We start from the raw sequence: 57,671 nt of genomic DNA, 5'->3' as shown, positions 1-57,671 counted from the left end.
TTGGAGTCGCTCCCAAGCTGTTATCGGTCTGAGTATTCTCAACTCTGGATTCAGCCTTCTTTATATTATTTTGAATCTTAGATGCCAAGCCAGATGACGAAGTTTTAAACGGTCCTGAACGTCCCGGCATACTCCCACGAACCATCTGAATCGCCATGAAAATCTGACTAAACTTCAGAGAGGTCACCATCATCTGAGCATACTTATCTGATACAGGCTCTCCCGTCGTAGGATGAATGCCCATTTCAAATGCCTTGATCTGTAACGCAAAAATATCTTCCCCAGGCGGTTCAACGTTCACAGCTTGCATGCGATTAAAGTCCAGATTTCCCTGATCCCTCTGATACGCCTGAAGAGCAGCCTGATCCGCAACACCATTCTCGTTGACAGGCATCCATACCAATTTACCGAACATATTGATTTGCGCCATCCGATAGCCCTTATCACCCGAACCTGAATCACCTGTTGATTTGGTCATCATAGCTGCGGCACCGACAGCTCCAATTGCACCACCCAGACTTCCCTTCTGAGCATCAGCATCTTGGAAACGCGTGGCGATATCCTTCAATTCCTTGGATGTATTCACCATACTCTCCAGCGCTTTATCCAGTATAGGTCGTGACTGCTCGAACTCATAGTAAAATCGCTCCTGCGTCGCGCCCATCCACATCATCTGAACGAACATGATCTGTCTCGTCAGATCACTTCGTATACTCTCCAACTGTTGTCTGGCTTGATCCACCTGATTTGATACGTGATGTAGTTGTTCAGGGGTAACTTTGATTGTACTCATACGTTTCTCCGCTCATTTGAAATAGGATTATCCTATGTTAGCAGAAGTGTAATATGTAAACTATCCGGCTAACATCCTGATTTCACCATGATAAAAACACAAGCTGTGCTTCTCATCGGTGCTATGGTCCTATATGCATATACCCACTTCAAGGCATATCCTACCAGTTTCAGTAAATACCTTTCCTACTTCATTTCCTCCAGCATCACCCGATACCGTCCAATCTGCTCCTCTGTCGCCTCTTCCCGCAATGATTCCAACAATGCCGTGCATCTTATAAAATACCGATCCATCCCAAGCTTATTCGCTAACCTGATCGCCTGCAAAATAAACTCCACGGCCTCCTGTGGTCTTCCCATCCACTGTTCATACAAAGCCCGCTGATAACAGCAATGGTACATATGATCGTTGTTTGAAGAATCTGTTTCTTTGCCATCACCCTGTATCTGATCCTCGAACACATCTAAAACTCGATCAATCTGCCACCTATGCCGCACTGCTGCTTCCGTAATCACTTTCAGACCTGCCAACCATTCCTCCGGATGCTCCAGCAAAAAGTTCACAAACTCCTCCAGCAGTTGCACCTGCCCGGCTTCAATCTCAAGAGCATACCGGTTTAACTGTGCCTTATGCTTGAATTCCTGCACCACCTGCACACTTACCTCATCCAGATCCTCCATCCATCCCAGATCTGCATATTGATCGATACAAGCCCTCGCCTGATCAACCTGTCCCATCTTCTGGTGAGCCATACCCCGCATTAGGTGACTGAACCCGTAATAGTAAACCAAGGGCCGCTCGATGTGTATATGTGGTGCAGGCACTCCCTTTGACTTATACTCCTGCCGCTCTTCATGAATCGACTGAACACATTGATATAACATGTCCGCCCTCTCCATTACCTTGTTCCAATTTTCAAAAGCCACAGCCATGTCCAACATTTCAACAATGATCTCCGGTTTGAGTGATTTTAGGATAGAAGCTCGCAAAAGTAGATCCTCCTTAATTATCCATTTTCTTATAATTGTATAGATACACCAAAAGAAGATCAATATAAATTGTACTTATAAGTACTTTTATTCAACAAAACAGTTTGCACATATTAGTCTGTAAGGATTCTATAACCTCTTCTAACCTTAAGTGGAGGTGATCAAATGAGTTTACCAGAGGACGTAGGGAATCGAATACGTGAGTTAAGGAAGGCCAAAGGCTGGACTCAGGAACAACTGGCGGAAGCAGCAGGTCTTCATTACAGCTATATTGGTGGAGTTGAACGGGGAGATCGTAACATTTCTTTGGAGACTCTTGAGAAAATAATGAATGGATTGCAGGTCACTGCTGAAGAAATCTTTAAATTCAAAGAAGACTCTGAGTACAAAAGAGCCTTGGATGAACATATAACTTTAATAAGCGGCAGAAGTACAGATACAATCGTATCATTGACCAAAATTAGCAAAGAAGTTTTAAATGCTATCGAAAAATCACATAAAAATTCCGAATAAATATATCTTTATCAACATCATTCTTTAATACCAAAAAAGAGTGGAGCACGTCTCCACTCTTCTCTTATTTCTCTTTTCAAACAACTCCCCGCTCAAACTCCGCAAACTCCACTCTGTTCCGCCCATTCTGCTTCGCCTGATACAACGCCTTATCCACCGCAGCGAATAGCTGAGTCAAATACCCCTCCGGATTGTCCGGTACATGCACAACTTCAAAGTCCTCAAAGGAAAGAATCCCAATACTAATCGTAATCGACACCTGCGTAATCTCGTGATCCACCATAATGTGGTTGGACTCCACGGCTGTTCTCACGCGCTCCGCGATCTGGTTCGCCAGATCATGCTCCGTATGCGGAAGGTAGATCATGAACTCTTCCCCGCCATAGCGCGTCAGAATATCGGTACTGCGAATGGATTGTTTAACCGCCTCCGCCGTGCGAACGAGCACTTCATCCCCGATGACATGTCCGTAGCGATCATTGATCGCTTTGAAGTAGTCGATATCGAGCAGCAAGAGTGAGAATGGTGTTTTGTATTGAATATTGGTAATGACCTCGTGATTCAGATGTTGGGTCAGATATCGACGGTTGTAACAGTTGGTTAAACTGTCCGTCAGCGCGAGTTCCTCCAGTTTGCGATTGGCCTCGGATAACTCCTGACGTATCAAGTCTAGCGCCTGATTTCGCTCCTGAAGCGTCTCGTTCTGGCGATTCATCTCTTTCACATAGAAGCGCTCTTGCGAGACATCCTGGAACGTAAGAATATGACCAATCGGCACAAGAGCCGAATCCACAATCGGAGACGATTGCAGGATAAAGTGCCGGATGTTGTTGTCCCGCTCCACGATCACTTCAATCTGAGAGAGGGTATTTTCTTTTTTCTTATAGTGATTCACGAACTCCCGACAGCTGCCCACAACTTGAACAGACTCCAGAAAGGCTTCCATATCAAAAGAATCCCCCACATGCAGATCCATAAAGGATCGAGAGGCTTTGTTCGCTTCAACAATGACTTCATTCTCATCCAGTACCAGGATGCCATATGGAATGGTATTGATCACATCCTCATGCGCGATGGAGACCAGATCGAACACATTGTATCTTTTGATCACATAGACAAAGAACAGGTCCGACAGAAAGATCCCCAGCGAAGTCATGCCAGGAATGATCGGCAACCAGCGGGCTAGAACGACATTTAAGATCGCATCGATCGTTGCAAAAACAGCCAAGACAAAGATGCCCCACAGGGTGATCCTCACCTGTCTTTTGATCATGGCAGACGTCTGCGATGAATACACCGCCCGGAACAGAACGACGAGGGACGCCAAGAAATAGCTCACCAGAATAACCATCACAACCCAGAACCAAGGGCCGTAAGCCCGCTCGATATACCCGCCCTCCAGCGGGATGACGAACTCATTCCATGGATTTGCGACTACACCTATAGCCCCGATCACCGCAGGGACAAATAGCAAGAAGGTTCCTTTTGCACTCAGACGCTCTGAATAGCCGGTAATAAAGATCGTCAGTAGAAGCCATCCGCTCCCAAGCAGGGAGACCGCGACGAATGATAACGTAACGTAGAACAACTGCAGACCGGAATCATCCGTGAGCGTACTCGCAAATTGGCAGAAAGGCCAGAGCATCATCAACCCGTGGAATAAAAAGTACACCTTATGTAAGTTCGTAATTCTAACCGTAGCAAACACATATACACCTACACCGAACAATAGGACAAATAAAAAGAGATCATACCATACTAATGGATTCACGAATCTTCTCCTTCTTAGATGCTACAATGACAACGTGGTTGTTCATGATTCTAAGTGATACGTATATAAAACTTCAATAAACACCTATACAATACTGCTACGCCAAACTTATTGGTTAATTTAACCATATCTTATCACACCACCATAAGGGTGAGTAGCCCATACACTGGAAGTCCGACCAACCTCTGATCGAAATGCTGATCTATTTCTGATTATTTGTGAATGCTTTTGAAGGTTTAGAGTACAAATAGGAGAGGAAGATCAGCTGCTCGGGAGTTATTCGGATTTCATCAAATGGTCGATATTGAGCCATCCAGCTACCGGACGGCCCTTGTATCATTCGGTTACTGCATTTAGAGGGAGATTGTCCGTGAATAGGTCGGGGTTATCCTTCAGCATTTCCGTAATTACCTCTGCTGTCTTAGCCGCATCACACACTCTAACAACCGCATCCCCGAGTTGTCCTTTACGCATCGCACCTTCGCGAACCAGTACCTCGTCTACTTTCCAGAAATGCTCCGACCATGGCAACCCACAATGTCTGCGGGATGGTACTGAAATCTGGCTTCCATCTGGTAAAACCGTATACAGCATCTCATGCTCGTCCGTCATTCTGCCAGGGATGTCCACCCACTCTTCGACCCCGTGGATAAATGTATTCCGCTTCAAGTCAACGCCTACTAACAAGATCGACGCTTTCCGATCAAGCAGTTTCCCCCATGCTGAACCTCTCGCACACGGTGTATCGAAGAGATGATCGTCCTTCGTAAATGCCTCTGCGTCCCTTCCCAGTGCCGCTACCGAATGCGTAGGGTGCCACGAACGAACTACGCCCGCACGTTTACGAAAAAGTTCAGGCAGAATGCCCACGCAACAGGTAGAATTTTCCACGTGGAACACTGGGTTATCTGCATTAATAGTAGACCACGTATGCGTGGGAAGTACCAACAATCCCTCTTTCATATACTCGCTAAAGGCATCCAACACCGTGTCTGCTCCACCTTCAACCTCGCCTATACTTTTCATTGAAGAGTGAATGAGCACTGTCCCTTGCCTATCCACACCAAGCTGTTCTAGTTGCTGTATCAAGCTTTCTTTTGTGTACATGTCCTTCCTCCTTCATTTCTTATCCTTTCGATGAAAAAGCAAATCCTTGCTCAGCTTCACATCATGCTTCTCAGCATAACAAACAAATGGCCGAGGGTTAACCCCCGGCCACAGAGAAAGAATTTGTATGAGTTCAGGCAGTAGCTGCCAATCCACTTTTACTTAATAATAACGTACTCCAGATTCACCAGCTTAGCATACGTTACGATCTGGTCTGTTGTCAGGTTTAAAGATACAACTGTATGGTGACCACCACCATTTTCGATCCACGCTTTCACTCCATCTTGGAAGTTCGGCTTCACGCTCCACAGAACACGTGCTACCGGCAGGTTAGGTGCTGGAACGGTTGGTTCAAATGCGGATACTTCATTGATCAACAGTTTGTAATGTGTACCGAAGTCTGCCATGGATACCACGACACCTTCGCCTGCTTTGCCATCGAATACAAGACGCGCCGGATCTTCACGATCGCCAATACCCAGTGGGGACACGATGATTCTTGGTTTCGTGCTAGCCAGTGTAGGATCTACTTCAAGCATGTGGGATTGCAGGATTGCTTCCTGTCCAGCAGCCATCTCGTAGGTGTAATCTTCCATGAATCCTGTGTTCTCGTTATGGGCCATGATTTTCAGCAAGCGATCCAGCGCAGCTGTTTTCCAGTCACCCTCACCGGCAAATCCGTACCCTTGAGCCATCAGGCGTTGTACAGCCAGACCCGGAAGTTGTTTCATGCCATGCAGATCTTCGAAGTTTGTAGTGAAGGCACTGTAACCACCTTCGTCCAGGAAACGTTTGATCGCAATTTCATAACTCGCTTGCACACGTACACTGGCTTCCCAAGATTCCTTGCTGTTCGTGCCGTAATCGAACTCGTAGAGGTCTCCATACTGAGCAATCAAATCATCAATTTCCTGCTCTGTTACAGCGTTCACGTATTGCACGAGGTCGCCAATGCCGAAGTAATCAACGGTCCATCCGAATTGGATCTGTGCCTCTACTTTATCACCTTCGGTTACGCCCACGTTACGCATGTTATCACCGAAGCGAGCTACTTTGATGTTAAAGCTTTCATTATAAGCTACCGCTACGTCCATCCAGTCAGCAACCTGTTGTTGCACTTCTGGGCGCTCCCAGTAGCCAACAACGATTTTATTTTGTTTTCTCAGACGGGCATTAATGAAGCCATATTCGCGGTCACCGTGTGCCGCTTGGTTCAAGTTCATGAAGTCCATATCGATGGTTGCCCAAGGAATGCTTTCGTTGAATTGGGTTGCCAAGTGCAGCAAAGGTTTTTGCAGCAATTTTGTACCACGAATCCACATTTTCGCCGGGGAGAACGTATGCATCCATGTGATCACACCTGCTACTTCGTCACGATAGTTGACTTCCTTCATCGTGCTCGTGATTTTATCTGCGCTTACCGCCAGATCCTGCAATACGAGCGGGTACGGCAGTACGCCACTTGCATTAAGGGCATCCGTGATTTTCTGTGCGTTGGCTTTTACTTCGCCCAGTGCTTCTTCTCCGTACAAGTGCTGTGAACCGACGACAAACCAGAATTCTTTTGCTGCTGACATATAATCATCCTCATTTCATTATTTTATAGTTGAACATTTGGATTTACACTAGAACACTGCGATTGCAGTACCATCTTCCGATCGCTGGTTATCCCCGGATTTTTTGATTCCCTTTTTGCAAAGGGAAAATCCTGTGATAAACGCGAGCGCTTCGCTTCTTCAGATTGGTTCTGCACTCTCCGTTATCGTGTAAAAAGTATAGTTCAACAAGTCATTCCCGCACTAAACCACTTGGAAGACAGAACATGCTTCCAGTCACTGTTATAACCTAATTACTTCTGTCCGTAATACGCGTCTTTTCCGTGTTTTCGCAGATAGTGTTTATCCAAAATACCTTGTGGAAGTTCCTTCGCGAAGTTATTTAACTGCCGTGCGTACAGGTTCATTTTGCACACTTCCTCCAGTACAACGCTGTTCACCACCGCAGACTTGGCATCTTTCCCCCACGTAAACGGCGCGTGACCATGGAGCAACACTGCCGGAACCGCCATAACATCAATCCCACGCTGTTCAAACGTTTCAATAATGACGCGACCCGTCTCCGCTTCGTATCCACGATCAACCTCATCCTGATTCAGGTAACGTGCACAAGGCACTGCTCCATAGAACGTGTCCGCATGTGTCGTTCCCATTACAGGTACGTCCAATCCGGCTTGCGCCCAGATGGTCGCCCATGTTGAGTGTGTGTGCACAATACCGCCAATCTCCGAGTAATGCTTATATAGTACGGCATGTGTTGCGGTGTCCGAGGAAGGTCTCATTTCTCCCTCCACGACGTTACCGTCCAGATCAACCACAACCATGTCGCTTGCTTTCATCACATCGTAGCTGACGCCACTTGGTTTGATGACGAACAGACCGCTTTCCCGATCGATTGCACTGACGTTACCCCATGTGAATTTTACAAGTCCATGCTTTGGCAGTTCCAGATTCGCTTGGAATACCTCTTCTTTCAGTTGCTCTAACATGTTATTCCCTCCCGTTCTCTACCAGATGATCTACGGCTGATTGCTCAATCGCAAGTCCATTCCGGTAGCGTTCGATAAATGCTTCAAACCCTTTCACATCCGATGCATCCGGTGCCACTTCAACTCCCTCAACATCGTTAAAGACCTTCTGCTCCAGGAACACATCCAGACTCTCCTCTTGATCCTTGTTGATCATGTACGAAGCCAGAAGTGCCATGCCCCATGCGCCGCCTTCACCAGCGGTAGACATCACCGACACCGGTACGTTCATCGCAGCAGCTACAATCCGTTGTCCAACGACAGGGGTCTTGAACAGGCCACCATGAGCCAAAATGCTATCAATAGCTACATTCTCTTCCTCCGTCAAAATGTCCATGCCCAGCTTGAGTGCACCGAAAGCACTGAACAGATGTGTCCGCATGAAGTTTGCCAGATTGAAGTTGCTTTCCGGGGAACGGACGAACAATGGACGACCTTTCTCAAGTCCCGTAATGTTCTCACCTGAGTAATAACCATAGCTGAGCAAGCCACCACCATCAGGGTCTGCCTCCAAAGCTTTGTTAAACAACACGCTGAACAACTTGCCGTTATCCACTTCATATCCCATCGCTTGAGAGAATTCACGGAACAGTCCAACCCATGCGTTGATATCACTGGAACAGTTGTTGGCATGCACCATCCCTACTGGGCTACCATCCGGCGTGGTAACCATATCGATCTCGGGATACACTTTGGATAATTCCTTCTCCAATACAATCATCGCAAATACAGATGTGCCCACGGAGATGTTCCCCGTACGTTTTCGCACGCTATTCGTTGCCACCATACCTGTTCCGGCATCGCCTTCTGGCGGACAGAGCGGAATGCCTGCTTGCAGATCTTGCGAAGGGTCGAGCAACTTGGCTCCCGCTTCCGTCAATACACCTGCATTCTCACCAGCGAGATATACCTTGGGCAGAAGGTCCTCAACTTTCCACGGATAACCTTTGCCTGCGATCTGTTCGTCGAACTGTTGGATCATGGATGGGTGATAGTTATGTGTAGACTCGTCAATTGGGAAAATGCCTGATGCATCGCCGATCCCAATCGCCTTATTGCCCGTCAGCAACCAGTGGATGTATCCAGCCAAAGTTGTCAGGTGATCGATCTGTGGCACATGTGCCTCTTCGTTCAAAATGGCTTGGTACAAGTGGGCGATGCTCCAGCGTTCCGGAATATTGAATTGCAGAAGTTCCGTTAGCTCTCTTGCGGCTGCTCCCGTCGTAGCGTTACGCCACGTGCGGAAAGGTACCAACAGTTCACCCGCGCTATCCAATGCGATATATCCGTGCATCATGGCCGAGAATCCGATGGAACCGACCGTTCGTAGCGTAATTCCGTATTTCTGTTCCACATCTTGCTTCATCTCACGATAAGCCGTTTGCAGACCTGTGATGATATCCTCCTGGTTGTACGTCCAATATCCATCTTTCAGGAGGTTCTCCCATTCATAACTGCCTGATGCGATGGTCTGAAAACGTTCGTCAATCAACACCGCCTTAATCCGCGTTGATCCAAATTCAATACCGAGCGAAGTAGCGCCCTTGGTAATGGCTTCTTTCAAGTCCAGTTGACTCATAATCACGTGTATCCCCTCTCCGGTCGCGATTTCACATCCCAAAGGATGCATATATAAGGTGAAGCTCTTACTTATGACAGTAGCTAATAATGAATTTTGTATAGATGCGTTCCGTTGTGTTTTCAAAGAATGCGCTTTCCTTTTCTGACAGCCTTAGTATATTTTTTGTACGTACATTTGTCAATAATATATAATAGTTATACTTACAAAGGGCACATAATGTACTCTATTTGACCATTAAAAGGTCTTATATAGCTATAAAATGGCTATGCTGTAAGGTACACCTCCATGTGAAAAGGCTGAATATGTACGGTTTATTTTGAAAAATGTTCGGTTTTATTTTCATCCCATCTGAATCATGCTAGAATATGTACGTACAACTATTTGAACAACAACATTGATATAGATGAGTAACGATGAAAGAAGTGGACTACGTGAAGCCAAAATACCAGGTCATCATTGATGATATTAAGAGTCATATCCTTTCGGGGACATATAGCATAGGCGAACAGATCCCAACCGAGTTGGCATTACAGGAAAGCTACACCGTAAGTCGCCAGACGGTGCGGAAGGCTATTTTGGAGTTATCTAATGAAGGATTTTTACGAAGCGAAAAAGGGTCAGGGACCTACGTTAGCAATCAGTATCGATCACGATCAGGCGGCAATACGTCGAAGAAAACGATCGGTGTGATCACGACATACATCTCGGATTACATCTTTCCGTCCATTATCCGCGGTATTGAGAGTCGTCTGAATGAGGACAACTACTCGTTACTGCTGGCCAGCACCAATAATGATGTGGCACAGGAGAAAAAAGCCCTCGAAATGATGCTCTCCTACGGCGTGGATGGCCTGATTGTCGAACCGACCAAAAGTAATTTGTACAATCCTAATATTGCATACTACCTGTCGTTCAAGGAGCAGGATGTGCCGTTTACGATGATTAATGCGTTCTATGAGGAGCTGGAGGTTCCGTTCTTCTGCCTGGATGACGTGCAGTCCAGCTATCTTGCCACTCGGGAATTGATCGCCAAAGGCCATACCCAGATCGGCATTATTGCCAAAATGGATGATTTGCAGGGCAAGTACCGGATGAAGGGGTACATCAAGGCGCTGGGTGAAGCGAAGTTACGGTTCCATCCTGAGCAAGTGCTTTCCTTTGATACCGCATCGAAACCAGAGTTATCCTCTAATGTAGCAATGTATCTGGACGAAAACAGGGATTCGCTCACCGCAATCGTCTGTTATAACGACGAGGTGGGACTGGAGGTCGTGCACGCCTGCAGGCAACTGGGCATCTCGATCCCGGATGAGTTATCCATCATTGGACAGGACAATTCGTACATCGCCAAGAACGCCAACATCAGGCTGACAACGCTAACCCACCCCCAAGAACAAATGGGCCGCGATGCTGCCGACTGGGTGATCAAGAATCTGCAAGGCAAAAAGGATCTGCCCACAAACACCTACTATCAGCCGGTACTGGTTGAGGGAGAGACGGTGAAGGAGATCGAAGTGGAATAATATTGTTGTGGGACGGGTGGTAAGTTGTTACCGAGCGTTTCTGTCCAACATACTTAAAGAAGGCCGCGAGAATATCTGCGGCCTTCTTTGTTCTTGTTCAATATAATGAGGGATTAACTTCTTCTTACATATACATATACATCTTCTCTAATCGAAACTACTTCGACTGATCCGCTTCATCGCTTACCAAACTTACAATGACGCCTTTTTTCTTCAGATTCTCTACTACCTGGTCAGCACGCTCATTTAACGGATTGTTAGCCAAATATACCTCTGTCAGATGTGGGATGGTCTCGAGCACTGCAATATCCTCAATGAGGTTATCTTCTACATATAGATACTCCAAGGTTGGATGGTTCTTTAAAGGTGTCAGATCTTGAATTTTATTATCATTCATAATAACCCATTCCAACTTTAACTTCTGAAGAGGACTTAGATCAGTCACCTGATTCCCACTGGCGAGTAGACTGGTTAGCTTACGCATATTTTTTAATGGAGCCAGGCTTTTGATTTTGTTATCGTCCATAACCAGATTTTGCAGATTAGTCAGACCTATAAGTGGCGAGATATCTGCAATCTGATTGCCTTCAACAGCTAAGAACGTCAATTTCTTTAACTTGTTAAGTGGTTTAATATTTTTTATATTTTGACTAGGCAAGAATAAATCCGTCATATTAACAGCATGTTCAAGACCTTGTAAATTGGAAATCTTACTTTTTGTTTCCATAGCATATATGGATTTTAATTTTTTCAAATCGGCAACCTTTATTTCCTTCTTAGCCGACATCTTCAAATCTGTCCGAATAACTTTGGCCAAGACCGGGTCTTTGATAAGCGATGCAGCCGAGATAATAGTGGTAGGTAATAGTACAAAAACCAAACAAAGTACGATCAACTTTTTGATGAATTGATTATGCATGTAGAATCTCCTTACATTATTTAATACTAAAAATATACCATGATCTGGAATGAGATACATTGATATTATCTTCATCCTAATTTAATAGAACCTCTCCTGCTCTCATCCTATAACTGTTCCGTTAAGAACGGATAGTGGATTACGCTACCAAGGAATGTAACCCTAATATAATATGGGTGTTTACAATTTTTTATTGACACTGCCTTTAATAAAAAGATATATTTATTGATGTTGATAATCATTATCATATGTATAGAACGTTTTATATCTCTATTTTTATACATCTCAATGGATGTAACTGATCAATCAGGATGTTAAGCACTACTAAATACATTTTAGATTCAGGAAGGGGAAACAAATGAATACAAAGAGAAAGTTTCCATTAACGACGTTACTGATTTCACTGGTCTTTATCCTGGCATTGGTAGGTTGTGGCAACCAAACAGCTGAGCCAGCAGCAACTCCTGCTGCAAGTGATTCGGCAGCTCCAGCTACAGAAACACCAGCCGCTACAGATGAGAATACCGAATATCCAATTACAATTATGCATGCACTGGGCGAAACGGTTATTGAGAAAAAACCTGAGCGTGTAGCTACAGTACAATGGGCCAACCAAGATGTCGTTCTCGCACTTGGACAAGTTCCTGTAGGCTTCTCGGCAGCTAACTTTGGTGTTCAGGATGATAGCGGACTGCTGCCATGGACTGCGAAGAAACTTGATGAACTCGGTGTAACCGACCCGAACGTTTTCCAAGATACAGACGGACTTGATTTTGAAGCGATTTCCGATTCCAATCCGGATGTTATTCTTGCAGCATACTCCGGTATCACTCAGGAAGACTACGATCTTCTTAGTGAAATTGCTCCGGTTGTAGCTTACCCAACGGCTCCATGGGCAACAACATGGCGCGAGCAGGTTACTTTCAATGCGAAAGGTATGGGTATGGAAGCAGAAGGCGAGCAACTGATCAAAGATACGGAGGCCATGGTTAACGAGAAATTAACCGCATATCCTCAGATCAAAGACAAAAAAGTGGTTTGGGTTAACTTCTCCGCTGAAGACATGTCCAAACTTCATATCTATACACCTGTCGATTCTCGTGTATCTTTCCTGGGTGAGCTGGGATTGGTTGTCCCTGAGAGTATCACTAGCCAAATTACAGACCCTAACAGCTACTCCCTGAACTTAAGTGCAGAGAATGCTGAAGCCCTTAATGATGCAGATATCCTCGTTGGATACGGAGATGCTGAGTTGCTGAAAGCTATTCAGGCTGATCCGCTGCTGGGTAAAATCCCTGCGGTTAAACGTGGTTCTGTAGCGTTCATTGAAGCAGACACACCATTGGTTGCTGCTGGAACGCCAAACCCACTTTCCATCTCTTATACTATTGATGATTACCTGAAATTGATTAGTGGAGCTATCGACAAGATCAATGAATAGTACATCGCTTTCGAACGATAATCGAATACGAGCACATGTCCCCAAGAACTTCATCTTGGTGTTAGTCCTTTGTTTCATCCTGCTCGCTGCAACTCTGATTGCCTCACTGGTCTTTGGCTCTAGACCCGTGAGGTTTCATGAGTTAATCGACGGATTATTTCACCCGGAAGTAGACTCATATGGGGCAAACATCGTGCGCAAACGGATCTCCCGAACTGTCTTTAGTTTGTTATGCGGAGTAGCACTCGGCGTATCAGGAGCACTTATGCAAGCCGTTACCCGGAACCCACTTGCCGACCCAAGTATATTGGGTGTCAACACAGGGGCATCCCTGTTTGTGGTGATCGGTATTGCCTTCCTGAACATCAGCAGCGCCAATCAATATATCTGGCTGGCACTGGCCGGAGCTGCAATAACGGCTGTGTTCGTATTCGGAATCGGCTCAATGGGGCGTGGCGGAGCCACGCCCATTAAGCTTGTTTTGGCCGGAGCGGCCATTAGCGCCGCGCTCTCCTCACTCGTCACCGCCATTATGATCCCTCGTTCGTATGTCATGGACCAGTTCAGGTTCTGGCAAGTGGGCAGCGTAGGATCGGCAACTTGGAGTGGAATCAGTACGTTTATACCATTCCTAGTCATCGGCGTACTCATTGCGTTTCTTACGGCTCCGGCACTGAATGCCCTGGCTCTGGGTGACGATGTTGCAACAGGACTCGGTGTTCGCACAGGAACACTTCGATTCATTGCGGCTCTTGCAGGGGTTCTATTGTGTGGTGCAGCGACTGCACTAGCTGGACCGATTGGTTTCATCGGATTGTTATCCACCCACGTCATACGCCTAATACTAGGCCCTGACTTACGTTTTGTCATACCAATGTCAGCCATAGCTGGAGCGATCATTCTAACGATATCGGATGTCGGCGGCAGACTCATCAGCAATCCTGGAGAGCTTGAAGTCGGCGTTGTTACTGCATTTATAGGTGCTCCAATATTAATCATCCTTGCGATGCGATCGAAAGTGCGTTCATTATGAGAGATCAATCGATTGAATTTATTATGGCGGGCAGACGTCATCGACGTCGCCGCTGGATACTTGTCACCAGTCTCCTTGCCATACTTGCATGTGCTCTTTGCTGCGCCATGCTTTTGCTCGGCAATACAATCTATCCGGTTAAAGATGTCATCAGCTCCCTTTCGGGAGAGAAGATCAAAGGTGTTTCTTTTGCTGTAAATACGATACGTCTACCGAGAATGCTCACAGGTCTCTTTGCCGGATTTGCCTTCGGTATTGCAGGTTACACCTTCCAGACCATGTTGCGGAATCCACTGGCAAATCCTAATGTCATTGGGATCACATCGGGGTCAAGCGCGGCGGCTGTGTTCTGTATCGTTGTACTTCATGCAAGCGGAGCCATTGTCTCCTTGGCTTCAGTCATTGCAGGTCTGGCTACGGTGTTGTTCATATATGTGCTCTCCAGAGGAAAAGTGTTCTCCATCGGACGGTTAATACTTATCGGAATCGGTATTCAAGCCATGCTTGATGCGGTCATCTCTTATCTCTTACTGGTTAGTTCTGAAAAGGATATTCCTGCTGCAATCCGCTGGCTTACAGGCAGTCTAAACGGTTCTCAGATGAGTGAACTGCCACCTCTCGTGATTACCGTGCTAGTCTGCTCACCCATCATCATGATGCTGGGCAAACACCTCAGTATATTGGAACTCGGAGAACAATCGGCATTCTCATTAGGTGTGGATACGGATAAGACCAGAATTGCACTTATTGTGAGTTCGGTCTGCATGGTTGCCATTGCTACCGCAACTACAGGTCCGATTGCCTTTGTCTCCTTCCTTGCGGGACCTATTGCGAAGAGACTCGTAGGTGTAGGCTCTTCGAACATTATCCCGGCAGGTCTGGTTGGCGTTAATCTGGTTCTAGCCTCAGATCTCATCGGACAGTTTGCTTTTGAGTACAGATTCCCCGTAGGCGTCATTACCGGATTACTCGGAGCACCGTATCTGATCTTCCTGTTAATCCGAATGAATCGTAAAGGGGAGTTATAATGAAACCGACACATGTATTTGAAGCGAAAAAACTCGTTGCGGGATATGACAACAAAACCATTATCCACGGAGTGGACATCGTTATACCAAGCAACCAAATAAGCGTCATTATTGGCTCCAACGGTTGCGGTAAGTCTACCCTTTTGAAAACGATGGCCAGGCTCATTAAGCCTACATCCGGCAGTATTACGCTGGACGGCAAAGCGATCAGCAAGATCCCTCCCAAGCAATTGGCTCGTGTGATCGGGTTACTTCCACAGTCTCCCATTGTTCCGGAAGGTATTTCGGTAGCCGATCTGGTTGGCCGTGGAAGGTTTCCACACCAATCCTTATTCAGTGGATGGACCAAGAAGGATTATGAGGCTGTGGCTGAAGCCATGACCATCATGAACATCACCGAGTTTGCCAATCATAATATTGACGAGCTTTCAGGAGGACAACGTCAGCGAGTGTGGATTGCCATGGCGCTTGCGCAACAGACAGATATCCTCTTTCTCGATGAGCCAACGACCTTCCTGGATATCACCTATCAAGTTGAGATCCTGGACCTGCTTACCGAGCTGAACCGCAAACATGGAACGACCATTGTGATGGTCCTGCACGATATTAACTTGTCGGCGCGGTATGCAGATCATATCTTTGCGCTTCATACCGGAAAACTTGTGGCTGAGGGTAAGCCCGCAGAGGTGATAACCGCCCCACAGGTCAAAGACATTTTCGGATTGGAATGCACGGTTATTGAAGACCCCGTTTCGGGATCACCGATGGTGGTGCCCAAAGGTCGATATCATGCGAGATAGACAAATAGCGGCAGTTGCGACAAAGATCCCTTTGTCCTAACTGTCGCTTTTTTATTTTGGTCCACCACCTCTTCCTCAGTCATGCCGCTTCCTGATCCGTTAATCTCATCTCTATCCCATTGCTTCACTCTCTTGGCGGTTATGGGCTCTGATCAAACATCCACTCTATATGGAGATTACACCAAAAAGCCATACGGATGATGGTCCGTACGGCTCATTTAGCAGTTTTATTTATGCACAACACATGCGTGAATGATCAATGACGCTGCGAAGGTTACTTCCAAAGCTCTTCAGCAATTTCCTTAATGAAGGCAAGCTTGCGCCATTGCTGTTCCTCGGTCAGATGGTTGCCTTCTTCCGTGGAAGCGAAGCCGCATTGTGGACTCAGGCAGATTCGATCCAGATCAACATATTGTGTAGCTTCCTCAATCCGTTTCAGGATATCTTCCTTGTTCTCCAACTCTCCAAATTTGGAAGAGAAGAGGCCAAGTACAACCTGCTGATTGTCCTTCAGGAAACGAAGTGGCTTGAAGTCACCAGCCCGTTCCGTATCAAACTCCAGATAGAAACCAGAATAGTTATCGATGCTCAGAAGTGTCTGCGCAATCGGCTCGTAACCGCCACCAACTCCTGCAAATGTCGAAACATAATTACCGCGGCAGACATGAGTGGTTACCACGAGGTCTTCCGGCAGGCCAGATACCACTTCTTCGTTCAGTTTTGCAAGTTCGTTTGCATACTCTTCCACATTAACGCCAATCTGCTCCATCACTGTGATGAACTGTTGGTCACACAGTGCACCCCATGTGCAATCATCAATCTGGATGCTGCGGCAGCCGGCTTCATAGAAAGCCAAGATGGACGCTTTGTACGCCCCGGCAATGTCCGAGAGAAGCTCTTGACGGTTCGGATAGATGGCCTGTGTGCTTTCCTTATTATCTGCCCGGTCCAATTCGAATAGGAACTGGGCTGCTGCTGGAATGGATTGACGAGCAACAACGTCTTCCCCAGCCGCTTCTTTCAAGAAGGCATAATGTGCTACAAATGGATGACTAGTGTAGCTGATTTTGCCGCTCAGACGAGCTGTTTCCGGTCTGGATGTCGCACCGTTGAATCGGTAGCCTTCCTCAATGATCGTCCGCTCTACACCATCCAGTCCCCAGAAGAAGTCCAGATGCCACCAAGAGCGGCGGAATTCGCCGTCCGTTACAGCCTGAAGGCCAACCTCTTTTTGTTTCTGTACAAGTTTCACAATCTCGGCGTTCTCCACTTCGTTCAACTGCTCCGTGGTAATTTCGCCGTTCTGGTATTTTAATCGGGCATCCTTCAACGCACTCGGGCGCAGGAAACTGCCAACAATATCATATCGAAAAGGAGTGACTGTTCGTTGTTTAGGTTCTGTTTGTAGGCTCATAGTTTAATCTCCCCGTTTATCATTATAGAATTAAATATAACATATCCGATCGGAATAACTGTTCTACGAAAGAGTTATAGCCCGCTATAGGTATTAGCTATAGCGGGCTATATTTAAGGAGACTCTATATACAATCATGTATTCCATCTTACCTGAACGGATAACCTGAACAGGATCTCAACATCTATGATCTCAAGTCAATGTAAGAACGATCTGATCCCCGGCACGGGTGATTTTGTAGATCCCCTCTTGCATGTCGATGCCATAATGCTTTTTCAGCAACCACTTGGCATTGAGATCCGTCTCCACAACCACCAGATAATCGTAACCACTCAGAAGGTTATCCATATTATCCTCATAGAACAACACAATCCCGTCCACATGAGGAGCATACAAGAAATACTTCCCTACATATTGCATGTAATAGTTCGTGACCTGTTGGTCCCTGTCTGAGGCGTAGAAGAGATATCTGTTATTATCCTCTTGTCCACCTGAGTACCACCGATCACCAGTAACCGCATGAATTTTGTAAGGGAGCGTTGTATCATAACTTTGGGCGATAGAGACAATACCATTGTATTCGGACAAAAGGATGGTGGCGGCAACCGCCATACACCCGATAATGCCTTTCTGATAATGACCCTTTGTCTCAACCGTCTTAAAGGACTGATAATCAGGCACTTCACCAATCCGATAGTGAAATGATCGCTCCAGATCGATCGCAGCGCACAACACCAGCCCACCGGCGAACAGCACCACGATACTCGATGCATAACGCTCAAAGCCCGCCAGGACAATGGCTTCATCCAGTGGCATGGAGAAGAGATACAACGCCAGAATACCCGCATAGTACAGTAACAGAACAACGTCTAGCGCAATTAGTGCTTTCCATAAGTTCCACTTCTTCTTGAGCACGACGATGGCAAATACAGATGCTGCGATTGCGATAAGCTGGAAAATAACAATGCCGATCACTGGCCGTGTCGTCAGATCCGTACTTGCCTTGAGGAAAGTCCACAGAATCTCATGCATCTGCTCCGGCGTTTTGCCGGCTTGAATCCCCGAGGTAGCCACATCGAACTTGTTATCGATCCCTTGGAACACCGTTGCCATTCGCCAGCTCCAGCCGAAGTAGGGAATCAGCGTACCGCAGATCGTACCCACTAAAGCGAGTGCTGTTTTCCAATCGAACTTTTGCTTATGTTTTAGCCATGTATACACTAAGAAAATCAGACCGATCGCAGCGAAAATAATACCCGTGCTTTTGATGATGGTCAGTAATCCCGCAAGCGGAAGAACAACAATACATGCCTTTTTGATCTCATTACGATATTGATAAATTACCGCCAGGATCGCAAGCGCGTAGATTGGAAGCAAGAAATCCACGAGTAGATTGGTGATTCGAATCGTCAGATTGAAGAAAGAAAGTGTAGATAACCCAAGTCCGAGAAAGGCGTACAGAAGAAAGCGTTTCTTCTCTGAAACAATGCCAAACATGGCATAAAAACAGGAAAAGATAAGCAATCCTTGTGCCAAAAGCATTACGGACTGGGAATGCCCCATGAAGCGACAGACATAATAAATAAATGACGAAGTCCCGAGCGGATAGTTTTTAAAATCAATCAGGTTGGAGCCTGGCGTTGGAAAGGCATCTGTACTCAGCATCTGCTTCAATACGATAGCCCAGTGGGAGAAATTATCGTAATGTGTTAACTGGTTCTGAAAGAGCAACAGCAAGAAAACAAAAGTCCCTGCCAGGAATGAAAATTGAAATATGGAAAAGGACATACGTAATGAGGCCCCTCGGCGCAGCCTGAGAAACAACATTCCCCCATACAAAAGCAAACCTGCAATCAGGATGACAAGGCTACCCGTAAAGAGCTGCCCTGCCAAACCACTTAGAAAAACAAAGCAGGCAATCGAGGAAAACACGAATACAGGGATGAATTCCCAACGCAGTGAAAGTGCCTTCCGTACAAACTGCATATAACCAAGAAAGGAGAATATCAATAAAACTCCCATCACAAAATGAAGCACAATGAGCATCTTTATCTCTCCTAACCCTCTCTGGTGGAACGATCAGAATGTGGCTGAATCAGATCCGTCAGCAATTGGTCGATCAGGCCCTTCTCCACAATATCATCGATATTCTCCACCGAGAGAAGCACTTCGCGCTCACGGGCTGTCGTTTTTCCCGTATGTTGCAAAATGACTTCAATATTACTCTTCGTATAAAAAGTAACGACCGCCCCTGCCGCAATATCACCATGGAAACCCCTCGCGGAAAAGAAACGATAATTGAAGCTGCGCAGCGTACAGCTAGCATCATTGGTGAAATGAACTGGAAGCTGAAGGGAAAGCCGCGGCATTTTTCGCTGATCCGATCTGGGTTGAACAATCCGTTTTTTCACATTGCGAAGCATATCGTCATAAGCCGTATCCCACAGATTCATCTGCTCTGGCAATGAGTGTTTACGGTCGTAGATGATTTGCATGTATTGGCGGTTATCATTCTCATCGACCGGCTGAACCGTTGCAGAATAACGCCAGCCCTCTCCATCCTGTTTCACATACACAATGACTGCATCGAGGTTCGCCTCATATCGCTCGGTTTTGACGACCAGAGAGATGATCTTCTGCTCAGCCAAATAAATGGGATAAGGGACATAAAAGGCAATCCCTTGTTCGGATACATCCACCGTTTTCGCCTGATATCGCAGATTGTTGGCTTGGTCATGAATCGCGACATCTTCCTGCGCCCGAATCCGTTCCGTCTCCCGATACGCACGGCGGCCAATCATGAAGAACAGGGCGTAACACAGCGCAATCATGTTATGAATCAACCAGAAAATAATGATACTGCTGAAGAACAGCGCAATGCCGTACTTGCCATTGACATACCGAATCACGGCTGCAATGGAAAGCAACAGCAAGAAGATATGCGGAAGGGCATATATTAGAGCAGACATCCATTGTCGACCGCTTGCTCTGCTTTTGTTGGTAACCTTGAATTTTTTCTCACGAATACCCAGTGTCTCTAAGAGAACAGGCCAGATCAGATAAGGCATAAATATCGTATCGATAACCTGACTCCATCGCTGATTCCGAATATTACTGGACAGATATCGCATGGATACACTGTAGAAGAAATAAGAAGGAAGCCAGAATATTAAGATCTGCCAGAAGGTTGTGTTCACAATCTGGAAGTCGAATAACGCAAACAAAATAGGTGCCAAAATGAAAATCAACCGGTTAAAGAAAGACCACCAGTATAAGAAACTGCTTAAGTAGGTCACTCTCGTCCAGAAAGGAAGCTTCCCAGATATGGGTGCACGCGTATTCTGCAGGCTCTGAATAATCCCCCTTGCCCAGCGAATCCGCTGCTTAATCATGCTCTTCACTGTTGTTGTCGTCTGACCGGCAGCTTGAACCTCTTGAGTCGCATAGGTAATATAACCTTCCTGCTGCAAGCGGATGCTTGTCTCAAAGTCCTCGGTAATGGTATTCAGCGGAAAACCTCCGATGTCTTCCATGCCTTGCCTGGAAATGATCGTATTGCTTCCTGTATAGGCTACCGCATTGGAGGCATTACGCAGGATGTTCACTTCTCTGGAGAAGAAATCCTGTTCATTCGGAATGCCTTGCTCTGCATACAGATTAAACTGGAATAGATCGGGATTGTAGAAACTCTGCGGGGTCTGTACCAGCCCAAGCTTGAACTTAGGGTCCATCTCGTCCTGCCTACGAGGACGCCATACCTCATTCTCCTTAATAAACGTGGAGAGCATGAAATAGGGTACCGTTTTCATCAAAAAGGTGTGCTGTGGAATCATATCCGCATCAAACGTTGCAATGAGCGGCGAAGAGCTTTTGCTCAGTGCATTGTTCAGATTACCAGACTTGGCATCCTTGTTTCCGGGGAACCCCAGATATCCCACGCCAAACTGTCTGGCAAGCTCCTCTACCTCTGGTCTTGCTCCATCGTCACAGAGATAGATATGAACCTTCTGCTTGTCCGGGTAATCCATGAACGTACAGGCATTAACGGTTTTATATAACAGATCAACAGGCTCATTATGCGTAGCAATAAATACATCCACATCCGGATAGTACTCCGGCGGAACGATTGGAAAGTCGAGCTGTGTACGTTCTTTTTGCATCTTTTGAAAGAATAATTCAAAGGTTGTCAGTACGGTGACCGTTTCAGCCACAATCAGCAGCATACCAAAAATGACGTTCAGTACGCCTTCACCCCATGGCAACGTAAAGAATGTACGCCATACCAAATAAATCGACATCAGGATCATCGTGATGACAAAAAAGATATTCTGCCTTTTTTCGTTTTGCACTACAGCTGCTTCCTCCTTGCTGCAAATACCCATCTTCGCTGCAATTGGAAACTGAGCAGGAACAGCAAGGCATCACAGACGAATTTCGCCAATTTCTCATCTACGAAGAGAACGGTATGGAATATATATACACCGGTACTGGAAAGCAAGATCACCACTCCGCATAACGTCAGATAGCGCCATAGACTTCCCTGGCTATCCTCTTTGCGAAATACAAAGTGTCTGTTCAGTACATAGTTGACCACAATGGAAATCACTCTCGCAATCACAGTTGCAAGCAGAATTCTTAGATAGTGCTGCTCACCCAACATGGGCCGCAACGCGTCGATCAAAAACCAGGCGATACCCAAATCAACAACAGAACTGGCCACCGATGATGAAATGAACCGCAGAAAATTGGAGAACAACACACCCATTACCCGGGCACTATCCTGGATTGCTTTAAAATGAGTTCCCGCATTGCCATTTTCATAAATGACTTGGATTGGCGTGGTATGAATCGGTATGCCAGACTGAATGCACGAGATGAGCATCTGAAGCTCATATTCAAATCGAATACCGCGAACATCCTGCATAAACGCAAGTAACCCTGGACCGAAGGCACGAAGCCCAGTCTGGGTATCTGACAGCTTTTTACCATACAGCATGGCAAAAATAAAGGAGGTCATCCGATTGCCTAACAGGGACTTTGGCGGTATGTTCCCCTCACTGAAGTTCCTTACCCCGAGCACCAACGAGTCTGGATGAAGCCTTGCTTCTTGGGCTATACGGTAGACATCCTCAGCTGCATGCTGTCCGTCTGAATCAGCGGTTACAACGAAGGAAGATGCATCGAATTGCTGAGCAATATACTGAAATCCGGTCTTGAGTGCCGCACCCTTCCCCTGATTTTCCGCATGTGTTAGCAGAGCACAACCATTCTCACGAAGCTCTTCGAAAATCGACTGGTAGGCCTCACCCGATCCGTCGTCCACAATAACAATATTGGTCAAGCCATACTCTCGCAATTGCTGTACATAGGTTGGAAGTCTCTCATCCGGTTCAAGTGATGGAATGAGGATGATCGCTTCGCCGTTTTGTTTACCTATAATCATCCTGATAAGCCTCAATTCGACATATTTCAACAATTTTTTTGAATATTGTGAGTATAACATCGAAAAGGCATACAGTAAACGAATAATCTGTATATATATTGGTAAGAAAGTCGCACTTTTTACAAGCTAATTTATAGGTAAAAAGAACTATCGTAAGGTTAGTCTAGTACTACTCAAACCATTTCACATTCGGCTCTTGTTTCAGTACATGTACCAGCACCGCATGCCGTTATCCATGGTGGTGATAGAAGTGAGCCTGCGTATCCAGAAGCCACTCGAAGCTTGAATGAACACCTCCCCAGAGTGCAGTCATTTCTCGCAAAAGTTCATCTTCTGTCTCCATCGACCGATTGGACATGCATCGACTTACAAATCTGGACGAATGGCCACTTATGCGGATCACGAATTTGAATTAGAATTACCGTAGACGATTGAAAAAGGCTGTGATTCCAATGTTATTCGAAAGAGACAAATGGTTGCAGTATGGCATTCTGCGCGATGAGCCCTCTCTAGCTGAACGTTTGCCAGAAACACAGTTGCTTGAGAAGGATACGCTAACGAAGATGCTTCTTCAGTATCCCAGCGTTGTACTGAAACCTCGTAATGGCAGTTACGGAAGGGGTATCCTGTTCATTAAACGAAGCGGTGCAAATGCTTATCGTATTCAAAATGAAAATAACACAGTCACCATGAGAGACAACGAGCAGTTACTGGAATGGTTCGAACAAACAATCAAAAGTGATGAATATATTGTCCAAAAGCGTCTGCAGCTTGCTCAAATTAAACACAGGCCGTTCGACATTCGGATCATGGTTCAGCGCAAAAAGAGTTCCTCGTCCACTTGGAACGTGACAGGTTCCTATGCTAAAGTCGCTGCACAAGGATACCAAGTCACCAATGTGAATAACCGCCCCATTCCAGTTCTTAAAGCACTGAGACTAGCTCGAATTGGAGATCGGCGCTTACTTGTCAGAGCGGAACAAGTTGCACGATTAGCTGCCAAACGATTGGGAGAGCATTACCCTATGCTTAGACAAGTCGGGTTCGATATAGCCATCGACAAGAAACGGCGAATTTGGATTATCGAAGGCAATTATCAACCAGCCTTACGGCCTTTCCGACTTTTGAAAGATTCCTCGATGCACCGCAGAATATTATGGTACAAAGAACATTAAAGCAAAAGAAGACGACCAGCCTTTTACTCATGGCCAGTCGTCTCATCCTGTTTAGTACCTGTTCTTGATATTAACCCTCTTCGGTTATTTCCGGCATTTTCTAATCGCACTTGTAACACGTGTCACTCGGAACTGATTTACCCCTACCTGTATAATGGCGAACTGGCTGTATGAAGTACCAGAAGAGGTATACGGTTCAGCCTCAATATTTCCACTCGGTGTTCTAACCGTCGCAGTGATTCTAGTTACCAGGCACACACCACGGCCGGAAGATCTCCAAGTCTCATCACGCTGAACACTATATCTATCGTTGCTACAAAAAATGGATGCATACTCCACTACTCCACTCGCATTAAACGAAGTCGAGTTATAGATCTGAACAGGGTCATAACCACTAGGTGCTCCAGGTCTTCTATTTCCCATTCTCAAAACCTCCTTTTTATTGATAATCTATTAGATGCAATTAAATAGTTTTGGTGAGGTATAAATGTGGACAAGGCAGAAAAAGTGTGTTTGTCCGAGGGGCGCAGACATAAAAAAGAACCACCCTTTCATGTACAAAGGTGGTTCGAGAATTATAGTCCTATTATCATAATCATCTTATTCTGCCGCCTCCGCCAACCATGCTTGCAACACCGGAGATTCCGCCCGATTCAAACGTAAAGCAATTTCGGTATTGATCTTATCCGGCGGCATGACTTCAACAAGGACACATACCGATTCTCGCAGTTGATTTAAGGCAAATATGCCTTCATCATCGAGCATTTTCATCGCCAGCTCCATAGCGCTCAACCTCACATCCAACTCCCGATTCCAATCATCATACTCCAGATCCGCAATGAAAGGACGCTCGTTATATCGTTGTTTGACATCGTCAAAGTGATCATCCCCAAAACAACAATAGGGCGAATCCGCATACGACCATTTGATGAGATCCGCAATCGTGGAGACCGGCGTATCACTTTCCTCTGCTTGCCTAGCCGACTCCAATGCCAAAGCTTCCCACGACCAGGCAGAGATGCTTGGCGCATGTCCTTCGCCGGTAGTGTATAACGTACAATAATAGTAACGTTCACCATTTTCAAAAAGAGTGCAAAAAGACGTTCTGGCGGCAGCAGCGATCTCTATGGCCAGTGTCTCTATTTCTTGCAATGGCTTCATGATTGGAGTCCCCTTTCCATTTGTTTATCATTTGCCCCTTCGATATGAATTGGCTATTTGGACTAGATACCAGACACCCGCACCCACAAGGATAGCAAACACCAGATTGATGCAGCCGAACACGATGAGTGACTTTGCTTGGCCTGGACCGATCCGGAAAGCGGTAGCTAGCTGGAAGACAGCCGGTAGCAAAAATGCCAGCCAGGAGATGGTTATAAGCTTTTCTGTTCTGAAACTCCACCATACTGCTGAACATGAGGCAACTAGCAGTACCCAGGTACAGATAAGCTTTAGGGCGAACATCATTTCGTCCCCCTCCTATTTGCCATGAATCACAAGTCCATATTTACTGAATATCCACGATTGGCTCAAGTCTTGCATTGCATCATGGCTTATACGCACAGAGGGCTTTTGCTCCTTCATCGCATCTGCATCATGGGCTGAGAAGCAAAGGGGTTTGGTCATTTTTTTGATAGAGTCTCTTATTTCATCGAAAAGCGCATAGGTTAGCGGCTTATGGTCCCGGATATCCTCATATATATAGTACTTTCCTTTTTCATCTTCCAAATTAACTTGAAAACCTTTCGGAAATGAAAGCAAGATACACGGCAGTTCTTCCTCTGCCCATTGTCCGTGATATGGAAAAGAAACCCCTTCATTTCTCACAAAAAATCCTGAACTTTCTTGATCCGATGCAATAGAAATAGAGTAAACAAAGAAGGGATGGATGTCATCTCTCTTTTCTCCTGCCACAAAATACTGATAGAACGTCTGATATGCGTCGTACACCTGATTATAATCATGCTCTGTGCGGGCAGCATTGGTACGATAGAATTGCGCTTGCCGATGCTCCAAAAGCTGCAAGAGGCTTTTAAACTCTTCAGGAGTGATGAAGAATCTCAGTTTATAGAATCCGCTATTCTTTAATTTGTCCATTTTTTTTCGCTCACCGCCCTGTTTAGAAATGTTATGCCAATGACCTTAGCGGTTCAGGTTTACCCACCGCTCTTCCTCATCTCTATCTATATCTCTATCTCTATATTGAGCGTTAATTCATCCACATCTGTTCTTATATATCAACTATATATGTATCTTATTTCCATTATAGTGATTACCTTTCCTGAGTCTACCTACTTTACACCTGAATTTTGCGAATGAACTTTGAAAGGGTAGCGAAATATCAGGATCATTGCGCCTGTACGCGAGCAAAAGACATACGTAAGGTGAATTTTAGATTACCCGCTTTGTGAGGATGGGGGCACGCCAACATATCGTGATCAGCACAAATTAGCCGTACGGATGATCACCCGTACGGCTAATTTTGACTTATTCAGCTCTGCGAATTTGGAATTGTTAAGGTTTAACTACAGAGAGAAGAGACTCATTCCCCTCAGAGATCACCGTCACATCTGGAGCAAACGTTGCATCACTTACATGTAACGTTTCTCCAAGTTCCATAGTACTAATGTCAAATTCAATCGATGTTGGCAAGTGTCTCGGCAATGCCTCCACTTCAATAGAAGCTAATTGAACTTGCACGACACCGCCCTGTTTTGTGCCAATCGGTGTGCCGTTGAACTTGACAGGAATTTTAGTGCGCATGATCTCATTGGTCTGCACCTGTTGAAAATCCACATGAATCAAATCACGTGTAACCGAATCACGTTGAAGGTCTTCCAATAATACGGTCAATGGGCCTTTCTCTTCAAACTGCAATTCGATAAAACCAGACGCTCCTTGCTTCAACCACTTCTGAAATTCTATTGTTGGAATATGAATCATCTCATTCTCCGTATTTCTGCCAAAAACAATACCTGGCAAACGCCCGGATTTACGTAGATCCTTAAGTCGAGAAGAATTTAATGGAATGCGGGTCTCCGCCTGAAAACGAGTAGTCATGCTATGTTCGCTCCTCTTTATTAAATGATATTTTCACATTTTTAATACTCATCCAACCATCCCCTGTTGGGGCTAAAGAGAGAAACATAGCATCACCACCTCCATATACGATCCAATTGATTTTAAAATACATTTAATGTAAGCTCCCATAATATACATGAAGGCACTCTACTCCGAAGAGTAGAATGCCTATGGGATGCCTCCACCCTATCATAGAAACATCCTTTTGTCGATATAACCCCATAATATGATCAAAAGTGTCTCCATCCTGTCCGCATCGTTATCAGCATAGAGACCACCCAACGTGGAGTGGCCTTCATGTCCTCATCTCTAATTTATATATCCTTAATACTCGTTGGATTCGTCAGAATTTATCGATCTTGTACCAGAATATCGGGAGTAGAAAACACCCAATGGGCGCAGCAACTGCCATATAACGGCCATGTTGTGTAAGTAGAAGCGCCTGAGCCTGCTGCTTATCAAGGACAACGGCATCGGTCTTAGCAGATCGCTCGACAGTCACACCACTCGCATCCACTCGCGCAGTAATCGGCTGACCGTCCATAACTGCTGAGAATTCTCCCTCCACTATCCATGTGGTTTTGAATTTGAGTGTCAGATATGCCTCCAATACATTGGCAAAGTCCAGAATATGATACATATCCGATGAATCAATAACATAGTCTTCCGCAATGTTGCCAATTGTCGTATTCAGCGGAATGTCATATTCCGGCGTAAATATAGATATACGATCCGATCTGCTATGTACCATATAAGCCTTAATCGTCCGCGAAATATCTGCCTCATTTTCCAACGCAAATTCAGATATTTCATCGCCTGTTTCATTTACAATTAGATACCCGATCAGTTTACCTTGATCCAGAACGCCCAGCGCCTTTTGATGGAGGCTGCTGAAAATAAGCGGCAATTGCTGCACTGTACGTTCAACATAAGCAAGCCGCGAGGTGTTGATGCTAAGTGCAAAGGACTTTGCTCCTTCAATCTCGAAGAACGGCCTGAAGGATATTCCTGTGTCGTTCACATGTTTTAAGCCATGGCGCACATTGGCCTCTCCCACAATATACTTAAGCTTTACACCACCAAGCGTGAAGCCAAAATACTCATATCTCTGCCGCTGACCATATAATACAACCATATCACACGTATTGCGCAGTTCCTCAAGCCACATGTCCATGAGCACCTTCATATGTCCTTCGCCACGCGCCCGTGGATGGACCGATACAGTACCCAAATAGCCGGTTCGCAGGGTATAGCCACATACCGTCAGAGGCTCTGGAAAAACAGCTAGGAGCATATTCAATATCCTGCCCAGCAACGTAGAAGAGGTCGCCCACATGTAAGCATGAAAAAAACACATCCTTAATTGGGATATAGACTTCTCCCAATCGGATGTGTTTTCCTGTTCTCATATAAAGTTTGAATAAGTTCTAAATTATGAAGCTTTTGCTGCAACAGCTTTTTCAATCAATGCTTTTGCATCGTTAGTAGTAAGACCTTGTTTAGGTTGAAGTGATTTTTTATCTGTTCCAGCAAAAATACCTTTGTCAATCAATTTTGCCATAGGTTTAATTGCATAAGCAGACACGGATTTACCATCTTCAAAACTAGCAATAATCGTAGCAGCGTCTTTATCAGTCGCTTGATCTTTTACCAATTTAGCAAGAATCGTAGCAGCTTCTTCACGCGTGATATCCCGATCAGGATAGAAGTTTCCACCATACCCTTGAATAAATCCAGCATGCGTAGCTTCAGCAATCGCGTCAGCATATGCAGCATTAGCGGCAACATCCTTGAATGCAGGTGCTGTGGTTACTTTGTTTAGTTTCAACATGTCGACCAGAGCACTTACAAATTCAGCACGAGAAATGACTTCTGTTGTTACAGGTGTTTCTGTTGGCTCAGTAGATGCAGCCAGGTTTGTGATACGTCCTTCATTTTTAGCTTCGATGCTACCGCCTTTATACGTATCTACGATGTACTGGTAGAATACATCCAGATCGATAGGACCTGCCAGGGATGATTTAGCATCCAGCAGCACTTTATAGTTATCTCCACCTGCAGCCATAAAGTTGTTAACTACAGCCGTATATGTTTTTGCAGGATCAATAGGTGTACCATCTTCAAGACTAAGACCAGTAACACGTTCTGCGACCGGCTTATTGAAATCTGCAGTGTATTTTAAACCAGAGATTTGAAGTGTTTTGGTATTAGGTGTACCGTCAGCGTTGGTACCCCATTGTTGTTGCAACAAAGTTTTAATTTGTTCGCCAGTCAGTTCCAGCTTCACTAGAGTGTTACCGAACGGTTGGATTTTGGCAAGATCAGCAAAGGTCACATCGCCTTGTGGCAGATCCGCACGAATACCGCCTGGATTCATAAATGCAAAGTCAGCAGCACTTGCCTTATCCCCAAAGTCTGCTTCACGCATTGAATCTGCAATGAGGTTGCCAAGAGGGGCTTCGTTATTATAAGCATCTGTACGGGTAACAGAACCATCCGTTGTACCTACTGGCTTCGTCAGCTCAGGATGCTTGTCCAATGATTTTTTAATAATAGCTAAAGATTCAGGGTCTTCTTTTACACCCTCTTGGAAAGTCGTTGTAACAGTCGCTGATTTTTCAGTTACATCCCCGGTAGCAGGGTCAATCATCAACTTGATATCTTCAAACGCCGTACCATAGGAATAAGCTTGAACGATCAACTTTCCATTCACTTCACCGTTAGCCAATGCATGATTGTCACCTGCAACGATAACATCAACAGGGGAATCCGCCGGTAAAGCTTTTGCCAGATCAGCTGCTTCTCCAGTAGTTACGCCTTCTTTGGTTGTTGCTGGATCATGTGCCAAAACAATGATCGTTTCTACGCCTTGGTCTTGCAATTCTTTAGCATATTTATTAACGGCTTCCACTTCTTCTTCCGGGCTTAAGAAACGTACGCCAGCTGTCCCAGATGGAGATACTTTGGCAGGTGTGGATTTCGTCACTAGTCCGATAAATCCAATTTTGACTCCGCCCACTTCTTTAATCACATACGGCTTAATCAATGTTTTTCCTGTGGCAGTTTCAATCACGTTTGCATTGACGTAATCAAATTTTGCACCGGCATGCGTTACTTTTCCTTCTTTTGGATCAAGGCCACCAAAGATTTGTGCTTTCAAAGCAGCGACACCTTGGTCAAATTCATGATTCCCCAAGGACCCTACATCAAAGCCCATCATATTCATCCATTCCATGGTAGGCTCGTCACGATCCAAAGATGAGGCTGGAGCAGATGCACCAACAGAGTCTCCATTATGGAAGAGTAGGGAGTGTTCATATTTGGCTTGCGCTTCTTTGAGATAGGTTGCTAGAATTGGAGCCGTTCCTGCCTTCTTATCACCCACCATTGATGTGGTATCTAACTGACCGTGGAAATCATTGATTCCAATCAAGTGTACTTCTACATCGTTACCTGCGGCAGAGACAGAACCCGCTGCGCCCAATAGTTGCGTGAGTAATAGTGCAGCAGTAGCTACACGCAGTGTGCTTTTACCCAAAACTTTTTTCCAAAACATGAATGAAAAAACCCCTCTCCAATTTTAGATCCTGAGATATTTTACCATAGTTCAATTCATAAAAATCATAAAATATATAAAATGTATGTAAAAAAGTTGGGAGATTGATAGAGGAGATGAATACCTATGTCTCGATCTGCACCAAAATTAGTGTTTAGCTTCAATTTATTCAAGCGATTACTAGGTTTTTTTCTGGTATAGGAGACGAGAAGTTATGACGCATTGAACGTAAGTAATAGATTCAAAATTTCATATAGAAAAATATGGCTTTTATATTTTTTGTTGCTATAATGGAAAATAAAGTATGTATTTTCACTTGATGATATAACTCCTCTACTAAAAAACACTTAGCTTCCATCTCCTAAAACACACATCCCATTACATAATATGTATCAAAGATTTTCACACTTCTATTAAAGGAGGTGACCGTTGGGAGCATTTTAGATCTTAGTTCCCGTTTTACACCAGATGGGGACGTGTTACATCACCGCTCCTGACTGAATGCAACGCAGAAACAGGCATTAGCTATAAGGATTTGTTGTTCTATGCATTTAACTTTAACCATTATAAGAAAAATAGGAGCGTGTCCAATGAACAGACAACTTTTCCCCAGATCATTTCGCATTCTTATGGCTTGCTTGTTGATTCTTGCATTTGCGGTACCAGCAACAGCTTCTGCCGGCTATCTTGGTGATAAGCTCACGATCGGCCAAAACATGGCAAAGGGTGACTATTTAACCTCCCAAGATGGTAGATTTTCAGCCATTTGGCAAAATGACGGGAACTTCGTTATCTATCAGAATGGAACTTCTCTTTGGAGTAGCGGTACCAGTAACAGTGGGGCTCTTTCGTTCAAGTTTGAACCACAATACGGGAAACCCGTCATGTATAAATATGGCATGAAATATCAAGATGTTTACCAATATGGTTATCGTTTTGGTTTTAATCCGGCTACAGGTAAATTCGAATATTACACCGGTTGGGGATGGGATAAAGTTTTGGTGATCGATACTTCTGTACAGGTAGCTGCTTGGTCTCCCAATACCACCTCATGGATTCCGGGTCATCACGGAAGCAGCTTACCAACTAACACAACAGGTGATACACTGATCATGCAAAGTGATGGGAATTTAGTTCTCTATAACACAACCCTGACCAATGATTATTATCCGAACAGTTGGATTCCTGTCTGGGCTTCCAATACGGGTGGGCGTTAAATCAGATAGAGAGCCGCATGATGCGCGGCTTTTTTTTGTTTTCCAAGGAGATTGATAGACTCATCACAAATTGAATAGAGACAAGTTGGTACGATCGACCCCAGTATCATGTGGACAATATCTGGTTGTATATTCCAGACATAAAGGATCTGTTTAATAACGAAAATGTGGCTTACAAAATAGCCGACGCAACGACAATAAACTGGTCTTCGCACATGTAGCAGAGCGTTTGCGAAGCACACAGACTTAACCGGACTGATCGTTCACTGCGACCAAGGTTTCCAGTACACGTCTCATGCTTACCACGACATGCTATTAAAATTTTGGCACCCAAATAAGCATATCTCGTCGAGAAAATTGTTATGAACCCTCTATATGGTAGATTCTTCTCGCATCTCAAACCGGAAGGACTCTATTTTTATCATATCCGAACGGTTATCGAAGCACAAAGAAAAATCGAAAGATATATCCGTTTTTAAAACAGAACGCCCACAACAAAAACTAAAAAACTGACGCCGGTAGAGTACCTACACTAGTTTGCACCGCTTGTTCCAATTTAGTCCTTTTAACCCGATTTTTAAATATCATTTAATTTTGGAAAGACTGATATTCGTTGATATAAAAGGAAAATCACATAGTCCAAAAGAACTAGAAAAACTTTCTAAAAAATGCATTACATTTACATATAACATTTATTTTGGTATCTTTGAGATCAGGAATAACAATCCAATATTTAGGAGGTTTAATTTTGAAGAAGCTAAAATCTTTATTTATTGCCACTACATTATTTACTTTTTCTCTGAGCGGTAGTGTTTTTGCATCAGAAGAATCATCAAATGATAGTATCAATATTCCAAGTCACACCGTTTATAACTTAGATGAAAAGGGTGAAAAATTAAGTAACCTATCCAATTTCGTCTCCAGTGATATTGATATCTATTCTATTGAGAATGATGTGAAAAATTCTATTTCTCTATCTGGTAATGTAAAGACAACTAATGGTGAAAAAGATTTTCAAATTACAGGAGAGTTGAAGAAAGCTGGTTATACTGATAGTCTAATTGTAGGTGATTTAACTGATAGCACAAACAATTTTGAAGTTGTCTATTTTGGTATTGATAAAAAGCCAAACAGCAACTTAGCATTATTACAAGACACTTTTGCTAATGATGATAATGTTGTTAAACTGTATTTGTTTGAAAAAGACACAAGAACCTTTACTTTTTTGGAAACAGATCAGTTAGATAATAAGCTTAACACAGTTGAAATATTTAATAATTCTAATTCCCTCAACGAAGCAGAGCATGAAGACATGTTCTGGTACAGCAAAATATTAGAGCCGGTACAAGAAAAAGTTCAAGATGGAATAACAACATTCGCATTGGCAAGTGGTAAGTCTGATAAAACATATACCGCAGTATATAATGCGGGTGTTGCTAAAATAACTGAAAAAATGACCGTAAGAGGATATGTTGAGGGGCCGACTGCTCTTAGTGGATCTTCTGGAGATTTCACTACAAAGCTGTATCCTCTATCTGTTAGTACAACATCTGATGTCGGGTCTGTTAATTCAAAAACTTCAGGATGGAAAATTGGTGTTTATCAAGATACAACCCTTGAAATCTATACAGCACCTGGTGATGTAATAAGATCAGTTATGTGGGATTCTTCGTATTCTAGCCTTGCAAAGCTTAAACTCAATGTTGCTTGGGGGCTATCAGCTCCTAAAACAGGTTTGACTTTTGGAGTAGGCTACACTAACTCACAGAACGTAGGTGCAAAAACGTTAAAAACTTATGATAACAGTGGTACCGATAAGGTCAGAAGAACTAAAGTAACTGTACCCAAAAGCCAGACACTTGCACAGCCGGATCATTCACTAGATTCAATCATTAAAGTAGGGCACTACACTACTCCGGGACAGAAGACCTTAAATCTTAAATTTACTTACTATATTGCAAATAGTAAAGATCCGTATAATTCAGCTACAGGAGCACAGTCACATAATCTGTCGTTCTCTTACAGTTCAAAATAATCTGATGTATGGCAGAGCACTCATTTGTGTTCTGCCTTATTTTAATTTTTAGTTGTGCAAAGCTTCAAGTGTCAAGAATCGTTTTAAGGAGTAATTTAATTTCGTATTGAAGATCGTAGCAGTGTACGCTGGAATCGCAGCCTTATACATACAAGCGCTCAAACGGCCAATAACTTTTGGTGGCCCATTTTGAACAATTGCAACTGCAAACTACCTATTGAGATGATAGTGGAACTACATAATATTACGAGATTATAATCGGTAATTTGAATGAAAATAGGTGCCCCACATATGTCCTCAAGTGAAAAATGAAAGAATCCGTGGACTAAATGCTGAGCTGACCCCAAAACGTGAAACAAATCAAAACACCTTCAAGAGAATGAAACCTTGTCGCAAGATATGGAGAACATCTTAGAGGTGTTTTTGTAATAGCAACCAGTTGGTAAGCAATATAGCTACGGAATAGGTTTAGAGATTTTTTCGCCCTCCTTATGATAAGGTTCCCCGCACTGTGATCTCACTTTGTTCAACCATCGGCCATTATTTCAATTAAAAGATGCTAAAAAAAGACTAAACATTTCGTTCCACATATTCACGGGGTTCTCCACACGAATAAATCTCATTTAAAAAAACCGAAACACGGCATATCGTCCTTCAGGCATTCGATCTTTATCTCGCGAGGACTCTTCAAAATTTGGTGTTTGTCCAGTCCATCTCAATCGGGCTTGATAATACCAGAAGGCTCGCCTTTGAAGAGCGAAAGGGCTATTTCTCATGACTCCATCAACCGCAGTAAGTTAAGCTTATTTTCATATATTGACAAATAAATGTGTTAGACTACTAAAAGAAGAATTGCCGATCTATACTAAAGAATGCTACACAACTGGATGCAGGCAAGTATTACGATAAACGTAGGTTAGAAAGGAAGCCCCATGAATAGTTCCTTGAAGCAACTCATGAAATCACCCGCATTTCCCGGTGGAATCATAACCATTCTGATATTTTATCTAGATTACTTTCAATTCGAACTTGTTGAAAAATTTCTGCTGTTTGCGGCTTTCGTTATTGTGCCTCTTGTAATTTTACTTTTGGACCATGACGCGAAGAATACATATCAACGAATGATGTATGCCGCTATGAAGTGGCTTCAATTTCCCGCTGCGCTTCTTACTCTAGCTTCGGTAATGAGTAGTAAGATGTGGGGGTTAGAAAGTACGGCAATCCCAGGAATTCTGTCCCTTGGGTGGCTACTGTTCACACTGCTGCTTGGCATCTATGGCTTGACCACTATTGTGATCGCTAAAGGAAAAGCAGCGGAAATAGCAATTGGTGCGGGGCTCGTTTATTTTTTCATCGGAGGCATTTGGTTTACCTTATATCAATATCAATTGAACCTCTTTCAAGCTAATCCTGCAACGCACGCGTTAAGCTCGGTTCACTTTCATTTCTCATCTGCAATCGTTCCAATTTTCATTGGTGAACTGGGACGCATCATGACGAAGAAAAGCTGGTACCCCTGGGTTGTTGCCATCGATATCATCGGACCCATCTTGATTGCTATTGGTATGATTTTCTCCAAGCCGATTGAATACATTGGTGTCACTTTGTTCGCCTGTAATATTGTGGTTTACACCGCTTATCTCCTTACTTACTTGAGGAAAAACGCTTTGGATATTAAGGCATCCATCTTTTTAGGCCTTTCTTGCCTAGCCTTTTACACGGTGGTTGTCATTTCCATCTTCTATCCGTTACTGAAAAATATGTACTCATTAACCATACGCGATTTCATTCCCATTTATGGAGCTCTGCATGCATTTGGTTTTGTCTTATGTGGACTGATTGGTTGGGTGTTCATGGTAGACTTCGTTAAGGAAAAGGCTAACCAATCGGCTTCATAGGAGTAGTTTAGTCAGGTTCGTGCTATAATAGTGTTTAATAACATTCATCATTCTGCCAAGATGGCGATGATTAAGGAGATTGAATTTTGACGAACAACCATGAAGTTGGAGCAGTGAACGAACTACCGGAGAACTTTGAAGAGCTCAAACGAGCGGCTAACCGGACGTCAAGCTGGAGAGACAGACTGAATGCGGTGAACGAATTGGGAAACTGGGATACAGCCCCTACCATGAAGTTGCTTCAGCATGTTTTGAAAAATGATCAAGTGTTCCAGGTGCGTGAAGCCGCATATAACAAGCTGAAGCAGTTGGATGAAGATGTACAAATGCCTGCCAAAAACAAAGGCGAGCTGTTTAAAGGTACTAACAAAATTTTGCTACGAATCAAAAAAAGCCTTCCTGAAGGTCATACATTTGAGGAATTTAAGGAAAAACTGCAAAAGACACGTCTTGATCTCTATGATACTTACGAGGGCGACAAAGATGCTGAGTTCGACTCCTGGCTCCATGGAATTTGGGAGACACTAGGTAGAAGATAGCCGCCGTTCACCGTAAAATAGCTGAATACAAAGCCACTCCAAAAAATGGAGTGGCTTCTTTATTTCTTATTATTTTGATTGTCACCAGATTTCATCTCACTCTTTAGCACTTTGAAGTAGCCTACATTTATTTCACATGTACATGCCCTGTAAGATACGAAGTTATGTGATATAAAATTTACTCTGGTATATAAGGAAGATCCAGTGTCTTTGGAACGTTGATGACATGCTTTTCTGTATACGTGCGGATACCTTCCGCGCCGTATTCACGGCCAATACCAGATTGCTTAACCCCACCGAAAGGGAAGCGAACATCCAGACCTTGAACAGCAGCAGTATTGATCATGGTCGTTCCAGCTTCGAGTTGACGTGCGACGGAGATGGCATCCTCTTCTTTCCCCCACACAGAACTCGTCAATCCATATATGCTTTCATTGTGTAGATGAATACCCTGCTCTTCATCGTCAAATGGAAGAATCGGAACCGTAGGGCCAAACTGTTCCTCTACTACAATCGGATCATGAACATCGCAACCCAGAACAAGCGTAGGTTGTAAGAAGTAACCTTGGTCAAACAGTTTCTGATCCAAAATTTGGCCGAGAGGGATGACCTTAGCCCCACGCTTTTGCGCATCTTCAACCAAACCAAGCACGTAATTTTTCTGTTTCAAATTATTAACCGGACCTACTGTCGTATTTGAATCAAATGGATCACCAATTCGAATCCAGCGATTAGCCGCCTCTATATATTTTTCCACAAACTCATCATAAATAGAACGGTGTACATACACACGTTTGGCGATCATACAGATCTGGCCTGCTGTCAAGAAATTAGAAATGACAATCCGGCGCATGGCTCGCTCATCATGAACATCAAAGCTTTCCAAGAAGATAGCCGCATCATTACCACCAAGCTCAAGCGTCATATCTTTAATCGTTTCCGAAGCTGCTTTGATAATATGCTTAGCGGTCGCGGTGCCACCTGTGAAGGCGATCTTTGTGACATGAGAATTGGTAGTCAATTCAACGCCTACATCCGCATCACCATGAACGACATTGATTACACCAGCCGGGAACTCACTCGCAATAATCTCTGCTACCTTCGCTGCCGCCAGTGGTGCAAACGGGCTTGGTTTAAGCACAATCGTGTTGCCCGCAAGCAAGGCAGGAGCGATCTTAATGGTAGATAAAGCAATGGGATAGTTCCATGGACTAATCGCTGCCACCACACCAATTGGATCATAGGTTAGAATCGTTTTACCATTCTCATGCTCTTTGATCTCTTCCTGTAGAGCCGATTTGGCTTCATTACAAGCAAACTCCATCCACATTAACGAAACATAAATTTCACCGTGTGCATCATACAGGGGCTTGCCATGCTCTCTGGACAGCAAATGTACAATTTCATTCTCAGCTGCTCTAATCTTCTCGATCGCCTTGCGCATCATAATAATGCGTTCATCAATGGAGGTCTGCTTCCATGTTTTAAAAGCCCCTGCCGCCGCATCAATCGCTTCCACGGCTTGTTCTTTCGTAGTGACAGGGAAATAGCCTACGATCTCAGCGGGGTTTGTCGGATTCTCTTTTGCTAACTGCGAAAGGGATTTTACATTTTGACCATTAATGAACGCTTCAACGATAACTGTCTCTTGGTCTGCTTGCGTTGTCATTTTGCATCCCCTCCGTTATTTAGATGGATTAATTCCAAACTTCTTCTGCAATTTCCTTCACATAACGAAGTTTACGCCATTGTTGTTCTTCCGTTAAAATATTGCCTTCTTCCGTGGAAGAAAAGCCGCATTGTGGGCTCAAACAAAGTTGCTCAAGTGGTACATAGGTTGCCGCCTCTGCAATCCGAGCTTTAATCTGTTCTTTATCCTCTAACTCGCCTGTTTTCGAAGTAAGTAAACCAAGCACGATTTTCAAATCTTTTCGATTCACATATTGTAAAGGCTCGAAGCCACCTGAGCGCTCATCATCAAATTCCAGGAATAATCCATCTACGTTTAAGCCACCAAAGATAACTTCAGAAGCGTACTCGTAACCACCCGTTGAGAAATAATTTGATTTATAGTTACCACGACAAATATGCATCGTCACAACTAAATCCGCCGGTTTATGAGCCAAAGTTTCGTTAATCATTCGCTGCATCGTTTTCAACTCTTCTGCCGGTTCCAGACCTTTGGCACGCAGCTTATCGTGACCAGCTTCTGAGAACAGGTCTGCCCAAGCGGTATCATCTAATTGCAGGTATCGACATCCCGCATCATAGAAGGCTTGAATTGCTTTTTGATACGCCGCAATCGTATCCTGAAGGAATTGCTCCCGGTCCGTATAGGTATTGGCGCCATTTTCCAACCGATATAGAAGCATGTTGGGACTTGGAATGGTCTGTTTCGCCACTGCATCACCTGCATGCTTTTTCAAAAACTCAAAATCCTTAACAAAAGGATGACTCGAGAAATCAACTTTACCAACAACACGAATTCCACCCTTGCGAGTTTGCATATTATGGAATTGAGGCCCATCAATTTCCTCATACAACTCTACGCCATCCAAGCCGCCCAGAAAATCAAAGTGCCACCAGCTTCTGCGGAACTCACCATCCGTAACTGCCAATACGCCATTTTCCTTTTGCTTTTCAATAATTCGAATAATCTCTTGATCTTCCACAGCTCTTAATTCCTCATATGTGATGTTGCCTGATTTATATTGTTCACGTGCCTGACTTAAGTTCGCAGGACGTAGAAAACTGCCTACATGATCATTACGAAATGGTATCATAAGTATTTCTCCTTCTAACTTTTTATTCTAATGAGTATAGCATGGTCAAAAGGAATGCCTGTTATATGAAAAAAACATGGCTGGTTATAGCTTTTAACAATATCTAAAGTTTCGAAAAACAAAAATGCCACAACCTCATAGGGTAATGATGTGGCTTACCTTATATCAGTATACCTTTAGCCCGACACCTGACTTCCTATCTCTCCCAATACATTTATTTTCTAGTATAATAACGAGATACAACAAACATTTTTAAATAGAAGGAGAGTTGTTATGGAATATCATGTATCCAACCATGGGAATGATCAAGGAAAAGGAACAGCAGATCAACCCTTTCGTACCATATCACGCGCTGCGGCTCATGCCATGGCTGGTGATACCGTTATTGTTCATGCGGGAGTATACAGGGAATGGGTTAACCCGGCGAATGGAGGAACAGCGGAGCATCGAATCGTATATCGATCCGCAGGAGATGGGGAAGTTGTGATTACAGGAGCTGAGCGGATTACCAACTGGAAGTCTGAAGGAGACCATGTATGGAGCACAGAAGTGCTCAACTCTATCTTTTCCGTTCGTAATCCCTTTGAGGTGGAGCTCAGTGGAGACTGGTTGTTTGACGGGCCTTTCCCGGTTCATCTCGGCGATGTCTATTTGGATGGCAAATCATTATATGAGTGCAATAGTGTTGAAAGCGTTCACAATCCTGAAGTTTGGCCCGAAGCCAAGTATCCCAAGGATTCGTTGTTAAAATGGTATGCCGAGGTTAGTTCTACGACAACCAAAATCTGGGCCAATTTTGGTGGAAAAGACCCTCGTAAGGAAAATGTAGAAATTAATGTCCGTCCTTATTGCTTCTGGCCTGAGAAACCGGGAATTAACTACATCACCGTAAGCGGTTTTACTCTTCGTCAGGCCTCCCCCCAATGGGCGCCACCTACAGATTACCAGGAAGGTTTGATTGGACCTCACTGGAGCAAGGGCTGGATTATTGAAAACAATATAATCAGTGAATCCAAATGCGTTGGTATTAGCCTGGGTACCGAGATCGGCACAGGGCACACCAAGTCTTTGGAGAAGCATAGTAAAGGTGGTACTCAACGCGAGCAGGAGGTTATTTTACAAGCATTACGCTCCGGCTGGCATAAAGATAACATCGGCAGTCACACAGTTCGAGGTAATGTGATTCATGATTGTGAACAGGCTGGTATTGTGGGTCATATGGGAGCAGCCTTCAGCCGCATATATCAGAACCGTATTTATAATATTCACCACAAACGACTCAGACACGGTGCCGAAGTAGCGGGAATTAAACTGCATGCTTCACTGGATACTCAAATTGGCGAAAATATAATGTATAGCTGTTACCGTGCGCTTTGGCTGGACTGGCAGGCACAGGGCACTCGCATCAGCCGTAATGTATTTTTTGACAATCTTTCGGAGGACCTCTTCGTTGAGGTGTGCCATGGTCCATATATGGTCGATCACAATCTATTTCTCTCTCCGATGAATTTCAGAAATATGGCTCAGGGCGGGGCATTTGCTCATAATTTGTTTGCAGGCCGATTTGTCGTTCGTTCCGAAATCACCCGTATTACGCCATATCACTTCCCTCACGAGACGGCCATGGCCGGATACTCCAATATCACTGGAGGCGATGACAGGTACTACAACAATATCTTTATAGGAGACAATGATCCTAATAAGGAGCCTATGCCCATCACCTTTTTTGAGCATCTTCCCGTTAAACCAAGGGATGAAGTTGGAGAGGACGGGAAGACCGTCATGGATGGTGTTCCGGACAATTCCATATGTTATCTGCATGCTGTGGGACTGGGCGGCTACGATCAACATCCGGATGTGAAAGATAAAAAATGGTGGGAATACACCAAAGAGGAGCTTCTTGAGCTTGGCGATGCGGCGAAGGATTTCTTTATAGGCAATGCCGTTCTTCCGGTGGCCATGGGTGGCAATGTATTTCTTAACGATGCGGTTCCAAGTCGTCACGAATCGGATACGAAGATCTATTCACAGAAGGGTATAAACGTTGAAATTGATCCTGCACTAGGCAAAGTGCACATTCAGATTCATGATCCCGAATTGCTTCGGGGAACCTCTGCAATGTTAGTTACCACGGATCTGCTTGGAAAGACTTATCACGCCAACATGAAGTTTGAGGAGCCGGACAGCAGTCCATATCATTTTGACTCTGATTTCTTCGGAACAAAGAGACCCGATGCAAATGTTACACCTGGTCCGTTTGAATTAACCGAACAGGGTACTCTTGATTTTGAAATTTAGTTTATGATTGAGGATCCAGTCATGATTTTAGGTGATTGGTCTCTATCATGTGTAAAGCCTCTATTCCGCTAATCGGGATAGAGGCTTTTAATTGGTGAACGATACTCTGTTTTCTTTCGGGTAATCTCTTTTTTTATCAAAAGTATTCCGCTGTTACTTGTGGTACGGTTTAGCTTAACAGGGTTATCGGCGAAAAAAAACGAGAGGAACTGCTACACAGCGATCTGCTGATTCCGTTCAGCTATCGTACCTATAGTTGCTCACGCCAAATTTAATTGAATGTCGAACTTGAAGGTAAATACAGCAGACAACCCCATAGTGGTAAAATATAGATATGAAGTATTGGGGGTGAGGTTATGTATGGCTGAGTACAAAGATAACAGGAATTTTAACTTTCTATTACAACAGCTAGAATATCAGACACCTACAAAAAGACGTTCAATAATAAGGAAGAAGAAAGGAAGAAACTCATCCATTTTATAATTGATCGTCCCGGTCGCGTCGCAGAGAATCCCCCTCCGCTGCTCAGGGTACGATTATCTTCGGTTTCGTAGATTGATGCTTCAATCTATACAGAAATTATGGGGCAGCTGGATTGCACTTGCGGTAACCTCGCTTACCTTCGGGGCCTTCCATCTTGGCAATCCAGGAGCGACACTATGGAGCGCACTTGCCATCACCCTGAAAGCAGGGGTTCTGCTCGGAGCTGCATTCTTGTGGCGGCGTAATTTGTGGTTCGCCATGGGGCTGCATTTTGCTTGGAACGCACTTGAAGATGCGCTTGGCATTCCTGTGTCCGAACTCCCTGCGGCCGGGTTGTTTACGGTGAAGGCTAACGGCGCGGCATGGCTTACGGGGGGAGATTTTGGCCTGGATGGCTCTATTGTTACGGTGATCCTGGAAATTGTGATTGCCAACCCGATGCTGATCGGTGCTGCACAGAAACGGCCATGATTTGTTTCCCGCTATTTGAATGGAAAGTTGGAGCTTGAAAAGATTGTCCAGCTCATGAACTGATTCGATTAATTCTCATTGTACAGAAGGAGCGCATTTAGCGTTCCTTCTGTAGCTGGCAGTTGTGAATCATTGCCGCTGCCGCAACCTCATTCTGGAAATCACGGCTTCTATGACGAGCAGATTAGGAATCCAACAAACCCAAGCGACAACCCGAAACCCCGCCTCGAAATCGCCAAGCAGAAGATTCAGCGGTGCTAACCAGATTCGAAGCGTGACCGCTGCAAAAGTAAGCGCATAACTGCGAAGCATCCATGCTTTATGAGCTTGGATGTCTTTCGCCATAATTTTTCTCGTTGCAATAAGCGTCGTCGCAACCCACAATACATCGAGCGACATGAATCCAAGCCCGGCAATCCAACCTCCCGTGGCAAAAAGGGATAAATACACACTCACGATTCCACTAACTGTAATCGAAAGAACATATCCATACCCCAATAGGCGATGCCAACGTTTCCTATCATTCGTTGGCTTCATAAATAGTTGAAAGGGTCCTATGATCAAGGCAAATATCGCGGTAACAATATGGATGTATAGTACATATATCCATGGTTTGAGTTCAAAATTCGGCTTTTGCAATTTGAAAGAGACAAGTCCTGCATCACTAGCTTTAAGCACGCCATACTGAACAATTGCGTATCCGGCAATCGAAAATGCAAGAATGAAAACGAGTGCCCGAATCATCTTATTTCCCATTAGAATTATCCTCCTCCGTTGATGCACCGTGAAGCTGTTGTCCCTTTAAACCCTATAGTGGCTATAGAGTCAATACCGATCTTCTCGATTAAGGCATCAGCCAGAAAGGGACATACAAATTCAACGCTTGTCGTGGTCAAGTTTCCTGCCGTACTTTTGGTGCAAACGGATCTTCGCTTCCTCCCAGCTTTACAGTTAGAAATAATACCCCTTCTGAATATCATCTAAAAGGGTAGGATGTACTGGTTTCCATCCTACACGCTCCTGCGTCAACGCACTGGACGCCGGATTATCCGTTTTCGTAAAGGGTGCAAGCCATCCGAAATGTTTACCTGCTTCTTCAACCCCAATACCTTGGACCGGCAAGTTCAAATGGAGGCCCAAAGCCGTGGCGATCTCTTGAAATGGAATGCCCTCTTCGCTCACTGCATGAAACCGGGACCCTGCCGGAGCTTGTTCTAAGGCGAGTCTAAAAAGGCGCGCCGCATCCAGTAGATGCACGGATGGCCAACGGTTGTTACCGGAGCCTGTATAGGCGGAGAACCCCTTCTTGCGAGCGATGTTCACCAGATTTGGGAACAAGCCCGTCTTATCGCCTTCACCGTGTACGATCGGTGGGAGGCGTACAATCGAGGAACGTATCCCACGATTCGCCAAGTCTAGGGTGGTATGTTCTGAAATGATGCGTAATCCACCTTGCGATTGAGGATCCCCAGCGCTGGCCTCCGTTCCGAGACGACCGGGAGTAAGCGTCATCGTAGGCATCGCGACGACAAGCGCCCGGTCACCGGCGGGTAAGGAGGTGCCAAGTGTCTCGATGGCTCGCCTATCGGTCTCAATTGCAGCCTTCATAAATCGCATCACTACATGACGAGGAGTCCCGCCGAATAAAACCCTAAGCCGAGTTGGAAGGCCTGCATGCGAGAACTTGTGGAAGAAGGCCAAATGAATGACCCCGTCTACTGCAGCAGCCACTTTGCACAAGCCTGCTAAATCCTCAATCGAACCGACTTGAACCTGGGCACCCAGTGCCGTAAGCCGTTTGCTGGCTTTTTCAGAACGGGCAAGACCAACCACTTGATGACCGGCATTCAGCAGTTCGCGAACGACCGCCCCTCCGATGAAGCCTGTCGCCCCTGTAACCAATACACGCATTTTCAGAAATCCCCTTTCCTATCGATAGGATGTTTACTCTTAGTATAGGGGATTGACTACTGCGGTCTTTGCCTTTTCCGTCGGAGTTTTTGCCTGATTCAACAGATTCCGCCGCTTAAAAAGGAAAAATCCGCTAGGCTCTATGCCCGCGGAAATTTGAAAAGCCGTTTACATGTGCGTTTCACTTCAACTTTTGCTGGTCCTGACGCCACCTTGTGATATCTCTAGTTGGAGGACACCCAAAAAATCGGCTGTAATCGCGGCTAAATTGGGAATCGCTCAAATAGCCTACACGCCGGCTCGCCGTAGTTGCGTCAATGGAGCTGGATAACATTAGACGCCTCGCCTCTTGCAGGCGCAGCACCTTTTGATATTGCAGAGGGCTCATCGCAGTAGCCGATCTGAAATACTCGCGAAACGACGATTCGCTCATATGGACCAGCTCCGCCAAATCCGCTACTTTCAACGGCTGAGAAAAGTTATTTTGGAGCCAATCAATCGCTTTTGCAACCTGCTGCATGCCCGATTCCGCCAGAACAGTCTCGGCAACATAAACACCGATTGGGCTACGGAGGATGCGGATATAAATCTCGTCTTTCACCAATGGAGCCAGCATTTGAGCGTCATCGGGAGAGGACAGGCAAGCCATCAATCTTGCAGCGGCGTTCATCATGGCCAAGTCTGCTTCGATGACATAGCACGCACTGCGATTGCGAACCTCCGGTAAACCATTAGGAAATACCATCGGCAGCAACGAAGCAATCCTTTGCGGATCGAGGTATAGACCTATCCCCAAGAACGGTACTTGGGGGCTGGCCTGCATGATTTTCATCGCAACAGGCAAGGCAACGGGGGCAATATACATTCGCGAAGCACTATACTCATAAGCATCCTTGCCTGCGGTAATTCGCTTTTTCCCTTGCGCTGCAATGCAGATTACCGGTGAGAACATAGTGTGAACATCATCCGCCGCTTCTACTTGCGAATATCGGTTCACATAGAGACCATGGATCGGTGAAGCATAGGTCCCATCCTGCGAAGTATGCGTGTAAATCAAACTTGCCAATCGAGCTGCTTCACTATCTAGCGCTGAATTGGCATCATCTAATACAGATACATCCTCATATTTATAGTAATTGTCCATGTTCACAAGCAACTTCTTCCCCCTCAGATGTAACGGGATGATAGGCATGTTCATGATACCACAGGCGCATCCAGAAAGCTTAAGCATTAAAGTTAAATTAGCATGGATATCTCAAGTCTACCCTTCTGCAAGTCCGAGGGGATTCCCTGCTAGCACGAAGCGGACAGCATTTCTCGCTATCGCCTCCCAATCTGCTTTACTTATGATACGGTTCACCGTATCGGTTGTAGGGCGAAACTTAAGAGGCTGTTCCAAGATTTACTTTTGGAACACCCTCTTAGATTATTTAATGATTGCACTGTAATTATATTCCAAACAATAACATAACGGAAAATTACACAGTTATTGTGCTGGTTCTAATACGGTTCCATCTGTGAAAAGGTATTGAATGTTATCTGACTTTTTCCAGAATGAAGGTTTAATCGCTGCTACAATTGATGCACGATCGACTACTCCTGGTAAAATAACAAAATCAGATGTTTTACCCAAAATTAAGACACTCCACCCGTTTTGAGCCCCATCATAGTATATAGGATCTTCATCTTTAATATCTTCAAGAGATATTAACTCTTCCTCACTCAACTGTCTTGGAGAAATAAACCCAAACAGTATAAAGTCTTGCTTATGTTTGCGTATCAACTCTCCATGTTGATTTAGCTCTTGAAGCCAAAATTTATTTACTGATCGATCAAATTTTTTTACAAGATTTTGTTTACGATTAAAAACGTCTCGTTCCGGCATAAACATACCCAATCTTTGATGTATCTGTGCTGGATCAATTCCAGCAAGTCCTGAAATTGAATTTGAGTGATCGGCTACTGCCTTCATTTTTGAAGAGATTTCAGTAGTCTCATATCCATACAACAATCTGTCGTATAGTGAAGGTGAAATTATCGGCCATAACCCAGACACCAAATCATATTGGGAATATTCACCTTCCCACTTATCTGCTCTAACTACTAATGGGAGAGTTTGATCCGGTCCAAAATGACGCATTGGAATAGTAACGCTACGAAACGTTGATGATTCAATACGCACATCTATATCCTTAACTTCTATGTTACTAGCTTCCACAATTTTGCCAAGAAAAACAAGTTCGCCGGTGGGTTCAAGTAGTCTACTGTCGAACCTCTTTAATACTAAATTTTGAGAATCTATAATATCGCCAACAGAGACTTGCTTCTCTCTAAACAATGAAATGTCATCAAGTATCATATTCGCTTCTGGAATAACTGCGAGTTGACCGATCAACCAATTAGAAAATTTATGAAATTTGTGAAATATATAATTCCATAACTTTTTCACCTCAGGAGAGCCTGACTTTAAATTATAATGTTCAATGTGTTTACTAATTTCCAAGACAACTGTACTAGCAAGATTTTCTGGAAGCTTACTAATAGAATCATCAAGTCCTTGAGGAATATTTGTAATAGAGTTTCTGTCAACAGACAATTGCGGACGTTCCATACCTACAAAGTTTATTGTTCCTATTTCTGCTACATCATGAAATTGGTGTATTGGTATTTCGACTACAACTCCATCAACAAGAACATTAGGGATCCTATATAATACAGGTTGAAAAGAAAGCACTCGATAGTCTACTTCAGGCATGCCTGGTAAAGGTAAGCTTAGTAAAAAACGATACTCAATATCTTCGACACGTATACTATGTTCCTGTAGGTTAATAAAGTCTCTAACTTTTAAATAATCATCTAATACCTTATATCCATCTGAAAGATATCTATGCTCTGAATAAATAAGTTTCAAATCCTCAGAAGGATAATCTTTCAAGTTAATTGGAGTTCCCCAAGGAATGACTTTTTCAGGTGTCCCATTATTGATTGCCACCAATACATCAACGTCTTCCTTCGGAATCGCTAAAGAACTGCTTATCAAATTGTAGATATGTGAATCCCACTTTTCATAAACAGCTGGTCTACTTTGCTTAAATTCTTGCGATTTACTTCCGTGAATCACTAGTTGAAGTTCATCGATTTTGTGATCATAAATAATCACGTCATCAGATAGATATACCTTAATCAAGGTTCCGTGCCTTCCCAATTTTTCTAAGTCAAGCGCGTCTGGTGTCATGTAATAGAACTTCTCGTGAGGCCCGTCAATTGAAAAACGAATTGGCTGCTCGGAAGTTGTTCCATCGACAGCAAGAGATCTAGTAGTAACTTCTAATTTATCTCCTACCATGAAACATGACAATATTCCAATTCCGAATTGAGAAGTTGGTTTAAAACTGCTATTTAACAAGGCATTTTGTTTTTGAAACTCTTTAGATTTATAAAATGAGTTGCCAATCTTTAAGAAGAAATTTGTTATTTGGTGCTTATTCATACCAACACCATTATCTAGACAGTATATATAGGTCCGCTGTCTGCCACCTTCTTTAGATATACCAAGCCCGAATTCAATTTTTCCACGTATACCTACTGATTGATTATCATATATTGCCATCATACAGCGACAAGCATCGAGTGCATTTTGATAGAGTTCGCGTAAACATAAGAATTTATTTTTATAAAGCCCAACACCCATTAGTAATTCAAGAATCTTGTTTTGTTCAAGAGTAAATTTCATGTCGGGTACAGGGGTAAATTTGCTATTATCGTATTGAACCTGTGACCTGTCCACTGTATTCGCAATGTTTAATCTATATCTTTCGGCAAGGTGTCTTGTTTGAACGGAATACTCCATGCCGTGAATGAGACGAAAGTAATTGTCTATTTCTACGTCAACCCAGTCTAGATATTCCTGTATGAAGTAATAGAGACTTGGTTCATCGCAATAAGCCATGTATTTTATTTTTATCCGTCCATTTGCGTCTGACTCATCTAAACTGTAATTAATTCCTTGAAACTTTACCTTCCAGTGAAGAAGGCTTTCCTTCGAGCGAATCATTTTTTCAATAAATAATGATTGTGGTGCTCTATCATGACTGAAATGCAATATGTCTGCAAGACGAAGTAGCACGGCAACGAATTGTAAATTTGCAGACTCTGGTCCATGGTATGCTGTGTGCTCCTCAAGGGTTTTAACATAATTCATTGATTCTCCATGCGACCGACATATTCGTGCTAAATCATTTGCCAGTTTATCTCCCCACACTCCACCAAGACGAGCTTCAAATAAAGAAGCAAGGTTGCGAATATATTTTTCAACTCTCTGAGGGTGCGTTTGCCGAGTAAATTCGTATCGAATTAAGTCACTCAACTCAAAAAATTCAGTATAGCTACCATTAAGAGCTTTTTTCTTTAATTCATCAGTGTAACCATTTCTAAACTCTTGATAGTCAATGAGTCTTTCAGCTAAATCACGTTGCATTTCAGACTCAGAAGGGGAAGAAAAAATAAAAGTGCTCACTTTTTCAAAGTCCTCATATAATTGAGGCTTATGGGTCTCTATAAGCTGAATAGCGGATGACAATTTGTATGGAGGGTTTCCATCATTAGCATACGACTTCCCCAAATCATTCCGAACGAACTCGCCAATTCCTTCAGTCATTTTTAGGAGATTGAGCTCCCAAGCAGGTAAAGCCATAGCGCAATCATGTAAAAAACCGGACATTTGAAGTAGGAATAATTCGTAAATAGATAACTCATCTACTTTGTCTCTCAAGAGAGATTCCATATTATGTACAACCATACCACTGTGAGAAGCATCGTGAATATCAAATTCAGGCAATTGCTGTAAGACTAGTTTCAAATGTTGTGTCGCGTGTTCACAAACCTCGTTTAACAGAAGCAATAGCTTAGAAGCCATATTTCCATTATTCGACCTGCTATTTAAAACCTCTACAATCATCATTTACTCATCTCCAATTCAGCAGGTTTTTTTGATTTCTTTTTTTCATTTATAAGTATAATTTCCAAATACATAAAAATGCAATTTACATTTGTATATTATGCACACACTCATATAAGATAAAAGGCAGCGATCATTAATGCTTATCAAAGCCAGTAGCTTCAGTCAGTCCCTTCTTACTAAAATGATGCCTACTAAGAGATGAACCGCTTTGAGGAATGACTGCTTTGCAATTCCTTATGTCCCAAAGAACTTTTCGTTCCTATCTGCTGAGAAATCAAAAATTTCGCCCTATTTCTTTCATTGTATCTAATTCATGTCTCTTTACCACTAAAATTAGAGACGTCGGTTAAGTCCGGACGTCTCTAATTTTTAATCTTCGTATTTATCCACTTGTTTTTGTTGAGCTGTAATCGGATCATTTAGAAATTCTATTAGTTCTTCCAGTATGATCAAGTCCATTTCTCTTTGACCTGTTGTGACATTTGTCATAACATGCGTTAAACCGTGATATTGACGTAAATCAGTATTGTTTTTATCCAATAACGAAGTTATCTTGTAATTCCCTACATAAAAATCTCCGGTTTCCCAGACAACAACAAGTCCTATATCATTTGAATTTTTAGAACTGTCTTGAATATTTTCAATTAATCCATCCAATGAAAATTTATATTCCAAAATTTTAGGGCTTGATATAAACGGAATTTCATTAATGCTTTCTAAAGTTTCACCAAAAACGCCTAGTGGATTAGTTTCCTGATTGTAAATATGGTAATCTGTAGGCTCTGTGACAATAATTCTATACAGCCCATCGTAGGTAAAACGCTCATTAGTTGACATTATTCTAACCCCACGAATAACTCCACCAGCTAAAAGCTGATTAAACAAAGCTATTACATCTTGCTCTCTTGTAGGTTTAGATGTTATTGAAATTGTTTTGGTCGGTAAGAAGAAATGCTCATTAATCAACTTCAGTGGATTTTCCAATTCATACTGAGCCATGTCCCTCTTCCAGTCTTCCACCCTTTTTTCTCTTAGAAGATCGGGTGCTGCCCCAGTGTTGGATTTCAAGGTAAACCCCACCCGCTGTAGCGGTCCTTCAATTAGTTTTCTTGAAATTTCCTTGGCGAACTCTACAATTTCACTTTGAAATCCCTTTCTTCCCAGATCAGGACTACAATTATCAAAATGTATCACTACATGTACCTGGTTTTGTCGCCCTATATATCTTTTTAAAGGAATTTGAATTATTTCGCCTTGAGGCATATTATTGGCTGCAATTTGGATTCCTCCATACATTATCCTATAGTTATTTCGCAAGCCAAGTGATTCATTTATTTTATCCCAGGTTTTCGTTGTGAATGTATACGCAATGTAAACATTGGGAAGATATTTATTGCATATATCCATGGCTTCATCATCAGCCTCTAGATTTGTGAGTTCAACTATTTTTTCTGTGTCCCAAAAATCATAAATGATATCCAAGTCTTTATATGCTGAGGGAAGCCTATTTGTATCTTTTCCTTTTAAGAACAAATCTGCTCTTTTGTTCTCTATATCAGTGTAAGAAGCAGACTTTCTTACAACCAAATGTGGCCAAAGATATTTTATACCTCTTATTTGCTTTTCAGTCTGGACACCAGCCTTGGAAATGACTTTTATACTCACATCAATATCTTTATTTTGAATAAATGCTCCAATGCCCGTCTTAATTGAGAGTATTTGAAACCACGCTTCTGCTGTATCAGCTTTTAACCAACTAAGATCCTTAGGATGTGTTTGTTTATCAAATTTCAAACAAACAGAGACACCTCTATCTATTTCATTGAAATATTTATCTGTTGCACCAGCTTCATCATATTTCACTACTGGATTTCCCGAAGGGCTTTCATCATGTAACCATTTCCGGGCGTCAAGGATTTTCCCCACTGCGTAATAATCTTCTGTTTTTGTGCATACTTGCAAGTAATTAAACCCATATGCTAAGTAAGTAGCACCTACACCTTTATGCCCTCTAGTTTTACCTGATTTAAATGAAAAATCAGGAGCTAGAAATGATTTATACTTTTGCTCATCTAATCCTATTCCATTATCAGTAACAATCAACCGATTCTTCTGTATGTCTATGGTTATAAATACTGAGGGTACATATTTACTATCTTCCTGCTCAGACCGCTCTTCTACGGAATCTAGAGCATTTTGAATAGTTTCTGCAAATGGATCAAACCAACCGACATAAGATGCTAAAATATTAAGTATTTCTCTCTTTACTGATCTCAATGCGACATCAGAGTTCACAATATGTTTTGCCTCTAATGGATCAAAGGGATTAAACTTTATCATGTTACCCTCCTACGTTCAAAAATTGTATTCTCAGTATAACCAGATTTAGATTATTATTTACCTCTCCGTTAAAGGCAGTTATCTATCGATGAGGACAAATTAACTCTGAGATTTTTCAAAAACCGAAGGGGTACCTGTAAACTTAATTAAAAATGTTGAACAAACGATCATATTTGAGAAATGGTTTGAAATCTCAAATATTAATTACAGCTGGAGAGATGGCCGAAATCTTATAATAGAAAAGGGTTAAGTTGTTAATGAATATACTGAAGTTCTTATTCACCTCAAATTTACATTCTTTTAAACCCTCAATTATTTTATCCTATTCCAATATTACAATTTTAGAGATATCCACCATCTTCCATGTGTTTCCTTTCTTGAATAGTTTTCCTGAAGCCTTTATTGGTGCTCCTATACCGTGTGCCTCGTAGGCGATAGCATAGTTTTGTTTATTTAAGTCTAATTTTACAAGGATTTTCTTTCCGTTCATATCGTGTCTTACAGTAGCTTGTCTTAAAAATTCTTCATCACTCATTGGATTTTTATTAGAATGCAATGTTACTATGTTTCCATATATAGTATCGTAATAAGGTTCAATTTTGTTTAACTCATATGCCGCATACTCTAACACCTCATATGAAGCCCTTGAAAGAACCCATTCATTGTTAACCGATATATCTTCTGAAACTTCAAACTTTGGACTCCATTCCACATTTATCCCAATATTAATTGATTTATTTGATGAAAGTTCAAGTAATGATTCACACATTCTAGAGTTAAAGGCTGTTTCGAAGTTATTAACTAAAATATCACCATCATTCTCTTGTACAGATTGGCTTAGTAATTCTATACCGCGAATAATCCTTTCCATTACTTTACGTTCAAAGGGTATGGCCTTCAAGTCTTCAAACATTTCAATTTGAACATATTCATCAATTATGGGTGAGTTAATAGCTAGACCAAAACTCCCCTCAAATGTATGCCCGAACCGACATAATTCACCATGTTTTATCCCTACTTGGAGTGGTTTCTCGAAAGATGGAAGGCTAACTTGTTCAGAACATGCTCCATACACAAACAAATCTCTTAAAGATTTTAAAGAATCAACAGCATATGGTAATGGTATACTATTTGTATACTCACCAGTATTCAGAACCCGCACCTTAAAAATATCATGACTCATTAACCGCACTTCATCAATAACCTTTTGAATGCTTACGCCCCTTAACGAAGCAACTATACGAAGTACATCATCTACCCTTCTATTATAATCTATGTAGCCTTCATTTTTCGGAACACCTACTTCTATTGGTATACCAGAATCACTTGTCGGTCCTTTAAAAAGGATAATTTTTTGGTTCGGATGATCACTAGATGTCCACTCATTTTCTCTAAGATATCTAATTAAGTTTACTAATGGTATTTTACTCATTTCAAAACACCTACTCTAGCATCTTCTATTAAAGTCCTTACTGCATCAGGTGTTAGAACATTATCTCTGGGAATTCGTATTCTAGTGGTTTTTTTATTCTGAGTCATTTCTCCTTTTACATAAAAGAAATACCCACACTTCCTGAGCTTGAGTTCGTCTTCAGTTAGAGATATCCACTCACTTGAATCTTTGGGCAAGCATAGTACTACTAGTAAACATGGGGTTGAACTTGCGGTATGTCTATAAACTAACTTATTATAAGCATCGACTTCTATATCGTATACAATAAAAGACCCATCAACTTTCCAATTAATTGTTGATTTCAGTTGGAAATCAAAAGATACCCCCATATCCATTAGTAGACCATTAAATTTATCAATACGCCGAACGCAAACATCCACTCCGTAGTCTCGTGAAACTATATCAAATGAAGCGCCAGCTTTCGCAACTACAGCACTAACGTAAGAAACAGATAAAGACTCCTCGATACTCTGGACACTTACTGTCATGTCACTCCCCCCAATTCCACGTAGATAATAAGGAAAAATATTCAATCTCTTGTAGTTATAGTCCGGTTTCTTATACTTTGCTTCGGAATATAAACATAATTATGTAATTTTTCAGTATTGAATACAATCATATTTGTCCCCACAACAAAATTCGAGCGAATTCGACATATTATTGATGCCAAATTTATTATTATCGACTCACACTTTTTGATCCATTAAGTCCCCGCTTTTTAGAGTTTAAAAACTCAGGAAAAATGTGTTCCTCCTACCTGATCTCTCTCAACAATGGATTTGAAGCATTCGCATATATGAATTGAAACAATACAAAAGGGAACATTCGATTCAAAACAAATAGGGGAGATATTGAACGTATAGAGTATCGAACCGATGAACAAAAAAAACGGTCAATTGATTTTCAAAAAATCATAAATTATTTTAACATTTTTTGTGAAATAAATGTTTCTAACATCGATGGAGCTGAAAGAGGCATCTACCGGGTGACGAGTTCTATTGATAAAAGTTTACGATTGAAGAAACTTAAAAGCTCTATAAAAATCAGTTCGTCAAAACTTAAACACATCTACATTGTTTATGCTGCATCAGAGATAAGACTTATTGATTACATTAATAATATGCAGAACTTCATAGTAACATTTTCTGAATTTGATATTGTTTATACAAACAAAAAGTTGTTTAAAGACAGTAAACTACTTGCAAATTTAGAATCTTTTATTGATGTTTTTGAAGAATACTCCGCGCTAGAAGGTACTCTCTCAGAAAAAGGAAACATTGCATCGCATATGACTCGCTTTGAAAGTAATACTCTTTTTGATTTTGTAGATTCCGTTCTAGCAGTTAACGCAGACTACCTATTTTGTGATGATCTTGGAAATGAATTCGCTGATTTTATTTCAATAGATAATCAAAAGAAAGTAAGTTTTTATCATGCAAAGCATGCATCATCGCAATTTTCAGCTAGCGACTTCCAAGTTGTAATTGGTCAAGCATTAAAAAATATAGGAAACATGACTCCATCCACTGCACAACTTGAACAAAAAAGAACCCGTTGGAGCTCTCATTACACTGGATCAGGTATTGAAATGATGCGAAAAGGAGATAGCGTAGAGAATGGAATTACAAGCTTTACAAAAACTCTGAATCATCCTAATACAACTAATTACATCTATATAGTAGTAAATTATATCTCAAAAAATAGAGTTCTATCTGAACTCAATGAGCTACGGAAGGGGGGTAACACTTCGGCACAAACTATACAACTGTTTTGGCTACTATCATCCTTTATTTCTACATGTAGAGAGTTAGGTTCCCAAGCTCACATAACATGCAAACCTTAAAAAGTATACACCCCAAGAAACTCCAGGCGCAAAATTTCGCCCTACTTGTGGTAGGGTTCACCCCGATTAATCTTCACCGCACGATAAATCTGCTCCACCAGCACCAGCCGCATAAGCTGATGCGGCAGGGTCATGCGCCCGAAGCTCAAGCGCTGCTTCGCGCGGCGCAACACCTCATCGGAAAGCCCGTGGCTTCCTCCGATGACAAACACGACATGGCTCGTCCCATATGTGCCGAGCTTGTCGATCTCCAATGCCAGCTCTTCAGAACTCCAGAGCTGGCCATCCAATGCGAGCGCGACGACATGCGCCTCGCTCTTCACATGCGCGAGGATGCGTTCGCCCTCGCGCTCTTTCACCGCCCGAACCTCAGCTTCGCTCAGGGTATCGGGCGCCTTTTCGTCTGCGACCTCGATCATCTGAAACTTGATGTACGGGGCGAGACGCTTGGCATATTCCTGAATACCCAGCGTGAGATATTTTTCCTTCAATTTGCCTACGCCAATAATCTGAATAAACATATCAATCCATTCCTCCTAAATTGTCTTGCGAGATTTCCTATAAGTAAGATGCTTCATCGCATCGTTCGTTCCAACTGTATTACCTATACTACACATTTCTCCAAATTCTAATGAACCCCACACACCTTATTCAGCCCCATTTCGGCTCCTTTAAAATCTAACGAATCTGAAACACGCTATCCCAGTTAAAACAAGCGTTTCCCACCTATTTCCAGGCCATTTCAGTAAGATAACGTGTCTACGATTCGTTAGATTTCAACCAGGCGGTGTTTGCCCCGAATAAGGTCTGTCAGGTTCTTTAGAGTTACTCCGCCCAACCCAGCCACGCCACCGTCCCTACCGACATCGCTGTCACCCAAATTCTACTTTCCCCATGCCTCAGCAGCTTCCATTCTATTACCTACACACCTTGCACCTTTTCTACAAACTAGCTCACTCCCAACTCGGAACTCCGCACCTAACTAACTTTACCTATTACTCTCCCCTACTCCACCGTCATCCCCCACAATCCTCGCCAACGCCACGCTGCCTAACAACCACTCATTCCCCCATAAACACAAAAAGAGCGCTCATCACGCTCTCCTTGGCTTCTTGCTGTGATGTTCATACCGGATGGAAAGTCAGCCCGAAGCGCCACCTTAAGTCACGCCTCCGGCCATCTAAGTCCTACAGTACGCTAAACGACGAGAAATTCCGCATGCTGTTCGCACTCGGCGCACTTCGCAGGCGGGTCCCAATCGGCAAATTCCGTCTCCTTCAGATCAACGATATCTGGAGCGTCCTCATACTCATCGACAAACATGTCGATGGCAATGTCCACGTGTTCTTTGCATACAACGTACATCCGTTAAGCATCCTTTCTGTAACCAGCTATGTTCCCGATTCACAACCGCTTATCCCATTACAGGATAGCCACTTCTCAGTTCTATCACACCTGCCGCCGAAAAGAAACCCCTACACGCCTAATGACAGCAAAAACATCCCTCCCACTTAACAGGATAAGGATGTTTGCCTTTTACTTATACCGTTTCTAGAAGTCCATTGTTATACTTAAGGCCAAGAAATTTCGCCTTTAATTACCTGAGCGCTCGTCTCCAGATCGCCTGTATTCTTAAAGTCCGGATATGCTTTTTCCATGGCTGCAATCAGTTCTTTTGAATCTTTGGCTGCTTCTACCTCTGCTTCAAATTTAGCAATATAATCACGGGTGAACGTAACACTCGATATATCCCCGGCACTGGTACCCAGGTAATGACCTGGAATCACTCGCTCTGGATTCAATGCAATAATTTGGTCCAGCAGTTGGCGCCAGTAGTCACGGCTCTCTGGCGTTTGGTTATCTGCGATCCAGACGTGCGAATTTTCATAGACAGGAACGCCACCCAGAACAGTTTTAATGGAAGGAATCCACAGGAACGTATGGGACGGATCGGAACCTTCTAGACCGATAATCTCTACGGTTTCTCCATCTAAGGTCAATTGAGCACCGTCAAGAACGTCCGGAACAATCTGTGCAGTTGGTGCATTTTCTTTCAGAATCGGATTCCAATATTCATTCTTCACTTGAATTGTTTCCTTGATTCCTTCCACCGTTGCTGGAGTCGCAACGATTTTTGCATCAGGGAACGCCTCACGGATTACCGATAGACCGAAGTAATAGTCCGGGTCCTTGTGGCTGATATATACGGTGGTCAGTTTTTTACCCGTTTCTTTAATCATTTTGACCAATTGCTCGGCATCATTCTTTTGGAACTGCGCATCAACGAGCACGATTTCAGTTGGACCTTCAATCAGGTTTGATGAAACGCCAAAAATGCTGTTTTCCCCAGGATTATAGGTGGTCACTTTCAGCTCTACCGCTGGTGTGTTTGTTTCCTCGCTCTTTGTATTTCCAGCACTAGCAGCATTTGAGTCTTCCGCATTTTCGGCTTTACTTGCTGTACCCGCACAAGCACTCAGAATTAACATGAAACATAGAGCGAGCATAACGCCCATTGATGATTTTTTAGTAAACATTGAATTGATCTTCCTCTCTTTATGTCGCTGCCATTCATCCATATCAATGCATCTAGCAGCCAATTCCGTTGATTTCTTAAACCATCCTATAGTCTGGTTGTACAATTGCTTCGACTTAATCCCCCTTCAAATCATTATATGTAACAACTAC

The 57,671-nt window shown here is 43.3% G+C and carries 45 protein-coding genes and 1 pseudogene (1 of these 46 running past the window's edge); 14 read left to right on the top strand and 32 right to left on the bottom strand.

Annotation, left to right across the window (positions count from 1 at the left end; genetic code table 11):
• Both NSQ38_RS05630 and NSQ38_RS05625 read right to left on the bottom strand, forming a co-directional pair.
• A protein-coding gene (locus NSQ38_RS05630; protein WP_339787601.1) for a WXG100 family type VII secretion target crosses the window boundary here: on the bottom strand, window positions 1-793 show its 5' portion. 428 nt of this gene lie to the left of the window's left edge; 793 of the gene's 1,221 nt are visible here — the first part of the coding sequence; it begins with the start codon at window positions 791-793; its stop codon lies beyond the left edge, outside the window.
• A gap of 185 nt (window positions 794-978) precedes the next feature.
• On the bottom strand, window positions 979-1,782 hold the full coding sequence (locus NSQ38_RS05625) for a DNA-binding protein (protein ID WP_339787598.1): 804 nt from the start codon (window positions 1,780-1,782) through the stop codon (window positions 979-981).
• Between the two features lie 165 nt (window positions 1,783-1,947).
• Between NSQ38_RS05625 and NSQ38_RS05620 the strand changes: the two genes are divergently transcribed.
• Entirely contained in the window at window positions 1,948-2,295 is a 348-nt protein-coding gene (locus NSQ38_RS05620) for a helix-turn-helix transcriptional regulator (protein WP_249913131.1), read from the top strand.
• A gap of 76 nt (window positions 2,296-2,371) precedes the next feature.
• On the opposite strand, the gene NSQ38_RS05615 is transcribed toward NSQ38_RS05620, so the two are convergent.
• The 5 genes from NSQ38_RS05615 to NSQ38_RS05595 form a co-directional block, all read right to left on the bottom strand.
• Window positions 2,372-4,066, bottom strand: coding sequence for a diguanylate cyclase (locus NSQ38_RS05615; protein ID WP_339787595.1), 1,695 nt, complete (start codon window positions 4,064-4,066; stop codon window positions 2,372-2,374).
• Between the two features lie 336 nt (window positions 4,067-4,402).
• A complete protein-coding gene (locus NSQ38_RS05610) occupies window positions 4,403-5,173 on the bottom strand; it encodes an AAC(3) family N-acetyltransferase (RefSeq protein WP_339787592.1) in 771 nt (256 codons plus the stop codon).
• 158 nt (window positions 5,174-5,331) lie between these two features.
• Entirely contained in the window at window positions 5,332-6,750 is a 1,419-nt protein-coding gene (araA, locus tag NSQ38_RS05605; RefSeq protein ID WP_339787590.1) for an L-arabinose isomerase, read from the bottom strand.
• Window positions 6,751-7,022: 272 nt separating this feature from the next.
• Window positions 7,023-7,718 carry an L-ribulose-5-phosphate 4-epimerase gene (locus NSQ38_RS05600; protein WP_339787587.1) on the bottom strand — a complete coding sequence of 232 codons (696 nt, stop codon included), beginning with the start codon at window positions 7,716-7,718 and terminating at the stop codon, window positions 7,023-7,025.
• A gap of 1 nt (window position 7,719) precedes the next feature.
• Window positions 7,720-9,336, bottom strand: a complete 1,617-nt coding sequence (locus tag NSQ38_RS05595) for an FGGY-family carbohydrate kinase (protein WP_339787586.1) — start codon at window positions 9,334-9,336, stop codon at window positions 7,720-7,722.
• A 434-nt stretch (window positions 9,337-9,770) separates the two neighbouring features.
• Here NSQ38_RS05595 and NSQ38_RS05590 point away from each other — a divergent pair, with 434 nt between their 5' ends.
• On the top strand, window positions 9,771-10,862 hold the full coding sequence (locus NSQ38_RS05590) for a GntR family transcriptional regulator (RefSeq protein WP_339790404.1): 1,092 nt from the start codon (window positions 9,771-9,773) through the stop codon (window positions 10,860-10,862).
• Window positions 10,863-11,019: 157 nt separating this feature from the next.
• Here NSQ38_RS05590 and NSQ38_RS05585 read toward each other — a convergent pair whose 3' ends face one another.
• A complete protein-coding gene (locus NSQ38_RS05585; RefSeq protein ID WP_339787585.1) occupies window positions 11,020-11,781 on the bottom strand; it encodes a leucine-rich repeat domain-containing protein in 762 nt (253 codons plus the stop codon).
• Between the two features lie 358 nt (window positions 11,782-12,139).
• Here NSQ38_RS05585 and NSQ38_RS05580 point away from each other — a divergent pair, with 358 nt between their 5' ends.
• From NSQ38_RS05580 to NSQ38_RS05565, 4 genes are read left to right on the top strand one after another with little or no spacing between them, the layout of a single operon-like run.
• Entirely contained in the window at window positions 12,140-13,222 is a 1,083-nt protein-coding gene (locus NSQ38_RS05580) for an iron-siderophore ABC transporter substrate-binding protein (protein ID WP_339787583.1), read from the top strand.
• Entirely contained in the window at window positions 13,215-14,255 is a 1,041-nt protein-coding gene (locus tag NSQ38_RS05575) for an iron ABC transporter permease (RefSeq protein ID WP_339787580.1), read from the top strand. The genes NSQ38_RS05580 and NSQ38_RS05575 overlap by 8 nt, the downstream gene beginning before the upstream one ends.
• The gene (locus tag NSQ38_RS05570; protein ID WP_339787578.1) at window positions 14,252-15,283 is read left to right on the top strand and encodes an iron chelate uptake ABC transporter family permease subunit; all 1,032 of its coding nucleotides are present in this window, start codon (window positions 14,252-14,254) and stop codon (window positions 15,281-15,283) included. Before NSQ38_RS05575 ends, NSQ38_RS05570 begins: the two co-directional genes overlap by 4 nt.
• Window positions 15,283-16,083, top strand: a complete 801-nt coding sequence (locus NSQ38_RS05565; protein ID WP_339787575.1) for an ABC transporter ATP-binding protein — start codon at window positions 15,283-15,285, stop codon at window positions 16,081-16,083. The genes NSQ38_RS05570 and NSQ38_RS05565 overlap by 1 nt, the downstream gene beginning before the upstream one ends.
• A gap of 274 nt (window positions 16,084-16,357) precedes the next feature.
• On the opposite strand, the gene NSQ38_RS05560 is transcribed toward NSQ38_RS05565, so the two are convergent.
• The 5 genes from NSQ38_RS05560 to NSQ38_RS05540 all read right to left on the bottom strand — a co-directional run bounded on the left by NSQ38_RS05560 (window position 16,358) and on the right by NSQ38_RS05540 (window position 23,298).
• The gene (locus tag NSQ38_RS05560) at window positions 16,358-17,497 is read right to left on the bottom strand and encodes a 5-methyltetrahydropteroyltriglutamate--homocysteine S-methyltransferase (RefSeq protein ID WP_339787572.1); all 1,140 of its coding nucleotides are present in this window, start codon (window positions 17,495-17,497) and stop codon (window positions 16,358-16,360) included.
• 192 nt (window positions 17,498-17,689) lie between these two features.
• Window positions 17,690-19,543, bottom strand: coding sequence for a hypothetical protein (locus tag NSQ38_RS05555; protein ID WP_339787570.1), 1,854 nt, complete (start codon window positions 19,541-19,543; stop codon window positions 17,690-17,692).
• An 11-nt stretch (window positions 19,544-19,554) separates the two neighbouring features.
• A complete protein-coding gene (locus NSQ38_RS05550; RefSeq protein WP_339787568.1) occupies window positions 19,555-21,846 on the bottom strand; it encodes a glycosyltransferase family 2 protein in 2,292 nt (763 codons plus the stop codon).
• On the bottom strand, window positions 21,846-22,940 hold the full coding sequence (locus tag NSQ38_RS05545) for a bifunctional glycosyltransferase family 2/GtrA family protein (RefSeq protein WP_339787565.1): 1,095 nt from the start codon (window positions 22,938-22,940) through the stop codon (window positions 21,846-21,848). Before NSQ38_RS05545 ends, NSQ38_RS05550 begins: the two co-directional genes overlap by 1 nt.
• 229 nt (window positions 22,941-23,169) lie before the next feature.
• The gene (locus NSQ38_RS05540; RefSeq protein WP_339787562.1) at window positions 23,170-23,298 is read right to left on the bottom strand and encodes a hypothetical protein; all 129 of its coding nucleotides are present in this window, start codon (window positions 23,296-23,298) and stop codon (window positions 23,170-23,172) included.
• A 94-nt stretch (window positions 23,299-23,392) separates the two neighbouring features.
• Between NSQ38_RS05540 and NSQ38_RS05535 the strand changes: the two genes are divergently transcribed.
• A complete protein-coding gene (locus NSQ38_RS05535) occupies window positions 23,393-24,115 on the top strand; it encodes a YheC/YheD family protein (protein WP_289390758.1) in 723 nt (240 codons plus the stop codon).
• A gap of 84 nt (window positions 24,116-24,199) precedes the next feature.
• Here the strand turns inward: NSQ38_RS05535 and NSQ38_RS05530 are convergent, their stop codons facing one another.
• From NSQ38_RS05530 to NSQ38_RS05505, 6 genes are all read right to left on the bottom strand, one after another.
• Window positions 24,200-24,538: a hypothetical protein gene (locus NSQ38_RS05530; RefSeq protein WP_074092858.1), complete on the bottom strand. Its 339-nt coding sequence runs from the start codon at window positions 24,536-24,538 to the stop codon at window positions 24,200-24,202.
• Window positions 24,539-24,715: 177 nt separating this feature from the next.
• Window positions 24,716-25,276, bottom strand: a complete 561-nt coding sequence (locus NSQ38_RS05525) for a DUF4303 domain-containing protein (RefSeq protein WP_339787559.1) — start codon at window positions 25,274-25,276, stop codon at window positions 24,716-24,718.
• A 318-nt stretch (window positions 25,277-25,594) separates the two neighbouring features.
• On the bottom strand, window positions 25,595-26,212 hold the full coding sequence (locus NSQ38_RS05520) for a hypothetical protein (RefSeq protein ID WP_339787555.1): 618 nt from the start codon (window positions 26,210-26,212) through the stop codon (window positions 25,595-25,597).
• A 417-nt stretch (window positions 26,213-26,629) separates the two neighbouring features.
• On the bottom strand, window positions 26,630-27,175 hold the full coding sequence (locus NSQ38_RS05515; protein WP_289390761.1) for a 50S ribosomal protein L25: 546 nt from the start codon (window positions 27,173-27,175) through the stop codon (window positions 26,630-26,632).
• A gap of 364 nt (window positions 27,176-27,539) precedes the next feature.
• Window positions 27,540-28,490, bottom strand: coding sequence for a GNAT family N-acetyltransferase (locus tag NSQ38_RS05510; RefSeq protein ID WP_339787552.1), 951 nt, complete (start codon window positions 28,488-28,490; stop codon window positions 27,540-27,542).
• A gap of 138 nt (window positions 28,491-28,628) precedes the next feature.
• Complete coding sequence (locus NSQ38_RS05505) at window positions 28,629-30,752, bottom strand: 5'-nucleotidase C-terminal domain-containing protein (protein WP_339787549.1); 2,124 nt, start codon at window positions 30,750-30,752, stop codon at window positions 28,629-28,631.
• Window positions 30,753-31,342: 590 nt separating this feature from the next.
• Here NSQ38_RS05505 and NSQ38_RS05500 point away from each other — a divergent pair.
• Entirely contained in the window at window positions 31,343-31,969 is a 627-nt protein-coding gene (locus NSQ38_RS05500) for a hypothetical protein (protein WP_339787546.1), read from the top strand.
• Between the two features lie 748 nt (window positions 31,970-32,717).
• On the top strand, window positions 32,718-34,004 hold the full coding sequence (locus tag NSQ38_RS05495) for a hypothetical protein (RefSeq protein WP_339787544.1): 1,287 nt from the start codon (window positions 32,718-32,720) through the stop codon (window positions 34,002-34,004).
• A 695-nt stretch (window positions 34,005-34,699) separates the two neighbouring features.
• On the opposite strand, the pseudogene NSQ38_RS05490 reads toward NSQ38_RS05495, so the two are convergent.
• Window positions 34,700-34,774 (bottom strand): annotated as a pseudogene (locus NSQ38_RS05490) (DNA alkylation repair protein); the annotation flags it as partial.
• Between the two features lie 162 nt (window positions 34,775-34,936).
• Between NSQ38_RS05490 and NSQ38_RS05485 the strand changes: the two are divergent.
• Both NSQ38_RS05485 and NSQ38_RS05480 read left to right on the top strand, forming a co-directional pair.
• Complete coding sequence (locus tag NSQ38_RS05485) at window positions 34,937-35,902, top strand: YndJ family transporter (RefSeq protein WP_339787541.1); 966 nt, start codon at window positions 34,937-34,939, stop codon at window positions 35,900-35,902.
• 86 nt (window positions 35,903-35,988) lie between these two features.
• Window positions 35,989-36,441 carry a HEAT repeat domain-containing protein gene (locus NSQ38_RS05480; RefSeq protein ID WP_339787538.1) on the top strand — a complete coding sequence of 151 codons (453 nt, stop codon included), beginning with the start codon at window positions 35,989-35,991 and terminating at the stop codon, window positions 36,439-36,441.
• A 178-nt stretch (window positions 36,442-36,619) separates the two neighbouring features.
• Here the strand turns inward: NSQ38_RS05480 and NSQ38_RS05475 are convergent, their stop codons facing one another.
• Window positions 36,620-38,110, bottom strand: coding sequence for an aldehyde dehydrogenase family protein (locus NSQ38_RS05475; RefSeq protein ID WP_339787536.1), 1,491 nt, complete (start codon window positions 38,108-38,110; stop codon window positions 36,620-36,622).
• Window positions 38,111-38,138: 28 nt separating this feature from the next.
• Complete coding sequence (locus NSQ38_RS05470) at window positions 38,139-39,224, bottom strand: 5-methyltetrahydropteroyltriglutamate--homocysteine S-methyltransferase (protein WP_339787534.1); 1,086 nt, start codon at window positions 39,222-39,224, stop codon at window positions 38,139-38,141.
• Window positions 39,225-39,497: 273 nt separating this feature from the next.
• On the opposite strand from NSQ38_RS05470, the gene NSQ38_RS05465 reads away from it, so the two are divergent.
• Both NSQ38_RS05465 and NSQ38_RS05460 read left to right on the top strand, forming a co-directional pair.
• Complete coding sequence (locus tag NSQ38_RS05465; protein WP_339787532.1) at window positions 39,498-41,522, top strand: right-handed parallel beta-helix repeat-containing protein; 2,025 nt, start codon at window positions 39,498-39,500, stop codon at window positions 41,520-41,522.
• A 558-nt stretch (window positions 41,523-42,080) separates the two neighbouring features.
• On the top strand, window positions 42,081-42,476 hold the full coding sequence (locus NSQ38_RS05460; RefSeq protein WP_339787529.1) for a CPBP family intramembrane glutamic endopeptidase: 396 nt from the start codon (window positions 42,081-42,083) through the stop codon (window positions 42,474-42,476).
• A gap of 129 nt (window positions 42,477-42,605) precedes the next feature.
• Here the strand turns inward: NSQ38_RS05460 and NSQ38_RS05455 are convergent, their stop codons facing one another.
• The 7 genes from NSQ38_RS05455 to NSQ38_RS05425 form a co-directional block, all read right to left on the bottom strand.
• The gene (locus NSQ38_RS05455) at window positions 42,606-43,232 is read right to left on the bottom strand and encodes a DUF2306 domain-containing protein (protein ID WP_339787526.1); all 627 of its coding nucleotides are present in this window, start codon (window positions 43,230-43,232) and stop codon (window positions 42,606-42,608) included.
• Window positions 43,233-43,427: 195 nt separating this feature from the next.
• On the bottom strand, window positions 43,428-44,387 hold the full coding sequence (locus NSQ38_RS05450; protein ID WP_339787523.1) for an SDR family oxidoreductase: 960 nt from the start codon (window positions 44,385-44,387) through the stop codon (window positions 43,428-43,430).
• Window positions 44,388-44,568: 181 nt separating this feature from the next.
• Window positions 44,569-45,579, bottom strand: a complete 1,011-nt coding sequence (locus tag NSQ38_RS05445) for an AraC family transcriptional regulator (RefSeq protein ID WP_339787521.1) — start codon at window positions 45,577-45,579, stop codon at window positions 44,569-44,571.
• 294 nt (window positions 45,580-45,873) lie between these two features.
• Complete coding sequence (locus NSQ38_RS05440; protein ID WP_339787519.1) at window positions 45,874-49,347, bottom strand: hypothetical protein; 3,474 nt, start codon at window positions 49,345-49,347, stop codon at window positions 45,874-45,876.
• A gap of 369 nt (window positions 49,348-49,716) precedes the next feature.
• Window positions 49,717-51,687, bottom strand: a complete 1,971-nt coding sequence (locus NSQ38_RS05435) for a hypothetical protein (RefSeq protein WP_339787517.1) — start codon at window positions 51,685-51,687, stop codon at window positions 49,717-49,719.
• A gap of 322 nt (window positions 51,688-52,009) precedes the next feature.
• On the bottom strand, window positions 52,010-53,119 hold the full coding sequence (locus NSQ38_RS05430) for a hypothetical protein (RefSeq protein WP_339787515.1): 1,110 nt from the start codon (window positions 53,117-53,119) through the stop codon (window positions 52,010-52,012).
• A complete protein-coding gene (locus tag NSQ38_RS05425; protein WP_339787513.1) occupies window positions 53,116-53,628 on the bottom strand; it encodes a DUF4365 domain-containing protein in 513 nt (170 codons plus the stop codon). Before NSQ38_RS05425 ends, NSQ38_RS05430 begins: the two co-directional genes overlap by 4 nt.
• A gap of 497 nt (window positions 53,629-54,125) precedes the next feature.
• On the opposite strand from NSQ38_RS05425, the gene NSQ38_RS05420 reads away from it, so the two are divergent.
• Window positions 54,126-54,983 carry a hypothetical protein gene (locus NSQ38_RS05420; protein WP_339787511.1) on the top strand — a complete coding sequence of 286 codons (858 nt, stop codon included), beginning with the start codon at window positions 54,126-54,128 and terminating at the stop codon, window positions 54,981-54,983.
• Between the two features lie 41 nt (window positions 54,984-55,024).
• Here the strand turns inward: NSQ38_RS05420 and rlmH are convergent, their stop codons facing one another.
• The 3 genes from rlmH to NSQ38_RS05405 form a co-directional block, all read right to left on the bottom strand.
• The gene (gene rlmH, locus NSQ38_RS05415; protein WP_017691463.1) at window positions 55,025-55,504 is read right to left on the bottom strand and encodes a 23S rRNA (pseudouridine(1915)-N(3))-methyltransferase RlmH; all 480 of its coding nucleotides are present in this window, start codon (window positions 55,502-55,504) and stop codon (window positions 55,025-55,027) included.
• Between the two features lie 676 nt (window positions 55,505-56,180).
• A complete protein-coding gene (locus tag NSQ38_RS05410) occupies window positions 56,181-56,348 on the bottom strand; it encodes a CxxH/CxxC protein (RefSeq protein WP_017691462.1) in 168 nt (55 codons plus the stop codon).
• A gap of 206 nt (window positions 56,349-56,554) precedes the next feature.
• A complete protein-coding gene (locus tag NSQ38_RS05405) occupies window positions 56,555-57,520 on the bottom strand; it encodes an MBL fold metallo-hydrolase (protein WP_339787509.1) in 966 nt (321 codons plus the stop codon).
• Between the last annotated feature and the right edge of the window lie 151 nt (window positions 57,521-57,671).

It is taken from the genome of Paenibacillus sp. FSL R7-0313, from assembly GCF_037969885.1.
Taxonomy (GTDB): domain Bacteria; phylum Bacillota; class Bacilli; order Paenibacillales; family Paenibacillaceae; genus Paenibacillus.
This window is presented reverse-complemented; position numbering and strand designations above follow the sequence as displayed.

Excerpts from the sequence above, each read along its gene's own strand:
- NSQ38_RS05620 (WP_249913131.1), top strand. The coding sequence starts at position 1,948 with ATGAGTTTACCAGAGGACGTAGGGAATCGAATACGTGAGTTAAGGAAG.
- NSQ38_RS05610 (WP_339787592.1), bottom strand. The coding sequence starts at position 5,173 with ATGTACACAAAAGAAAGCTTGATACAGCAACTAGAACAGCTTGGTGTG.
- araA (WP_339787590.1), bottom strand. The coding sequence starts at position 6,750 with ATGTCAGCAGCAAAAGAATTCTGGTTTGTCGTCGGTTCACAGCACTTG.
- NSQ38_RS05600 (WP_339787587.1), bottom strand. The coding sequence starts at position 7,718 with ATGTTAGAGCAACTGAAAGAAGAGGTATTCCAAGCGAATCTGGAACTG.
- NSQ38_RS05595 (WP_339787586.1), bottom strand. The coding sequence starts at position 9,336 with ATGAGTCAACTGGACTTGAAAGAAGCCATTACCAAGGGCGCTACTTCG.
- NSQ38_RS05585 (WP_339787585.1), bottom strand. The coding sequence starts at position 11,781 with ATGCATAATCAATTCATCAAAAAGTTGATCGTACTTTGTTTGGTTTTT.
- NSQ38_RS05580 (WP_339787583.1), top strand. The coding sequence starts at position 12,140 with ATGAATACAAAGAGAAAGTTTCCATTAACGACGTTACTGATTTCACTG.
- NSQ38_RS05575 (WP_339787580.1), top strand. The coding sequence starts at position 13,215 with ATGAATAGTACATCGCTTTCGAACGATAATCGAATACGAGCACATGTC.
- NSQ38_RS05570 (WP_339787578.1), top strand. The coding sequence starts at position 14,252 with ATGAGAGATCAATCGATTGAATTTATTATGGCGGGCAGACGTCATCGA.
- NSQ38_RS05565 (WP_339787575.1), top strand. The coding sequence starts at position 15,283 with ATGAAACCGACACATGTATTTGAAGCGAAAAAACTCGTTGCGGGATAT.
- NSQ38_RS05560 (WP_339787572.1), bottom strand. The coding sequence starts at position 17,497 with ATGAGCCTACAAACAGAACCTAAACAACGAACAGTCACTCCTTTTCGA.
- NSQ38_RS05555 (WP_339787570.1), bottom strand. The coding sequence starts at position 19,543 with ATGCTCATTGTGCTTCATTTTGTGATGGGAGTTTTATTGATATTCTCC.
- NSQ38_RS05545 (WP_339787565.1), bottom strand. The coding sequence starts at position 22,940 with ATGATTATAGGTAAACAAAACGGCGAAGCGATCATCCTCATTCCATCA.
- NSQ38_RS05540 (WP_339787562.1), bottom strand. The coding sequence starts at position 23,298 with ATGTCCAATCGGTCGATGGAGACAGAAGATGAACTTTTGCGAGAAATG.
- NSQ38_RS05535 (WP_289390758.1), top strand. The coding sequence starts at position 23,393 with ATGTTATTCGAAAGAGACAAATGGTTGCAGTATGGCATTCTGCGCGAT.
- NSQ38_RS05530 (WP_074092858.1), bottom strand. The coding sequence starts at position 24,538 with ATGGGAAATAGAAGACCTGGAGCACCTAGTGGTTATGACCCTGTTCAG.
- NSQ38_RS05525 (WP_339787559.1), bottom strand. The coding sequence starts at position 25,276 with ATGAAGCCATTGCAAGAAATAGAGACACTGGCCATAGAGATCGCTGCT.
- NSQ38_RS05520 (WP_339787555.1), bottom strand. The coding sequence starts at position 26,212 with ATGGACAAATTAAAGAATAGCGGATTCTATAAACTGAGATTCTTCATC.
- NSQ38_RS05515 (WP_289390761.1), bottom strand. The coding sequence starts at position 27,175 with ATGACTACTCGTTTTCAGGCGGAGACCCGCATTCCATTAAATTCTTCT.
- NSQ38_RS05510 (WP_339787552.1), bottom strand. The coding sequence starts at position 28,490 with ATGCTCCTAGCTGTTTTTCCAGAGCCTCTGACGGTATGTGGCTATACC.
- NSQ38_RS05505 (WP_339787549.1), bottom strand. The coding sequence starts at position 30,752 with ATGTTTTGGAAAAAAGTTTTGGGTAAAAGCACACTGCGTGTAGCTACT.
- NSQ38_RS05500 (WP_339787546.1), top strand. The coding sequence starts at position 31,343 with ATGAACAGACAACTTTTCCCCAGATCATTTCGCATTCTTATGGCTTGC.
- NSQ38_RS05485 (WP_339787541.1), top strand. The coding sequence starts at position 34,937 with ATGAATAGTTCCTTGAAGCAACTCATGAAATCACCCGCATTTCCCGGT.
- NSQ38_RS05475 (WP_339787536.1), bottom strand. The coding sequence starts at position 38,110 with ATGACAACGCAAGCAGACCAAGAGACAGTTATCGTTGAAGCGTTCATT.
- NSQ38_RS05470 (WP_339787534.1), bottom strand. The coding sequence starts at position 39,224 with ATGATACCATTTCGTAATGATCATGTAGGCAGTTTTCTACGTCCTGCG.
- NSQ38_RS05465 (WP_339787532.1), top strand. The coding sequence starts at position 39,498 with ATGGAATATCATGTATCCAACCATGGGAATGATCAAGGAAAAGGAACA.
- NSQ38_RS05460 (WP_339787529.1), top strand. The coding sequence starts at position 42,081 with ATGCTTCAATCTATACAGAAATTATGGGGCAGCTGGATTGCACTTGCG.
- NSQ38_RS05455 (WP_339787526.1), bottom strand. The coding sequence starts at position 43,232 with ATGGGAAATAAGATGATTCGGGCACTCGTTTTCATTCTTGCATTTTCG.
- NSQ38_RS05450 (WP_339787523.1), bottom strand. The coding sequence starts at position 44,387 with ATGCGTGTATTGGTTACAGGGGCGACAGGCTTCATCGGAGGGGCGGTC.
- NSQ38_RS05445 (WP_339787521.1), bottom strand. The coding sequence starts at position 45,579 with ATGCCTATCATCCCGTTACATCTGAGGGGGAAGAAGTTGCTTGTGAAC.
- NSQ38_RS05440 (WP_339787519.1), bottom strand. The coding sequence starts at position 49,347 with ATGATGATTGTAGAGGTTTTAAATAGCAGGTCGAATAATGGAAATATG.
- NSQ38_RS05435 (WP_339787517.1), bottom strand. The coding sequence starts at position 51,687 with ATGATAAAGTTTAATCCCTTTGATCCATTAGAGGCAAAACATATTGTG.
- NSQ38_RS05430 (WP_339787515.1), bottom strand. The coding sequence starts at position 53,119 with ATGAGTAAAATACCATTAGTAAACTTAATTAGATATCTTAGAGAAAAT.
- NSQ38_RS05425 (WP_339787513.1), bottom strand. The coding sequence starts at position 53,628 with ATGACAGTAAGTGTCCAGAGTATCGAGGAGTCTTTATCTGTTTCTTAC.
- rlmH (WP_017691463.1), bottom strand. The coding sequence starts at position 55,504 with ATGTTTATTCAGATTATTGGCGTAGGCAAATTGAAGGAAAAATATCTC.
- NSQ38_RS05410 (WP_017691462.1), bottom strand. The coding sequence starts at position 56,348 with ATGTACGTTGTATGCAAAGAACACGTGGACATTGCCATCGACATGTTT.
- NSQ38_RS05405 (WP_339787509.1), bottom strand. The coding sequence starts at position 57,520 with ATGTTTACTAAAAAATCATCAATGGGCGTTATGCTCGCTCTATGTTTC.